Here is a 43,164-nt window from a genome sequence, read left to right as displayed (position 1 = left end):
GCTGAAAGACGCGGCGGAGATCCAGCTGGCGACGCACCTTACGGTGCTGCGCGATAAGCTGGAGCCGCTGTTTGCCGCGGGCCGCTACCAGGAGGCGCTGGCCGAACTGGCCACCCTGCGCGAGCCGGTGGACGCCTTTTTTGATAAAGTGATGGTGATGGACGACAACGCCGAGGTGCGGATTAACCGCCTGACGCTGCTCAGCCAGCTGCAAACGCTGTTTTTGCGGGTGGCGGATATCTCGCTGCTGCAATAGCGACTCTTGCCATAAGCAGACAGTAGTATGCAGAGCCGGTCAGTTAATACTGATCGGTTTTTTTTAGCAAAGTGCTTAATCCAGCAAATGGCTTTTCCCTGACGCCTTGTTATCAATATTGATGAAACTTATTGATATGACATTTTTTAACTTTTACTCGACATAAATTAAAATATTAATGCCCGATGGCAATTTACTGCTGGTACTATCGTTTTATAGCGAGTGAGCGAAAAATTTTTAACAGCAATGTGAACTGTCTTTATCTTAGAATAAAGTATTTTATTGTATGCACCTCTCTCTTATTCATTCTTTAAATGATTGAAAAACAGGATTTTGTAGCGTTTATGAATTCCATTTATTGACATCCTTTTGAATTACTTTTCCTTTAACAATAATTAAGGAATTTTAATGAAAATAAATACATATTGTTTTATATAGGAAAAAATATAAAAATAATGTTAATGAAAAAACTTCTCTTGTTTCAGTTAATGAAATTCAGTAATTGGAATTTGAATTTTTATAAAAATAATTTTAGCTTCTTGAATATCGATTGTGATTTTATAATGATAGGAGGTAAAAAATGGCTTGGTCTGATATCAAATCTATTGAATCCTTGCAGGTTTCATTTACTACAACTAATCGTGTTGCATATATCTATGGAAATGGTTTCAACACCGTAGAAGTTATCATTTATATAAAAGCATTGGATGAATTCGGCCAAGAATTCACGGATTATTCATTAGACGAGTTTCGACGTAATGTAAATCTAATAGAGGTTATTAGGACAGCGCATCTAAGCCATAATCCTAACACCAGTACTTGGTTTGTTGTTTATGGTTCCCTTGGGTTCGATATTCTCCCTCCGGCACCATCATATGCGCCAGTCCAGGATCCACCTCCTACGGATATACTGTCTGACAATACCAGGATAAATACCGAAGCCCATCAAGCTGCAATTGAAAAAGATCATATATCGGAGGACAACTATTCTTCAATAGGATATTACCAAGGCGATATTAATGTGATGAAGATGCCCGAAAGTTTCAGGGAAATCGAATCTCAAATGGTGCCTGTGGATGGACTTATCGAGACAAGTGGCAGAACGTTTAGTTATTTCGTAGGACGTGGGGCAGCTAGTCCTTCCAGAACCATTGACATCGCGGTGCAACTAACCTTGACCCATCCGGCCGCTTCGCCAAAGGTGATAAGTACAGGTTTATACGGTACCCCCGGATTTTTCAGTTCTGTTACAATTAATGCCTTGGACCCAATTAATTATTCTGACGCGAGAAATGTGACTCTCAGTCGGCGATCGGTTGACATTTTACGAACTAATAATTATTGGGAGGCCCATAAAGGAGTTACAAAATACCATAATAACGGAACACTCGATCGTTTCACTATTAATCTTTATCCAAAGATAGGAGGAAGTTTTATAGAAGCATATTCCTCAAATGAAATTTCAGACCAGAATTTGAATGCAGGTAACGACTCTTGGGGGGGAGCAGGATTTAGAGGGATTGGTCAAGGCACTAGAAACACTTATAATAAACCTTTCGCTGTGATAGAACGTGGCTGGGGCTTTACCTTTTACCAAGTAAATTTCTGGTATGTAAAGCCAAATTACCCCGAAGTCCTAGGTCATTTCTTGGGGTATGCTTATGGTACCGCCTATAAACTTTTTACTTTAATAGATACCGATGACGTAGATAAAACTATTACTAATCCGGCAACCCTGGTCATGTATAAGTTTTCTATATGGAGTACGAATGACGTTGTAACGCATTATTGGAATGGCACTCCAGTGGACAGTAGTGTGATTTTTCTCAGGGATAAATACGGTAATAATGGCAACCTTTCACTGCATTTTGATCGCAACGATTACTTCGACGTGCCTGAGTTGCGGTGATGGTTTACACGAAACGGGCGCATCAACTCTGCAAGGATTGATCTATGAGCAATTTATTTTCTTCTCAGGCCTCAAATTTTATCGAGGGCCTGCAGGGCGGAGTCGATCCCCGCACGGGCCTGTTTGTAATTAATTTTCCTATTGCCAATCTGGTGGGTAACGGCGGTATTGGCCCTGCATTTGACGCCAGGTTGACATATTCTCCGCTCAGCACCGCCAATAATGGTTATGGAATGGGTGTCTCTCTGGGGTATTCTTATTATGATTCCGAGAATCGGCTATTAGTGCTCAATACCGGCGAGCGATATAATATCGTTGAAACCGGCAATCAACCGCTTGTTGTACAGCATAAGCTTGACAGCTTTCGCTTTATGCGGACCAGTACCAATTATTTTGTTATCTGGAAAAACGGCACTGTTGAAGTGCTGACCGGCCCCCAGAATGCGCGGTTAATGAAAGTTACGGAATATATCTATTCACCCACCGGACAGTGGCTTAAGTTTGATTGGAACATCCTCGGCTCCCTGACGCGCCTGGAAAGAATTACCGATAGCACCGGCAAACTGTTGCTGTCGGCGGTCTACTCCGGCACTAACGCCTCCACGTTCACCCTCTGGCCGGGGAGCAGCGAAGGTTATGTCCTGACGATGATTTACCGTAATAATAATCTGTACCAGTTGACGAATAACGCGGTGACGCCGCCCTTGACCTGGACGTTTGACTATACAACGGTCGGGTCTTGGTATCCGATTACCGGTATTCACTATCCCACCGGGCTCAGGGAGCAGGTCTGGTATCAAAACGCCCGGATGTTGTTTCCGACCAGTGCGGGCCTGCCGGCCCTGCCGGCGGTATCAAGGCATTTAAAATCTCCCGGTGCCGGTCAGGAGGGGATTGACACTACTTATACCTACTCCAATTCAAATTACCTCGGCTACGGCACCGCCGGCAGTTGGTCGCCAGACCGCGATAACCTGTTCGGGGTTCTCAACGCCTATATCTATTGGTCGCGCAGAACAGTGACCAGCGGCGGCGTCTCGCGGGCGACGATCTGCACGTACAATAACTTCCATCTGCAAATAGAAGAGGAAACGCAAAGCCTGGGCGCCAGCACTCGTACAATTACCGAGTATTATGCCTTGCCGGGCACGGTTTTTGACAATCAACCCCCACAGTTTCAATTGCCGCGCAGCCGGACTGTTATATGGCGCTATCTCTCCGGTACGCCGCGCAGCGAAATTACCCTGACGGAATTTGATGCCTCAGGCAATCCCACCCGCACGCAGACCCCGGACGGGATGGTCACCGAGCTGTTTTATTATTCGCCCGCCGGGGAGCCCGGCTGCCCACCCGACCCGTGGGGATTTACACGCTTTATACGGCGGAAAAATACAATTCCAGCCCCCTCGGCGTTCTCCACCCCCGCGCGCGACGAGAACTACAATTATATTTCCCTGCCCGCCATGGCCGGTACCCCCGCCCCTTATAGCGTGCTGATGGAAGACCGCTTTGATGCCAGTGGCGCAACCCGGATGCTGCATACCCAGCAGTTCTACCTTAACCAGCCCGCCAGCCCGACGATGCATGGGCGACCTGCGCGCACGGTGCGCTGGTTTTATGACCTCAACAACAGTAGCCTGAGTTATCCGAATTTCTTCGAACCACTTTATACGCTAAACGCAGATGTATTGACCACCAGCGAGCGGGTCACCGGTCACGATAAGCTAACACTCACTACCAGCCGGGAAGTGTCGATATTAAGTGGGCGGGTGCTGGCCGAGACCGATGAGCAGGGCAACCGTACGGTAAATGTCTATGATAATCTCGGTCGCCCTACCCGCTCCACCCGCAATGTCGGTAGCGCGTTCCAGCAGGTGACCACGCTTACCTATGCAACCCAGCCGGTAACCGGCGGCACCGCTATTTACACCGCCACCACCGATCCGCTCGGCAATATCACGCGCAGCTGGTTTGACGGCCTGGGGCGAGTGACGCGCCAGGAAGTTAGCGATCCGGATACCAACGGTCAGTGGTTTGAGGCGCAAACCGCCGCCTATAATGCTTTTGGCGAGCGGGTCGCCGAAAGCGTGTTTGATTATCCCCGCAGCGGCCAGGTCGCCCGTATGACGCGTACGGCGGCGATCACGTATGACATTTGGGGGAACCCGTTGCGTACCGCGTTCAACGACGGAACCACGTTGATAACCCAAAGCGACCCGATTGCACTGACCCAGGCTGAGACCCGCGAGGGCTTCGCCAATAATCAGACGCTGTATGCCGGCTGGACCCTGACCACTCTGGACGTCCGCGGGCTGCCGCTGACCATTGTCCGGCGCGATCGGTCGGGCGTGACGCTGGGGCAGGTCACCCGCCGTTATGATGGCCTGGGTCGTTTGCGTCAGGAAACCGATGAAATGGGCCGCACCACCGATTACCAGTATGATGCCTTCGATCGGGTAGTGGGCCAATGTCTGCCCGACGGTAGCGTGGTGAGTAAAATGTACGTGCCGTTTAGCGACCAGCTATGGGCTACCGCCATCCGTGTTACTAATTCCGCTGCGCGTATTTTTCAGTTGGGCTCCCAGGCATATGACAGCAGTGGGCGCATCATGCAAAGTACCAGCGGCGGTCGCCTGACCCGTTTTGGCTGGACTGGCGCCAGCCCGCTGCCGTCCACTGTGACCACGCCGATGGGCGAAGTGCTGCGCTATGAATATATTCCCCAATTGGATAATGCCGTCAGGAGCGTGACCAGCGGCACCCTGCGCCAGGATTTTACCTGGGACCCCCTGAGCGGCAGAATGACGCGGGCCACGGGCGATAATGGCGCGGTAACCACACGCGCGTTTACCCGCTCCGGCCAGTTGCAGGGAGAAACCTTTACCGTGCCGGGCCAGCCGTTGCGTGGGGTAAACCACGCCTGGAGCCTGATGGGCAGCCAGACGCAGTATACCGATATCACCGGCACGCAGACCCAATATCAGTATAATGCGGTGGGGCAACTGGTCCGGGTCAGCGATGCGGATATGGTTATAACACTGGCCTACGATGCGCTAGGCAGACTGGAAACGCGGCACACCGCCGACCCGCGCGGCCTGCATGCCTGCACCATCAGGCTGGGCTACGATCAGTTTGACCGCGAGATTGCCCGCTCCGTCACGGCGGCCAATAACGAAACGCTGACGATAAGCCAGACTTGGTATGCCAACGACCAGCGGCGCAGCAGCGAAACACGGCACAATAATGTAATGCTGCGCCAGGAAGCCTGGTTTTACGACAGCCGCAACCGGCTGGAACGTTATACCTGCGCCGGCGCCGCGCCGCCGATAGATCCCTACGGCAAGTCTATTTCGTTGCAGACCTTTGCCTATGACGCCATCGACAATATTACCCAATGCGGCACCACGTTTCCCGGCGGCGTGGACAATGCTCTGTTTCAATTTAATAATCCCAACGACCCCACCCAGCTCAGCCTGGTGCAGCACAGCCATCCCGATTATCCCGCTGTCATAGCGCTGACGTATGACGCCAACGGCCAGATGACGCTGGACGAGGCCGGACGCCGGCTTGCTTATGACCCGCTGGGCCGTATGATTTCGGTGACGGGCGGCCCCGCTCCAGGCGGCGGTTATGGCTATGACGCCCTCAATCGATTGGTCGGACAATCGGTAACCGGGCGCGGCGCGCATGCGCTTTATTACCGCAATGATGAGAGGGTCAACGAGCAGCAACCCGGTGCGTTGCGGCCGGTGCGGCTAGCCAAACTGGGCGGCGCCACTGCAGCGGTGCATGACGGTACCACCTTGCGACTGACGGCCACCAATGATCAGAACAGCCTGCTGTGGTCACGGGCCGAAAATCAGACCTCGGAGCTGGTCCGTTATACCCCCTGGGGCTTTAGTCCTGCCTTCCGCCCGTCGTTGCCCGGTTTTACCGGCGAGCGTCCCGATCCGGTGAGCGGCGCTTACCACCTGGGCAACGGCTATCGCGCTTATAACCCGGTGCTGATGCGTTTTAATACGCCGGATTCGTTAAGTCCGTTCGGCGCGGGCGGTATCAATGCCTATGTCTATTGCGCCGGCGACCCGGTCAATAACGCCGATCCGAGCGGCCATATCAGCTGGCAGGGCATTCTGGGTATCGTTTTGGCCGTCGTAGGCTTTGCCTTGAGCATCCCCACCGGCGGCGCCTCACTATCATTGGTCGCGGGCGTCTTGATTACCCTTGAAGCGGCGGCGGCGACGACGGGCATTGCCTCCATCGCGCTGGAGGAAAAGAATCCGCAGGCCTCGGCGGCGCTGGGATGGGCATCGCTGGCTCTGGGATTAGGCGCGGGGGCGGGGGCGGGCGTCGGCAAATTGGCGGCCAGACGCGCTAACACCACCAGGGGAGGAGGTCTTGCAGATATCGCGCTTGGCAACAGGATAGAGTTGGGCGACGATCTGTATTTATTTAAAGGGTCTGAAAATTCAGAACGCCTTATTATTTCGTCTCATGGTAAATATCACCAAGAGGCGGGTTTTTTCACGGTGCCGCAAGGGTCCCAAGTGAGGTATGGCGTAACGGAGGGCAGAAGGCTAAGGTTGGGATTGCGGCAAGCAGCCGACAATAGCTTTACGCCCGCAGAGGTCACTCGCCGTGATTTTCAGCACAATTACCGGTTAGAGCGATTCCCTAAGGATGACGATCTTTTTGCGTCCCGCCTTGCAAGTGAGTATAAAGTGGATATTGTCACCGTGCGTGCTCATGCCTCGCAAGAGTTTGAAATGGTTACAATGCGTACCTTGTTAAAAAACCTGGAGGACAAAGGATTGCGTTATAAAACAATCGACGGTATTTTTTGCCGCGTATGGGAGTGGGACGCCCCGAATACCTTCGTAATCAAAGATCCCATGCGCTTTCACTTGACCAAGAAATTCAGTCTTAAATAAAGCGACGGAATACCTTAATCAAGTCATCGTCTATATAAAGGAATAGTTATGAAGGTAATTGCCGCGCGCGGCCATAAATGTAATAAATTTTTTAGCATGAATTCATCTTGATAAAGGAAGCAAAATTCAAGTTAGGTAATTTTAAGTATTATAAAAGTGATGCTGTCGAGTCATTTTGTTACGTTCAAGTAATAACAAGATATAGGTTCATTCCATGCTAAATCAAATAAGGCGTACGTGCCCGATAAACCTTTTCCTTAGTTTTTTATATCGCTAATGATGTTTTGTAATTGATAACATTCATCATATCATTCGATAGCTGTATAGATTTACTGAGTAATAATCAGGAAGTATAGGGTTTACTATTCAAAATTTTCGAGGTATGATCATGGCCAATTTCACCAGTTGGGCACAACTATATTCTATTAAAAGCCTTTTTCTCACCACCGATACCACCGCAACCCAAGGTATAATTTACGGCAACGGTTTAAACCAGGCTGAAGTCATCGTTCACATGGTGGCTGTGGATAGCCAGCAGCAGGAAATAACCGGCATCCCAACTTCGGCCCTGCTGCAAAATAGTAATCTTATCGATTATATAACAGGCGGCAATATTTTCGACGCCTCCGCCGGCCCGACGCCGGCTGGTGATAACGTTTGGAGTTTCAGCCCTACCCCTAACGGCTTTAATTTCGCGCCGCCGGCCAATTATTATACGGTGGATGTTACTTGCGAACCGGATCGATCCACACCCTGGCACGTCGGCGGCAACGATGAGCCGCAGGCAGTCGATGCAAGATATCCCGCGGCCCCCGATGCCAATCAGGAGTCCATGGCCCGCCCCTATTTACCGAATGCGGCGGCGGCTACCTACTTTGTGATGCGCGGACCCAATGCCGCCACAAGGACCAAGCAGTTTGCCGTAAAGGTGACCTTAACCCATCCCGGGGCGCCGATTACTGTCTTCAGCACGGGCTTTAACGGTACGGAAGGGTTCACGAGCTATATCACCCTTACCGCGCTGGATCCTATTGATTATTCTTACCCCGAAAACCGGATCGTTCGTGAAACGGAACCGGCGGTAATGAGCCGCTCGGTATATTATCAGCTTTACGCAGAATATGACGGTACCTATACCGACCACGGCGGTCAGGTGTGCCGGCGCCATACCCTGGTTATCTCTCCCGCAATCGGCGGTAAATTCCACAGGGTTGAAGATATCTCTGGGCTGGTGGTCAATGACGATTATGTCAATCAAGGCGATATGCCCTGGCAAGGTCAGAGTATACCCGGATTTACTGGACTCCAGGCCGAGTACCCAATCTCCATTTTGGGCCGCTCGCCGACCATCTACCAAAACTACCGCATGAATTTCTGGTATCTACATCCGGATAACGCCCGTTTTGTCGGGCACTGTGTTATTCGTAACGACAGCTCATGGGATCACCGGTTTTACCGATTTTTCACCCATTTTGATGAAAGCCAGGTTTACGAAACGCCAGACCCCGGCCGGTTGGTATGCTATCAATTTGAAATTAATATTTATAATCTCTTTAATTGGCAATGGCGCTATGTGGAACGGGAAAATCTCATATTACGCCTGACCGATCGTTATGGTAATCGAGGGTTTGTTTCATTGGTATTTAATCTAGGTGAATGGTTTGACCGGCCCAGAATCGTATAACGTAAAATCAATATTTATTACGATGCCCTTATTTACACCATAAAATAAAAAATGGTGAGTGTTCGTCAGCATAAAAGCATAGAGAAGGTAACCTATGAGCATTTTTACCCATTGGGCGCAAATTCATAGAATTACTCGTTTGGTTATCACTACCCGGACTACCGAGCCGCAAGCGTTCGTTTACCGGAATGGTTTTAATCAGACCGAAGTTATCATACACATGAATGCAGTCAACAACTTGAACCAGGAAATCACCAATATCCCCTCCAGCGCGTTATTGCAACACAGTACCCTGCTTGATTTTGTCAGAGGGGATGAGATGGTGGATGGCACCGATTTACCCCCCGCCGCGCGTGAATCGGTCTGGAGTTTTAGTCAGGTGGATAACGGGTTTAATTTTGAACCCCCCACGCCCGCCGGCGAGAATGGCGATAAGCCGTCTTTGCCGGTAAATGTTAATGCGGCGGTGGCGTCATTTTTTGTGATGTGCGGTCCCCTCACTCCGGCCAGGACCAGGCAGGTGGCGGCGCAGGTTAGCCTGACCAATCCCGATGCGCCGGTCGGCGTTTATCAGACCAATTTAACCGGCACGCCGGATTTCGCCAGCCAGGTGGCTATTACCGCCCTGGATCCCATCGACTATTCTCTGGCGCGAAACCGCCGCGTACTGCAAGGGGTGGGTAGCACCGAGCGCACCAATATTGTTTGGCAATCAAGAACCGGTAATAATCCCATTCAGGAACGGACAGACGGCACCAGAACCCGGCATTACGTTCGAATTACGCCTGCCAACGGCCAATTCCGCAGCGTTGAAAACTTATCCGGCGTTATTACTGATGACAACATATTTCGTGAGTTTGAGAATTGGAATGGTCAGCAGGTGACAGGCTTCACCGGCCTTGATAGTCAATTTCCCTTGGCCGTTTTGGGACGCGGCGCGCAGTTCGTTCCCTATCAAGTTAATTACTGGTATTTGAACCCTGTCTCAACACAAATAAGCGGCCACTATCTGGGCCAACCGTTAACCGGTTTTAATCCACCGGCTTGCCTGGTGTTCCCGCGGCTTACTCCTGACGAGGTCATCGCGGGTAACGATCCGGGTATGCTGGTGTGCTACAAATTTACCGTTTCAGCTAATAATATGTTCCCCTTCGCCTGGTTTTCCGCCGAGCGCTATGGACTGGCGTTACGGCTGACGGACCGTTATGGCAATAGCGGATTTGTCTCCCTCACGCTTGATGCGGTTGATTGGTTCGATGCGCCGCGAGTTTTGTAAAAAAAATGAGATCGTTGGCAATGCCTTGAGCATATTTATTCCTCCCAAAGTGGACTATCCTTACTCTGCAAACAGGACGCGGCAATTTTGGAACCACGGAAACCGGTGAGTTATTTTACAGGAGTAGTTGGACATGATGTTAAGGGACAGACTGGCGCAGTTCCGTTATGCGCTGATGATTCCAGTGCTGTTTATGCTGGCGCTGCAGATTACCGCCTGCGGCGACAAGGAGCCGGAGCAGCGCAAGGCGTTTATGGCGTTTTTACAAACCACCGTACTGCCGGGCGGCGAGCGGCTGCCGACGCTGACCGACGATCAGAAAAAACAGTTCGGCACCTATGTAGCCGACTACCAGATCCTGCTGACGTTTACCCAGCAATATACCCAGGCGGTGAACGCCAGCCTGCTGCCGGTGCTGGATCAGGTCAGCCAGATCCGCGTGCCGCAGGATTATCTCACCCATCGGGTGGATTTGCAGCAGTCCGCGGGGGCGTTGAACCTGTTGGGGCCGCAAATCGAGCGGCTGAAAAAACAGGCTGATGACGCACGTGCCGCCCTGAAGCAGCCCGACGATTTGAAAGCGGTATATGAGCAAGCCTATACCAAGCTGGTGATCCAGCCGGCTCAGCAGGTGACGCCGGTGGTCACCAGCGCGGCTACGCTCTCGGAAACGCTGATCCAGGTGGGCAATTTCCTGAATATGCAGGGCGGCCAGGTGACCTACGGCCCCACCTCGGTGGCGTTTCCCACCCGGCTGCAGGCGACGCAATACAATGAGCTGATGGCCGGGCTGCAAAGCCAGCACCAGCAACTGATGCAGGCGCAGACCGCCGCCGGCGCCGCCCTGCGTTAATCACGCTGGTATCCCGATCGCCGCCGGGCCTGCCAATGAACGTGAGCGGGAATAGGGGCAAAGCGATTGAACGCCGAGCGCGCCGTGGATGGCCGCTCGGGTCACTTTTTTGCAACATATCATGCTGATAATAGCGCAGAGGGAAGTGCGCAGTCGCCTGTACCGTCGCGGTAAGTTTCTTACAGATTATGCCGGCAAATCCCGCGGTTTACCGTGCAAATCAACCGGTAAGCCCGATCTCGCGCCGCCTTCACGGCTGGGTGACAAATAATTTGTGATACAAATCACATTTATCAAACAAATACTCTGCAGACAACAGTGATCTACATCACAATTTATCCGCCATTAACTGCCTGAAGCTATAATTGTGGTTTTTTTTCATAAGAAATATGTGATGAATATCACCTATATAGGGGGTAATCGGGGGGTGACATGGTGATATCTATCACAATTATGCCACTCGGTACGCATTCGTCACGCAGCGTGGTAGAGTCCCGCTGCTTATAGAACTACCGACAGAGAATGCAACACTGTCGCAACAATTTTCACGCGCCCTTATTGTCCGGCGCGTATCAATAGGGGTGTTTTTTATGTCTTCTTCGGATATCAAGGTCAGAGTACAAAATTTTGGCCGTTTCCTGAGCAATATGGTGATGCCGAATATCGGCGCCTTTATTGCCTGGGGGATCATCACCGCGCTTTTCATACCCACCGGCTGGACACCCAATGCGACGCTGGCTAAATTAGTCGGCCCGATGATCACCTACCTGCTGCCGCTGCTTATCGGTTACACCGGCGGCCGGCTGGCCGGCGGCGAACGCGGCGGCGTGGTCGGCGCCATTACCACCATGGGCGTGATTGCCGGGGCGGATATGCCGATGTTCCTCGGCGCCATGCTGGCCGGTCCGTTGGGCGGCTGGGCGATAAAACGCTTCGACCGTATGGTTGACGGCAAAATCAAAAGCGGCTTCGAGATGTTGGTCAACAACTTCTCCGCCGGCATCATCGGTATGATTCTGGCGATTGTCGCCTTCCTGGCCATTGGGCCGCTGGTTGAAATCCTGTCCCATATCCTGGCGGCGGGCGTTAACCTGATGGTTCGCCACGACTTACTGCCGCTGGCCTCGATTTTCGTCGAACCGGCAAAAATCCTGTTCCTGAATAACGCCATCAACCACGGCATCTTCTCGCCGTTGGGCATCCAACAGGCTACCGCCACCGGCAAGTCCATCTTCTTCCTGATTGAAGCCAATCCGGGTCCGGGCATGGGCGTGCTGATTGCCTATATGATTTTCGGTCGCGGCAATGCCAAACAATCCGCCGGCGGCGCGGCCATCATCCATTTCCTGGGTGGTATCCACGAAATCTATTTCCCTTACGTGCTGATGAACCCGCGTCTGCTGATAGCGGTAATCCTCGGCGGCATGACCGGCGTGTTCACCCTGAGCGTGCTGCACGGCGGCCTGGTTTCCCCCGCTTCGCCGGGTTCCATCCTGGCGGTGTTGGCCATGACGCCTAAAGGCGCCTATTTCGCCAATATCACCGCGGTGATTGCGGCCTTTGCGGTGTCCTTTGTTATCGCCTCGATCCTGCTGAAAAGCATGAAGGCCAAGGAAGGGGACGACCTGGAAGACGCCACCCGTCGCATCAAAGACATGAAAGCGCAGTCTAAAGGCATGGCCGCGCCGGTTACCGCCGGCGCCACCGGCGACCTGGCTTCGGTACGTAAAATCATCGTGGCCTGCGACGCCGGCATGGGTTCCAGCGCCATGGGCGCCGGGGTGCTGCGTAAGAAAGTCAAGGAAGCGGGGCTGACCAATATCAGCGTCACCAACACCGCCATCAACAGCCTGCCCGAGGACGTGGATCTGGTGATTACCCATCGCGACCTGACCGAGCGGGCCATGCGTCACGCACCGCAGGCGCAGCATATCTCCCTGACCAACTTCCTGGACAGCGGTCTGTATACCGACCTGGTGGCGCGTCTGGTGGCGGTGCAGAAAACCGAAACCAATCAGAACAAAGTCATCACCACTCTGGACGATAGCTTTGAAGACAGCGAGCAGAACCTGTTCCGCCTGACCGCGGCCAATATCTTCCTCGGACGGCAGGCCGATAATAAGGAACAGGCGATCCGTTTTGCCGGTGAGCAACTGGTGAACGGCGGTTATGTGCTGCCGGAGTATGTGGAAGCGATGCTGGATCGTGAAAAACTGACCTCCACCTACCTGGGCGAGTCCATTGCGGTTCCCCATGGCACCATCGAGGCCAAGGATAAAGTGCTGCGTACCGGCGTGGTGTTCTGCCAGTATCCGGCGGGCGTGCGTTTCGGCGATGAAGAAGACGATATTGCCCGTCTGGTGATTGGCATCGCCGCGCGCAACAACGAGCACATCCAGGTGATTACCAGCCTGACCAATGCGCTGGACGACGATGCGGTTATCCAGCGGCTGATTAATACCACCGACGTAGATGAAGTGCTTGAGCTGCTCAAAGGCAGCAAAACGGCCTAACCACAGCGCGGGCGATGGAAACGGTTGTATTTGAGAGGGGGCCTGCATTGGCCCCTTTTTAACTAAGAGAATCCAAGGTTAAATCTATGAAAGCATTACATTTCGGAGCAGGAAACATCGGGCGGGGCTTTATCGGCAAACTATTGGCCGACGCCGGGGTGGAAGTGGTGTTCGCCGACGTCAACCAAACGGTACTGGACGCCCTTAACGCCAGGCATGGATACGACGTTCATGTGGTGGGCGAACAGTCCCATGTGGAAAAGGTGAGCGGCGTCAGCGCGGTCAACAGCACCGGCGCGGACGTGGTGGCGTTGATAGCCGACGTTGATCTGGTGACCACCGCCGTAGGGCCGCAGATCCTGGAACGCATCGCCGGCACCGTCGCCAAGGGCTTGATCGCGCGCCATGATGCGGGCAATACCCGGGCGCTGAATATCATCGCCTGTGAAAACATGGTGCGCGGCACCAGCCAGCTGAAACAGCATGTCCAAAAGGCGCTGCCCGAGCAGTATCACGCCTGGGTGGCGCAGCACGTCGGTTTTGTCGATTCCGCCGTGGATCGCATCGTGCCCCCGGCCGAAGCCGGTACCCAGGATCCGCTGGCGGTCACGGTGGAAACCTTTAGCGAATGGATTGTGGATAAAACCCAGTTTATCGGCGAGCCGCCGGCCATTGCCGGCATGGAGCTGACCGATAACCTGATGGCCTTTGTCGAACGCAAGCTGTTTACGTTGAACACCGGTCACGCCATCACCGCGTATCTGGGCCAGCATGCCGGGCACAAGACCATTCGCGACGCCATCCTCGACCCGGCCATCCGCCAGGTGGTGAAAGGCGCCATGGAGGAGAGCGGCGCGGTGCTGATTAACCGCTATGGTTTTGAAGCCGCGAAACACGCCGCCTACATCAACAAGATCCTGCAGCGCTTTGAAAATCCCTATCTGCATGACGATGTGGAGCGCGTCGGCCGCCAGCCGCTGCGTAAGCTCAGCGCCGGCGATCGTTTGATCAAACCGCTGCGCGGCACCCTGGAATACGGCCTGCGTCACGACAACCTGCTCAAGGGCATCGCCGCCGCCATGCATTATCATAGCGAGCAGGATCCCCAGGCGCAGGAGTGGGCGGAGCTGTTGGAAAAATCAGGTCCCGGGGCGGCGCTGGCGCAGGTCTCCGGCCTTGAGGAAGACGGCGAGGTGGTAGCGCAGGTGGTGGATCTCTATAACGCCATGCAATAATGATGAAGATCCGGGGACGGGACGTCTTCCCGTCCCCGGAAGTTACATGGTGTTCGGTGATGACGGAAAATGCTCAACTGTACGAAAACCAGGTCCTCGAACAACTGAACGCCGGCACAACGGTCAGGGATTTGATGGGCGCGGCGGTGGAATTATTGGCCGAGGCGGTCAATATTCTGGTGCTGCAAATTTTTCGCAAGGATGATTACGCGGTAAAGTATGCCGTGGAGCCGTTATTGGTCGGCGCCGGCCCGCTGGGCGAACTGCCGGTGCGCCTGAAGCTGGTGTATGCCCTGGGCGTCATCAGCCGCCAGGAATATGAAGACGCCGAGCTGCTGATGGCCTTGCACGAAGCCTTGCAGGACGATCCCAACGAGTACCGTTTTACCGACGATGAAATCCTCGGCCCGTTCAGCGAACTGCACTGCGTCGCGGCGTTCCCGCCGTTGCCGGAGTTTTCCCGCGCGCCGCAGGACGACGCGCTGGTGCGTATGCAGCAGCAGCGCTACCAGCAGATTGTCCGCTCCACCATGGTGTTGTCGGCCACCGAATTTCTGGTGCGCATCAGCGCCAAAAAAGCCTTCTCCGATAAGCTGCTGCTTAAATAATCCCTGCTTATGGCAAGACAGCCGCTGAAACGCAACGTCCCGGCCTGATGTCCGGGACGTTGCGTTTCATGCCAACCACCCCGCGGGGTGGTCTTTGCCTTGAGTGGGTGCCGGTTATTTGGCTTCGCTGAAACGTTTGGCCGCTTCATCCCAGTTCACCACGTTCCAGAAGGCCTTGATATAGTCCGGACGGCGGTTCTGGTATTTCAGGTAATAGGCGTGTTCCCATACGTCCAGGCCCAGGATCGGGTAGCCGGAGGTGCCGGCGATGGCGTCGCCCATCAGCGGATTGTCCTGGTTGGCGGTGGAGACCACGGCCAGCTTGCCGTCTTTCAACACCAGCCAGGCCCAGCCGGAGCCGAAACGGGTGGCGGCGGCTTTCTCAAACGCTTCCTTGAACGCGTCCACGGAACCCAGATCGCGCTCAATGGCGGATTTCAGTTCGCCCGTGAGGGTAGTGCCAAGCTTGAGGCCTTTCCAGAACAAGCTATGGTTGGCGTGACCGCCGGCGTTGTTGCGCAGAACGGTTTTTTTGTCCGCCGGCACCTGGTCAAGTTTTTGGATCAGTTCGTCAACCGGCAGGCTGGCAAGTTCAGGCAGGCTTTCGAGCGCGGCGTTGGCATTATTGACATAGGTCTGATGATGCTTGGTGTGATGGATTTCCATCGTTTGTTTGTCGAAATGCGGTTCCAGGGCGTCGTAAGCATACGGCAAGGATGGCAGAGTATAGCTCATCTTAATCTTCTCCATTTTTAGGTGAGCGGCACCCAGAATAAATGTTAGTGCCGCGTAAGCAATCCGATCATTATAGTTAATTAAACGTTTATTAAAACGTTTATCAGTCCCTTTTAAAGAACATGTTTAGCTTTTGCTGTCAACGATTCGGCATGGATGCGTATAAACCGTGGCCCGTCCCGGCTTGCTGAATCCCACCAGCGTCAGCCCGCAGCGCTCGGCCACCTCTACCGCCAGGGCGGTGGCGGCCGAGACGGCGAACAGGATTTCCACGCCGCACATGGCGGATTTCTGTACCATTTCATAACTGGCCCGGCTGGACACCAGCACCGCGCCGGGCGTGGCGGCCTGGCGCGCGCGGTAGCCAAGCAGTTTATCCAGCGCCACGTGGCGGCCGACGTCCTCGCAGCCCAGCGTCAGTTCGCCCTCGGGCGTGATCCAGGCCGCCGCGTGGGTACAGCCGGTCAGCCTGCCGATGGGCTGCACGCTTTTAAGCTGCGCCAGGGCGCGGTCCAGCCGTGCCAGTGGCCAGGTTTGGGTAAAGGGCAGCGGGGGGAGGGGTTTGCCTATTTCCTCAAGCTGCTCGACGCCGCAAACGCCGCAGCCGGTGCGCCCGGCCATGGCGCGCCGATGCTCTTTCAGCGCCATAAAGCGGCGGCTGGACAGTTCGATATGCACTTCCATGCCATTGCAGGCCGGCACCACGTCCATGCCGTAGATTTCGCCCGGCGCGCTGATGATGCCTTCGGACAGCGAGAAACCCAGGGCGAACTGTTCCAGCTCTTTGGGCGAGGCCATCATGACCACATGGGATATGCCGTTATAGACCAACGCCACCGGCACTTCCTCGGCCAGCCAGTCCGGTAGCTCCGAGTCGAGCTGTCCGCGCTTGCGTACGCCGAGCCGGCTTATCCCGGCAAGGGTGGTGGGATCGGTATCCTTCAGACTTAGGGGGTCGGTCACGATGTGCTACTCGCCGCTGTACTGGTGGGCCTGGAGCCTTTAGTCTACTCCACCGGAGGCGCGGTAACAAAATGGTCATGGCGCGCGCCGCTGCGCTTAAAAAAAGGCTATGCTTCAGCGTAACGATGTTTTTAAACCGGCCGCCGCAACCCGGCGGTTTTGTCGATGGCGAGAAGGATGTTTCACATGGCAATAAGTATCATCAGGATTATGACCGCGATCGCCCTGGCGGGCGCATCGGTACTGGGCGGCACGGCGGCATCCGCGCCGGCGGCGCCTTCCGCGTCTTCCAGCGCGGCGCCGGTGGCCGAAGCAGGCAACGTTGTCCAGGTCGCGCTGCTTGACGGCAAGATGACATTCCAGTTACCGCGGGATTTTGTTAACCAGACGCGGCAGGACGCCAACGCGCAAAATACCGGCGTGGTGGTCCAGCTGTTCGCCAACCAGGCGCATTCCCAGGCGGTGGGGATAAGCGAAGTGCGCACGGTTAACGGCGATGCCAACGATACCAGCGATGCGGCATTCAACAAAATGGCCCAGGGCGCGCTGTCTGGCCTCAAAACCCAGTTCAAGAATGTTAAAAAAACCGGGCAGACCCAGGTCGTGGTGAGCAAACATAAATTCCTGCGCATCGACGCCCAACAGGAAATGCAGGGTAAAGCCATGCTGGGCACCCTGCTGATAACGCCTTACATCGATCGCGTCGTCACCATCCAGGTATTGTCGCCGGTTTCCGGCGTCGGCGCCCATGACGCTCTGGTCGGCGGCATTCTGGGCACATTGTCTTTCCATTAAATACGGACTCTGCGTTCCGCGTCATGGGCCATACTATTTCTTGCGACCACGGCAACCGGAGGCAAGACAATGAAACTCGTCGGCAGCTATACCAGTCCTTATGTGCGGAAAATTTCAGTCATCCTGCTGGAAAAAAACATTGCCTTCGAGCTGGTCAGCGCCACCCCGGACGGCCGCGATGCCAGCGTCACGGCGGTGAACCCGCTGGGCAAGGTGCCGGTTCTGCTTAACGGGCGCGACGAGGGCATTTTTGATTCGCCCATCATCGCGGAATATCTGGAGCTGGCCTATCCTGAGCCGCCTTTGCTGCCGGCCGATCGCCTGGAGGCGCTGCGGGTGCGGCAAATCGAAGCATTGGCCGACGGCGTGACGGATGCGGCGATGGCCATTGTGCGCGAATGTCGGCGCGGCGCCGGCGGTCCCGATGAAAAGGAGTTGTTGAACCAGCGCGAAAAAATCCGCCGCGGACTGGACGCGCTGGAGCGGCATGCCCGCGAGGGAAGGCGGCTTAACGGCCCCACCCTGACGATTGCCGATATCGCCGTGGCCTGTACGCTGGGTTTTATCAATTATCGCCGCGTGATGCCCAACTGGTGCGTGCATCGGCCGGCGTTGGTGACGCTGGCGGAACGCCTGTTCGCGCGCACCAGTTTTGCGAGGACTGCGCCGCCGGTAGCAGCGGATTTGTATGGAGCTGAAATGTTATGACGCAAACTGTGAAGCCTCTCGAATAGTTAAAATTCAATTCCTCCTGACCTGTCTTGGCGCGGGCGCTGCGGCTAACGTTAAAGGATAACGTTTCTCGTCCCGGCCCAACTCTTGGTTCACAGTGTCTAGGAGAAAACATGGCTTACAATCCCCCCTCAAGCCGGTTGATACCCGGCGAATACGGTTATCCGCTCGAACTTAAACCACGTTATGACAACTTTATCGGCGGCGCCTGGGTCGCACCGGTAAAGGGTGATTATTTTGTCAACCTGACGCCGGTGACCGGCCTGCCGCTGTGCGAAATCGCCAGCTCCAGCTCAGCCGACGTCGATCTGGCGCTGGACGCGGCCCATCACGCCAAAGCGGAATGGGCGGCGATGTCGGTACAAACCCGCGCCAATATTATGCTGCGCATCGCCGATCGTCTGGAACAGAACGTCGAGCTGCTGGCGGCGGTGGAAACCTGGGACAACGGTAAACCCATCCGTGAGACCAGCGCCGCCGACGTGCCCCTGGCCATCGACCATTTCCGTTATTTCGCCTCCTGCCTGCGCGCGCAGGAAGGCGGCATCAGCCAAATCGACGCCGACACGGTCGCCTATCATTTCCACGAGCCGCTGGGAGTGGTGGCGCAAATTATTCCATGGAATTTCCCGCTGCTGATGGCCTGCTGGAAAATGGCCCCGGCCCTGGCCGCCGGCAACTGTATCGTCCTTAAGCCGGCCAAGCTGACCCCGCTCTCCATCCTGGTGATGATGGAGCTCATCCAGGATCTGCTGCCGGCGGGCGTGATCAACGTGGTCAACGGCGCCGGCGCCGAAATCGGCGAATATCTCGCCACCTCCAAACGCGTGGCCAAAGTCGCCTTTACCGGTTCCACGGAAGTGGGCCAGCGCATCATGAGCTACGCGTCGCAGAATATTATTCCCGTTACGCTTGAGCTGGGCGGCAAATCGCCGAATATCTTCTTTGCCGACGTCATGAACCAGGAGGATGCGTTTTTTGATAAGGCGCTGGAGGGGTTTGCCCTGTTTGCGTTTAACCAGGGCGAAGTCTGTACCTGCCCAAGCCGCGCGCTGGTGCAGGAGTCTATTTATGAGCGTTTTATGGAACGGGCGGTGAAACGCGTCGAAGCCATCCGCAGCGGTAACCCGCTTGATGCCCGCACCCAACTGGGCGCACAGGTGTCGTCAGGACAAATGGACACCATTCTCAACTATATCGATATCGGCAAAAAAGAGGGTGCCGAAATCCTTACCGGCGGGCGGCGCAAACAGATGGAGGGACAGCTGTCCGAGGGCTACTACCTGGAGCCGACCATCCTGTTCGGCAAAAACAGCATGCGGGTATTCCAGGAGGAAATCTTCGGCCCGGTGCTGGCGGTGACCACCTTCAAGGATATGGATGAGGCGCTGGCGCTGGCCAACGACACGGACTACGGCCTGGGCGCCGGCGTCTGGAGCCGCGATGGCAATGTGGCCTATAAAATGGGCCGCGGCATCCAGGCCGGCCGCGTCTGGACCAACTGTTATCACGCGTATCCCGCCCATGCCGCCTTCGGCGGTTATAAACAGTCCGGTATCGGGCGCGAAACCCATAAGATGATGCTGGAGCATTACCAGCAGACCAAATGCCTGCTGGTCAGCTATTCCGATCAGCCGATGGGGCTGTTTTAGCCGGGCGAGGGCCACATGGCCGGCGATTGCCGGCCATGTTACTCAGGGATCTACAGCGCCGGCGTGGTAATTGAGGCGGGTGTGGAGGCGCGCCGGCGGATAAACAGCCTGACCAGCGTATACCACCCCAGCACGCTTATCAGGTTGAACAGGTTGAAAATGCCGCTGCCGCCCTGGGCGTAGAGAGCCTTGGCCAATTCTATGCCCAAGGTATAGACCAGGATGTTCAGCATGCCCAGCGCGGCGGAGACCGTGCCCTTGCTCATGGCGCAGGAAAACAGCGTCAGGCGGTATAGCCCGGCGTTGGCCACGCCGATGCCGTAGGCGTACAGGCTCAGGCCGGCGGTCATCCACATGTAGGCGTGAGGCGAGAACAGGGTTGCCGCGGTGGACAAGAGCAGCCCGCCGATGATCGGCGCGGCGCCGAGTTTGATCAGCTGTTCCACGCTACGCCGGCCGCTTAAACGCGCCAGGGTGACATTGCCCAGCATCAGCGCGCCGAACACCGGCATCTGCAGCAAACCGTATTCCATCGGCGCCAGTCCCGCGTCGCCCATCAGGATCACCGGCGATTGGGCCAGCCATGACAGCAGCGGCAGGCCGGCCAGGCCGATGGCCATGGCGCCGTAAAGGAACGGGCGATTGGCCAGCACCACCCGATAGTCCCGCCACAGGCCGGCCGGTGATAAGGGTTCCCCCAGACGCGAGGCGGTTTCGGGCATGGCGCGCCACAGGCCCGCCAGCGCGATGGCCGCCATGCCGGCAAACAGCACGAACATGATTTGCCAGGAGGCGAACTGGATAATTATGGCGCCGGCCAGCGGACCCAATAGCGGGGCAATCAGGGCGACGTTGGCCATTAACGCGGTAATTTTGATACAGGTGGTCTCATCGAACGCCTCCTGAATCGCGGCGTAGCCGACCGCGCCGATAAAACACAGGCCGAAGCCCTGTAAAAACCGCAGCGCCATAAACTGCTCAATGGTCCGCGCCAGCAGGATGCCCAGACAGGCGATGATAAAAAATACCACCCCGGCCAGCATCACCGGACGGCGGCCGCGGCGATCCGACAACGGCCCCAGCAGCCATTGCAGCACCATGCCGCCGGCCAGATAGGCGGTCATGGAGGTGGGAACCCATTCCTGCCCGGCGTTAAATGAATCGACCACCGCCATCATGCCCGGCTGGATCATGTCGTTGCCGATATAGACGGCAAATTCAAACAACACCAGGCATAACGGAAACAGCAGCGCCCGCCGGCCTAAACGGACGGGGGTTGATAATGATGTCTGCATATATAACCAAATGAATTATAAGCTGGAAATAGAAAAACCGGCCAATGCCGCGACCATTGGCCGGCTATTTTGCATTCAATTGACAGCCCGCGCAACCCCTGCACAGGATATCGCGGGTGCGGATAATTCATTTTTACTTTGCATCCTTATTTGTCGATATATAGCCTATTTTTAAGGTATTGAAGATCAGGGGCACGAATGCAAAATGCGGATAGGGATGATGTGAGTGGACGAAGATAAAAGAATCGACTGGATAGATAATCTGCGTGCGCTGGCCTGCATGATGGTGATAATGATTCATACCACCTCGTTTTACGTGACCCATGGTCTGGACATTGGCGAACACAACTGGCTGCTGGCCAATGTGCTTAACTCCATGTCGCGGGTTGCCGTTCCGCTGTTTTTTATGATGTCGGGTTTTCTTTTTTTCGGCCCCAGGCGCGCCGGTTCCAGGCATTTTCTGCGCGTGGGGCTTTGCCTGCTGTTTTACAGTCTGCTTGGCCTGCTGTATATGGCGATTTTTACCCCGATCAGCGCGGCGCAGGCATTGACCGGCGCCTTGCAGAAGCCGGTTTTCTACCATCTCTGGTTTTTCTACGCGGTCATTGTTATCTATTTGCTGTCACCGCTGATTGAGATCAAACCGGTGTCCGCAGGCTATCTGTCCATATTGATTTTACTGCTGGCGGTCGCCGCCAATCCCAATACCCTGCCGTTTAATCACGGGCATATCAGGCTATTGCCGATAAACCTGTTTATCAGCGGCGATACGTTTTATTACCTCTTTTACGCGGTTCTGGGCCGGGCGGCGGGCGTGCTGGACCTGAAGGGTAAAAAAATCCCCGTTATCGCCGCGGCGCTATTTATCACCAGCGTGGCGCTGGTGGCGATGGGCACGAAAAAGCAGCTGATTATCAATGGAGATTTTGCCGATACCTATTATCTGTATTGCGGTCCCTTGGTCTTTATCGGCGCCGTCAGCCTGTTTGTGTTTTTTAAACAGGCCTGCCGGCGGCCATGGTGGACACCGCTGCGCCTGGTTTCCCGTTGTTCCCTGGCGATTTATGGCTTCCATGCGTTTATCATTCATTACATCCGCACCCATGGGCTGGATTTTAAAGCGGCGCCGCCGCTGGATATCCTGTATGTGTTTGTCGTCACGCTCTCGCTGAGCCTGCTGTTGGCCATGGGACTACGGCGCATCGATACGCGCCGCTGGGTCAGCTGACGGCTTGGGCGCAGGCGGGCTCTCGGGTTGCAACCGCCAATTGCCGTCAATCATGCCAGCGCAGTTGCGCCCGGCGCAGCTGGCGGCTGGAGGAAAAACCGGCGGCCAGCGCCGATTTTTCGATGCCCTGGCCCTGCTGCAAACGCTGCTGCGCCACCGCCAGCCGCAGCTGTTCGTGATATTCCCTGACGCTCAGCCCTAAATGCTCCCGGAACAGGCGGGTCAGGTGACGGCTGCTCATAAAGACCTGCCGCGCCAGTTCGTCAAGCCGCCATTCCGCCTCCGGCTCATGGGCCAGGATATCCTGGGCGCGGTGGACCGCCGGATGCAGATGGTTGCGATGGCGCAGCCAGGGCGAAAGCTGCGGGTCGTCGCCGCCACGGCGGAAATAGACCACCATTTCCCTGGCGACGGCCATGGCCTGCTGCGGCCCAACGTACTGGCTGACCAGATACAGGGCCAGATCGATGCCGGCGGTAATACCGGCGCTGGTGAATACCCCGCGATCCTCGACAAAAATCCGGTTGTCCCTGACCAGGGCGGCCGGGGCCTGCTGACGCAGGCGCTCCATCACGTCGTGGTGGGTGGTGCAGCGGTACCCGTCCAGCAGACCGGCTCGCCCGGCCAGCAGCGACCCGGAGCACACGCACACCAGAGTCCATGTCCGCTCCTGAAAGGCCAATCGGTGCTCTTGCAGCCACCGCTTGGCCTCCAGGGCCGGCGGGCTGTCCAACTGATGGCGGGAATCGGCGACGCCCGCCAGCACCACGATGCTCTCCGGCGGCAGGGAAACCGGCAGCGGCTCCACGCGGCTAATGGTCATGCCGGTGGAGGTGGCGATCTCCGCCTGCGGGCCGATGTAATGCAGCCTGAAGGCGCCGGATAGCGCCAGCACCTCCGCCGGGCCGGTAAGATCCAGCGCCATGACCTGGGGCAACACCAGGAAGTAGACATCACGCATCAGGCTTGCTCCAGCTCCTTCAGGCATTCGGCCACGGTGCGGATGGCGGCGAAACGATCGGTAAGCACCGTTTCGGTGCGGTGCTTCAGATCCCCGCTGCTAAGCGTGCGGCCGGCATGGGTCATGGGAAACGTCAGCGTTGCCTCGGTCACGAAGGTGACGCGATACCCCAGATCCGAGGCCACCCGGGCGGTGGTTTCACAGCACTGCTCGGTACGGATGCCGGCGATAATCACATGCTTGATGCCGCGTTCATCCAGCCACTCGCGCAGCCCGGATTCGGTCAGGGCGTTATGAACATGTTTGTGGAACACGGCGTCGGCGGTATGGGTTAAAAACGGCAGCGGTTTTACCAGGCCGGACTGCGGGCTGAAGGGGCCGTCGCCGCTGTTATGGAAAATATCCACCAGCGCCGCGCCGCGCTGCCGGCATCCCAGGATAAGAGACTGTATCGCCTGTTTGAAAGCGGGCACGTCGTCTTCCGACCAGAAGGGACGCTGCAGGAAAGATTGCTGAACATCAATAATCAATAACGCGCTCTGTGCCATTTCCGGACTCCGTGATAATGCTGTAGCACTATAGTGCCCATGGGCAGGGCACTTAAACAGGTTAAATCCGGCCATGATCAGGCTAATTCGGGACAATACCGCCAACCGGCGCTGACGTGCGCCAGTAGTCGTAATAGATATGTTCAACCTGGAAGTCGGTCTTTCGTTTATCGCCGGTCAGGCGATAGGCCAGGGAGAAGGCAAAATCAAAGGCGACGCCCAACCCTTTACCGCTGAGCAGGTTGCCGTCCTCGACGACTTTCTCATCAATAAAATGGCCGTCGCCAACCGCCAGGTGCAGATCGCCGGAGCACACGTAGCCTCGCCCCTTGAGCAAATCATTGCCGCCCAGCACCCGGGCCGCGGCCGAACATAGCGGACAGATCCATTTACCCGCCTCATCGTGACGACGGATAAATTCCGTTACCAGCGGATTGGCGGCCAGGTTAACCGTGCCTTCAAGGCCGCCGGGGATCACTACGGCATCATAAAACGTCTCCTGGCGATGCTCCAGCAGGGCGTCGGCGAACATGCGGATCTGATGATAGCTGACCAGCTCAAGCCGGTCCTGGCACGCAAGGGTTTCGACCTTGATATCCAAACGGCGCAGCACATCTATCACGATGATGGCTTCCGCTTCCTCAAAACCCTTCGCCAGCAATACGGCGACTGTCTTGGACATATTTCCTCCGATATTACTGTTAAATAATGACTCGACGCCATAGATTAACATGGAGGAAGCCTTAAATTAGAACGCTGTTTCAATTTTGAAAGGAGGATCGCAAATTTACCGCTCCGGCTAATCTTCGGTCCAAACGCCCAATACATAGCCGTCAGGATCGCGGAAATGGAAGCGTTGTCCGCCGGGGAAGGCAAAGATCGGTTTGACGATTTCCGCGCCGGCGGCCTCAAGCTTTTTCAGCGTGCCGGGCAGATCGCTGGCGTAAAAGATGACCAACGGGCCGCCGCCGGCGGTGATCGCCTCGGTAGAGGTGAACCCGCCGGTGATCCTGCCGTCGTAAAATTCCGTATAGGTCGGGCCGTAATCGGTAAATGCCCAGCCGAACACCGAACCGTAGAATTGTTTGGCGCGCTGGATGTCGCTGACGTTGAATTCAACATAATCCACCTGACCATTTGCGCCTATCTCTTTCATCGGGAATTCCTCCTTTTGAGTTGGGGTCTGCTAAGTATGGCCCAGGTTTGGCGATATGGCAGGTTTAGGCAGCGACTGGCCGGGTATTATTCCTGTTTCCCGTAATGCATGCCTTCGAGCTTCATGCCGTCGGGATCGAGGAAAAACACCGCATAATAGTCGGCATAATATTCGCCGGCGGGGTCGACGATGTCGGCTTGGTTTTGTTCGAGCCACGCCTGTAGCTCATCCACGTCCCGGCGGCTGTTCAGCGACCAGGCATAGTGGTGGAATCCCACATCGCCTTTACGATACGGATGCGTTTTACCCTGTTCGTCCGCCTGGTAAATCCAAAAGCGAGTAGAGCCGTTGCTCCAGCCCATCGCCCCGGACATCTCGTCCATGACCGAAAAACCAAGGAACGAAAACAATCCGCTGTAGAATTTTTTTGAAACGGCAAAATCGCTCACGCTGACCACCAAATGATCAACCGCCTGTACTCGAGACATGATTTCCTCCTGTTGCGCGCCGGGTTATGCTTGTTCCGGATTATGCCATAGGGTGGTAATGCCGCCCCGTTCGCCGCTGACCGGATCGGTGGCGGGAAGCGGCACCCGTTCGATATGCGGGCGCACCGACGCCAGCCTGGCGGGATCGTCGCGGCATAAATCGGCGTTCATGCCGTTGGGATAAGCGCCGACCACCATAAAATCCTCGCTTGATTGCAGCGCCTTATGGCCGACGCCGGCCGGGATCAGCACCACGTCGCCCAGGGACAGCGTGACCTCCGGCCCGGTTTCACCGCCAAACTGTACCCGGGATTCGCCGGCGTATACGCCCAGCAGCTCGTGGCAGTTTGAATGGAAGTGGGTAAAGTTGTAAATAATATAACGCCACTGGGCCGGCCAGTCGTTGGCGGCGAAATGACGCTCCAGCCAGGCCGCCGGATCGGGGGTTTGCGCCGGAATCACCCCGCGGTAGATAACCAGGGGCAATGGGCTATTGGGGACACCGCCCACCGCGCCGTTCAACTCCAGAGTTTCTATGGTCATAAGGTTCCCGCTCCTGCTCGTCTGGTGGGTCATGGGCTAATGCCATGAAGATCCGCAATAAGTCTTATCAGCATAGTTAATCGAGAGAATGATGCGAATGATTTACAGATTACACCGACAAGGCATAAGCTAGCCGGTGCGATGAACCGCACGCAACCGCCGTTCATTAATTTTTCTTTAACAGGAGTAGCCACATGAGCAATGCATTTCTGGACGTGATAAAAGCCCGCCGGTCCATTTACGCCATCGGCCGCAATGTCGCGCTATCGGATGACCAGATCGCCTCGCTGGTAAAAGAAGCGGTCAAACATAGCCCTTCGTCCTTTAATTCCCAAAGCTCCCGCGTTGTTGTCCTTTTTGGCGCACAGCACGAAAAATTATGGAATATCATCAAGGAAACGCTGAGAAAAATCGTACCCGCGGAATCCTTCGGCACGACTGAAACCAAACTGGCCTCATTCGCCGCAGGCAAAGGGACGGTGCTGTTTTTTGAAGACACCAAGGTGATAGATGTTTTGCAAAAGCAATTTGCCGCTTACGCCGATAATTTTCCCATCTGGTCGGAACATTCCACCGGCATCGCTCAATTCTCGGTATGGTCCGCCCTGGCGCAGGAACGCATCGGCGCCACCCTGCAGCATTATAACCCGTTGATTGATGACGAAGTTAAACGCACCTGGCAACTGCCGGACAGCTGGAAACTGCGCGCGCAAATGCCGTTTGGCTCCATTGAACAGGCGGCGGGCGAAAAAACCTTTATCGACGATGAAGAGCGTTTCCGCATTTTTAAATAAAACCACAGCAGCAGGTGAGGCGGACAAGACGGGCTGGTCGACAAAAGCCCGCCCGCCGGCGTGACGGGCACCGGCCCGCCGCGCCCGCCGCCGGTCCGTGGGCTGGGCGCGGTAGGGGTAAGGATTTTTTTACGCGGAGGCTTGGTCAGCGTCGTCCAGCGTGGCTATATTATACCAAGGCTGGTCAAAAAACAGGCAAGTCATTACGGAGGAGCAAGGCGATGACTCGAATTCTTCTGGTATTTTTATTTTTTGTGGCAATTTGCGCGGGTATCATGGTCGTGCAAATGGGCGGACGGTACCCCTGGATATAACTATTTGTTCCTGGATGGAATCTTGCGAAAGCCGGACCAGAGCTGCACGGTATTGATAAGCACCATTAAGGCCGTGAACAAAAACACCCAGCGAAATCCCAGTACCGCCGAGACGCTGGAGCCGATAAGCGGCCCGACCACATTCCCCATATACATAAACGACTGGTTATAGCCGAAGATGCGGCCGGTTACCCTGTCGCTGGAAAATTTTACCAGCAGCGTCTGAACCGCGGGCATCAGCGCGCCGTCGGTGAACCCGAGCAGGAAACGCAGCACCCCGAGCTGCAGGGGCGTCTTCACCAGGGCCATGCAGCAAAACAGCGCTATGCTTGCCACCATTGCCGCCAACAGAATGCGCGAGGTGCCGATGCGATCGCCCAACTGGCCCAGGCGCGGCGCGGCCAGCAGCGCCGATACCCCCGGCACGGCGGCAATCACGCCGCTGATGAAAGCCAGGTTGCCGGTATCATTGGAAATATCTTTGATAAACAAGGTCAGGATGGGACTGATTGAGCTGTTGGTCAGCTGGATCATCATGGTGGTAATAAACAGGCTGAAGATAAGGCCGGGATAGGGTAATGAATGAAAGATCGCCCGGCCCTTTAGCTGATCGGCTTTGTTAATGTTGATCTTGTTCTCTTTAATCAAGAACAGCGTCACCAAAAAACTGGTGAACATCAGCGCCGACGTAACCAGAAAGACCACCCGCAGCCCGAGGTGATCGGCCATGAAGCCGCCGAGCAGCGGGCCGACAATCACCCCCGACACCTGGCCGGTGGAAAGGGTGCCGAGCGCCCAGCCGCTTTTTTCGCGCGGCACCTGCGATGCCACCAGCGCCATGGCATTGGGAATATACCCCGATGTCAGGCCCATCAGCGCCCGCAGCAGGAACAACTGATAGACGTTACTGGCAAAACCCTGCAGCGCAATCACCACCGCCATGCCAAGCGACGCGCGCAGCAACATCAGCTTGCGTCCCCGCCGATCCGCCAGGCTGCCCCACAGCGGCGCCACCACCGCGGAAACCAGGAAGGTCGCGCTGAACACCAATCCCGACCAGATACTAAGCGCCTCATGGGAGCGCACGCCCAGTTGCTCAACGTACAATGGCAAAAATGGCAGGATTTGGCTCATGGCCAGGCCGGTAAAAAAACAGCCTAACCAGACGGAAAAGATATTGATCTTCCAGGCTTCCATGGGTCACACGCAGTAGGTAAAAATTGATAGCAAGTTTGCTAATGGTATCATTTAAGTGAAAATTCACGCTAACAACTTACCGAAAAAGTGTAGCAAAAATGCACGCCATCTGTTTTTTACCCTCGCCGCCCGGCACAAAGCGCGCGTGAAAAATAATTTGCTATTCTATCGCGCGCTATTTATAATTGCGCCATGAAAACGAAACATGACGATCAAAAAGCGGCGGCCACGCCCTTGGCCCTTGATCAGCAATTCTGCTTTGCCCTGTATTCGGCGAACCTGGCCTTGAACAAAGTCTATCGCAAATTGCTGGCCAAGCTCGATCTCACCTATCCCCAATATCTGGTGATGCTGGTGCTGTGGGAGCGCGACGAGGTGATGGTGTCGGATATCGGCGAACGGCTCTATCTTGATTCCGCCACGCTGACACCTTTGCTCAAACGCCTTGAAATCGCCGGCCTGCTGGGGCGTTTTCGCTCCGCGGCCGATGAACGCCAGGTGATTATCCGTCTGACCGACAAGGGACGGGCATTACGCGAAATAGCGCGAACCTTGCCGGGCGACGTGCTGTGCGCCACGGCCTGCAGTGAAGAAAAACTTAATGAGTTAAAACGACAGCTGCAAACGCTGCGTGCCCAACTGGCGCAGTGGTAACTCCCCGCAGGGCTTGAATAACGACGCGGCGAAGGCCATCGGCTATACTTGATTAAGCGGTTGTATTTATGTTGCAGGCGATTTAATCGCAGGCAAACGGTCTCCGTCCGGCGGTACGTCCGGCGAAGAAATCATCCAATAACGTAAGAGGAACATAACCATGTCTATTGAAAAAGTAGTGTACCGCGCAAAGGCCAAGGCGACCGGCGGACGAGATGGCCGGGCCACTTCATCCGATGGCGTGCTGGATGTCAAACTGGGCGTGCCGAAAGAAATGGGCGGCCCGGGCGGAGAATTCACCAACCCTGAGCAACTGTTTGCCGCCGGCTATTCCGCCTGCTTCCTCGGCGCGTTAAAACACGTCGCTTCGCAGGAAAAAGTAAAACTGCCGGCGGACGCATTTATTGAAGGCACCGTCGGCATCGGCGCGGTGCCGACCGGTTTCGCCATCGAGGCCCAGCTGGACATTCATTTGGCCGGTATGGATCGCAGCGTGGCCGAGGCGTTAGTGCAGAAAGCGCATGTGGTATGCCCTTACTCCAACGCGACCCGCAATAACATTGACGTAACGCTTAATATCATCAATTAATCGTCAATGCCGACACCGTGTCGTCGCGGGCGGCGGCCGGTGAAACAGGTTAAATGCCGCCGTGAGCGTTTGCTTGCGGCGGTTTTTTGTTCGATGCGGCGGTCGCAGGTAAAACAATTGCTCAATGAAAACTTTTTGATCTGAAATTTGTCAAAATGGTCTCGCACATACAGGTATGCTTATCCATTCGTTGTTAGCCATGGTGACACCAGCCGCAAGCAATTCCGGCCGCCAAATCGTTAGCACCGCAACCCTAACCTATTGACGCGCCAGGACTATTGCTTTGATAAAATTAGTTAAACAGCTATCGCAACAAAAACTGTCGATGATAATCGCTGTTTATGTCGGTTTTTTCCTTAACCTGTCGGTGTTTATCCGCCGTTTCGATATCCTTCCCCCGGTCACCACCGTCGGCAACATGGTCATCGCCATGACCGAGATAATGGTGACGGTGCTTTCCACCTTCTTTTTGCTGCGCCTCCTGTCACTGGGCGGCCGTCATTTCTACCGGACGGTAGCAACATTATTGTTGTTAATCTCGGTTGCCGCCAGTTATTACATGACCTATTTCAATGTGGTTATTGGTTACGGCGTCATTGCTTCGGTAATGACCACCGATATTGATTTATCAAAAGAGGTGGTCGGGTTTTATTTTGTGCTCTGGATGGTGGTGGTCAGCGCGTTACCGCTGTTTTTAATCTGGCAACACTCGGTGAGCGGCACCCTGATACAGCAGATGAAAACCCCCGGACAACGGCTTAAGCCCCTGTTGACCCTGCTGGTCATTCTGGCGCTGATCTGGCTGCCGGTCCGCTATCAGGATAAAGCGCAGAACGTGCGCGAAAAAATCACCAATATAGACTTGCCCAGCTACGGCGGCGTTATTGCTCATTCCTACCTGCCGGTGAACTGGATGGCGGCCCTCGGCCTGTTCGCCTATACCCATTTCGACGAAAGCCAGGAGAACGACACCTTATTCGATCCCGCCCGGCATTTTACCTACGTGCCGCCGGCGGGTATCGACGATACCTACGTGATCTTCATTATTGGCGAGACGACCCGCTGGGATCATATGGGGCTGCTGGGGTATCAACGCGACACCACGCCCAAGCTGTCGCATGAGAAAAACCTGGCGGTGTTTCGCGGTCAATCCTGCGATACCTCGACCAAACTCTCCCTGCGCTGTATGTTTGTGCGCGAGGGCGGGACGTCTGATAACCAGCAGAGGACCTTGAAAGAGCAGAATATATTCGCGGTGATGCGCTCGCTTGGCTTTACCTCGGAGCTGTTCGCCATGCAAAGCGAAGTCTGGTTTTATAAAAATACCTATGCCAACAATTTTTCTTTTCGCGAGATGATCGCCGCGGAAAAGCGAAACGGCGGCAAGTCCGTGGATGATATGCTGCTGGTGGATGAGTTGGGTGAATCGCTCAAGCGTTATCCCAAAGGCAAGCACCTGGTGGTGTTGCATACCAAAGGCTCGCATTATCTGTATTCGCAGCGCTATCCGCGCAGTTATGCCCGTTACCAGCCAGAATGCATGGGCGTCGATCACTCCTGTTCCAAAGCGCAGCTGATCAACGCCTTCGATAACAGCGTGCTGTATACCGATAGTTTTATTTCAAGCGTCATCGATCGGCTGCGCTCTAAAAAAGCCCTGGTGTTCTATGCATCCGACCATGGCGAGTCCATTGACGAAAACTACCATCTACACGGCACACCGCGCGAGATGGCGCCGCCGGAGCAGTTCCGCGTACCCATGATGGTCTGGGCCTCGGATGCGTTCCTGGCCGACCGCAGCCATCGGGACGCGTTCGATCGCCTGCAGGCGCAGCAGCGCATCGGCGCCACCCATCGCCATGAGGAACTGTTTGATTCCATTCTCGGCTGCCTGGGCTATACGTCGCCGAACGGCGGGATTAATCCGCAGAATAACTGGTGCGCCAAACCGGCGGCCAAGGCGTTGACCCTGTAAGCGATTTGGGCCGTGGGCGGGCGCTTATGAAGGTAAGCGCCCGCCGCGCAACGGCTTTCCTATCGGCGCCTGAAGCGTTTTTTGTGAAAAGTCGGCAGTTTTTCTTGAAAAAGGGATTGACGCAAAAAGACGGCCGCAGTAAGATGCGCCCGCATTCGGTGAGTGGCGCAGCCTGGTAGCGCAATACGTTCGGGACGTATGGGTCGGAGGTTCAAATCCTCTCTCACCGACCAACTTCTTTAAGGGTTTTGCCTCCAGCATTGGGGCAAGGCTTAAAAAAAAAGCACGTCGCCAGACGTGCTTTTTTTTGTCCGGCATTCCTTGCGCCCCACCTGATAACCATATTCATCATGCTAAGGGAATATACTTTTTACTTAATTAATCATCAAAAATTGAGTCTTGGTTATGTATTTGTATTGCGCGGTCATATTCATTGTGCCTGCCCGCGGAATATACCCTGCAAAAACGCCGGCTTGCCAGCAATATAAATTACACCATCAATCGTCCGCGCTGATTCACGCCCGGCTTTCCCCTTCTTCGCATAAAAATGTCGATTTACATAAGTCTCACTGATAAGTCTGCGGTCAACAATTCAGATAATTCCTCTCCACTAGGTGAGTAAATTCCGCCGCAGCCCTGTTGACCTATGGAAATAATAATAGGAATGCCTTGTGTATGGCGGCGTGACGGTGCATGGTATAAAATAGTCTGAGTATTATTTTAATGAAGATAATGAATGCTTTTTTATAGAGGCGACTGACTAGAATAAAAATATTTTGTCCCTTGGGCATCATTTTAAATGAACTGACAAGCACTATGGTGAAAATATGAAAGTTGATTTCCTTTTGATAGAACCAGATAAGAAAACATCTATATATCATGATGAATTCAAGCTTGGCCGTATTCTGGTGATGCCGAAAACAACGTTGCAAATCGTTGCCCAGAGGACAAAACGCAGGACCGCGGCCCCAGCTAGAAGTTATGACTGCGCCATTCATGTGAGCGCGGATGGGCATCAATACGCCGTGGCATTTTCCGGGGACAGTATCTCGGCGTTGGAAATGGATGAATTAATCAGGATGTCGGTACCGAAACCCTTGCCGCTGGCGTAATCGCCATGAGGTGAATGAAGTCGGTACGGTATTGTCGAGATAAATATGACCGGCGGCGCATTGGATGGGCAAATACGTGAAAAATCCCACCCGCGGGAGTCTATCCCTAAACTCGATAATGCGGTAAACGCTGGATACATTAGCACTGATGAACAGTAGCGCGAAATAAATGCTATCGAAACTTATTAGGTCGACCAACGGCTCATCGCGGGGAAATTATATGCTTTCGCACCCGAACGCCGCCCGCATGTTAATAAGCGAACGTGATGTTGATATGGCGGATGGAACCCATCCGCCGGTGAAATAAGATGACGCTTTGCCGGCCGTGCCGTCTAAAATGACAGGTCGATTACCACGTTATCGGTATAATTGCCCGCCGGCGGGGTTGGCTGGCCAGGCAGAATCCGCGCGACATATTGATAGGTACGTAGTGTGCCGTCGCTGCTGACGCCGCTGGACAAAGCGCTGGACCAGCGTTCGTCGCCACCGCCGCCCCAGCGCGCGCCGCCGGTGGCTTTAAAGATATCGTAGCTGAGCAGATTGCCGGCGCTTGCCATATTTCTGACGTTATCAACCGCGTTATTGCCGTTATTCATTCCCACCGTGTAGAGACTGCCTTTGGTACAGACAACGGTAACGGATTGCGCCACCGGGTTAAAGTGACTGACCAGCGGCGCGGCGCCGAAGCTGATGTTGGGCGCGGTGATGGTCAGGCAGTCATTGGTAACGAACAGCATAACCCTTACCGGCACCATGGCTGAACCAACCTGGCTGCTGCCGGGCAGGCACTGCCCCAGCGCGCCGATGCCGGTGCAGATGGCGTAGCTGACCAGGATATTCAGGGTGACCATATAGGTTCCCGCCGCCACATTTCCGCCCGTCACGGTGCGCGCATACAGCGGTATGTTAAAGTTAGCGCCCCCCATTAATCCGACCAGGTTGACCAACTGCCCGGCGCTGAATATCGCCGGGGCGCCATTCATTGCCAGTTCCGTCGAGCAGTCGGCGGTGGTGCATACCTGGATGGGGATAACATCGGCGCCGCTAATGGCTTTCAGCGCCGCCCGGCCTTCACTGACGACGCTTGCGGAATTGAGCTGTAAATCAATGTGATCGGTGCTCATCAGGGCAAGCGCGGCGCCGCCGCCGCAGTTAACCTCGACAGCGTTGCTGGACGTGCTGGCGGTGCCGTTGACGCTAAAGGAGCCTGCCTTGCCAAAGTTGATAATAATGCCAGGCAAGGTACAGGCGGCGCGAACGGCAGGACATGATAAAAAAAGGAACATGGCTACCAGCGGAATTTTTTTCATCAGGCGCTCCTTAAGGCGTCGCGGACAACGGGCAGGCCAACGGCCCGTAGGTTTGTAAAGCGCGGGGGCCGCCGTCCGGCAGCCTTAGGCGGGTGGCGCAGCGGCGCCCCTCGGGGGTAATGGCGGTCATCCGGCTATCCGCCGACACATTTTCCAGCCAGGCCATGCCCTCCCAGCCGACATAATCATCGGGCCGCCCGTCGCGCAATAACCGGGTGCCGACGGGCAACGGCCGGCCCTGGCCATCGTGCAGAATGACGCTTGCCGCGCGCAGCGGCTCGATAGGGAAATGGAGCAGGTAGCCGCTTTGACGGGGCACCGAAAATCGTTGCTCGACGGTGGGTGCCGTCAGGTCGGCCGGGATATTGAGGATATCGATGTCATATTTGGCCGGGTAATAGGCGGTAACATTGGGGATCAGCAGATAACCCGATGGACCGGTCGCGCCCGCCGGCTGGTTTTCATAGCGCACCAGCACCTCCGGGTAGCCGGTTTTTACCAGGACAAACGCGTTGTTCAGCTGGTTTGCCGCCAGCAGTTGTCCGTCCATCATCACCAGCGCGCCGCTGATATCCGCCCATTGAGTATCGCCGCCGCCGACGCCGTAAAAACCGCCTGAGGCGTCGAGGTAACGGTTGCGCCAGTCGAGGGTGGCCTGGCGGTATTCTTTTTCTTTTTGCTGCCGGGCGTAAGAGGCATCCCAACTGAAACCGCCGTCGGAGGGCATGGCGCGGGAAACCGTCAGGCGCTGGGCGACGCCGCCGGGCCTGTCGCGCTCCAGGCCGACGCTTACGCTTGATCGGCTGCCGAAGGGCAAGATCAATGACAGTGCGCCGGTATAGTCCCGTTGTTGCCGATCGATACCGGCGGTCACAAACAGGCTGGCGTCGCCCCACAGGTTTCTGCTCCAAGACAGATTCCATAAACGCGTACGATTGCCGCCCCGGTCGCGGATATCGATCATCGCCGCGCCGAGACTGCCATAACGGTTAAGCGCGACGCCGGCGTTATATTGGGCGCTGGCGCGGCTTGACGTCCAGGCGGAGTGCGGAAGATAACGGGCGCCGCCGTCATAGAGCGCCAGATTGGCAAACTGGCTGCTGCGCCAGGTATGCTGCATGCCGACGCTGGCGACCCGGTTGTTGTATTGATAACCCAAGCCAAATTGTTCTCCCCCCGCCCCGGTAAACCGGCTGCGGGTCCAGGAGCCGTTGACGACCCCCGCGCGGCCCATCCTCAACAGGCCGCCCACGCCGCCCAGGGCCAGGTTTTGCGCGCCTTCGCCATGGCTTTCCAGGGTCAGCCGGTCGGTGATTCCCCGGCGGTAGGAGCCGCTGGCGATCGGGGGGCCATAATCGGCATTCTTCACGCCGTAGGCGCGGCGCAGCGCTCCGGCGCCCACGGAGTAGTCGTATAAGCCTGGTTTTAGCAGGCTGCTGGAAACATAGAACGGCAGGGCGGTGATAACCTGGCGGCCCACCGCGTCCGTGGTAACGATAACCGCCTCGCCCGCGCCGTTGATAAAGGGCATATTGCTGAGCGAATAAGGACCGGGCTGGAGGTCATTGCTGCTGGTCTTATAACCGTTGATAAACATATCGACGGTAGTCGGCACCGCCGCCTGGCCGGCGAACGAAGGCAGGGGATAGGTGACGATATCCGGGCGTAGCGAAAAATCGCGGGCGAGCTGGACGCCGCCGATGCGCACGCTGCTGCTCCACGCCAGCGCGTCGGTAACCACATCGCCCACCGTCCAGCGCAGGGCATTATCCTCGCTCTGGTTGGCCCAGTAGGTATCGTAGCGCAGATAACCGCTGCGACCCCCGGCCGCGCCGGTAAACTGGCGCTGCGCCACGCCGTCGATGGAGACGTGCCCGGCGTCGCCAAACGCCCGCAGTTCATTCCAGACCGCCAACTGCATGCCGCCGTCACCGATACGGCTGCCATAAATATCATAGTTGAACAATGCGCCGGGGCTGACGCGTCCGGGATGGCGCCCGCCGCCCCGCTCCAGGTCCACCCTTTGTTCCGGCAGCCAGTGGGCCGGCACCGACAGCAGCAACCGCTGTCGCGGCCGGTCATAGGTCGCCGTGACGCCGGGCAGGGCGGAGACATCCGTTTGCCGCGCGCTTAACCGATCGGCCGGCAGCCCGGCTTGCAGCAGATCGGCGGTGGGCACGATATAATGTCCGTCGCGCAAGGCCACCGGCACAATCCTGCCGTCGGCCGACTCATTTACCACCAGCTCCAGCATAAACTGGCGATGCGTCTGCCCGGGCGTTATGCCCGGCGGGGGCGGCAACGAGGAGAAGGTCTGCGCGTCGCCGCCAAGAGGAAACAGGTAAGCCCAGCAGCCCAGCAGCTTAAAGGCGCAACGGCGCAAAAATCTTGGCGCGGGAGGTGCCATTGCCTACTGTCCGGAAGCGGTGCCGCGCCATACCCTGTTGCGGTTATCAATCCGGGTTTCCAGTACCGCGCCGGGCTCAACACCGGCGGTAAGCTGCCAGCGATGGCGGGAATGGGCCAGAACGTAACCGAACAGTCCGTCGGTGAGCAGATGTTTTCCCAGCCGCGTTTTGCTGAGCCTGGCGTGTACCGGGCCGCGATTGCTTATCTCCAGGTAAGGCTTGCCCTGCGCCCGGATAACACGCCAGCTTAACAACGGCGCGCCGCTGTCCGGCGATGATTGCCCGCCATAGACAAACAGCGGAATGGAATAACGCATCTGGAAGGTCAGCGAATTGGCGGGATCGTCCATCCGGTCGTTAGGGGTGGGAATTTCGTCGAGCAGGATGCGATAGGCCAGTTCCGGGCCCGCCGCGGCCGGTGTTTGCCTGATAAGGCGGATCAGCTGTTTTTGTCCGGCATCCAGCCTGAGCATGGGCGGGCTGGCGATAATATCCTGTTGCGTATGATAACGCTCCCCGCCATCCTCCTGCTGCCAGGAGAAGATCCGCACCTGCAGCAAGGTGGCGGTGGCGCCCTTGTTTTCCACCCACAGCTCGGTGGCTTTTTGCGCGCCGGTCAAAAAGGGATCCACCGGCCAGATAAGGACGGTGTGCCCCGCCCGGGCGATCGGTAGCCACAGTCCCAGCAGCAGCGCCGAGAGGAGGCGCCCGAAAGTGATGGTGCTCATATTCAGATCCTTCTAAATGTTACCAGGACAGGGTTACCGTAATGTTATCGGTATAGGTTCCCGCCGGGTTAAAGCCATCCAGTTGCAACTGTCCGTACACCGGCAGCTGGATGTGTTCGCCATCGCCGTGGCTGACCGGGATCGCCTGATTAACCGGGATTTCACTGGCGGGGGTTAAACTGGCGCTGGTAAAAAGACGATAGGCGATCAGGTCGGTATTGTTTACCCGCTGAAGGTTACGCGTGGCGGTGAAGTGATTACCGCCGCCCAGATTCATGGTTAAGGTCGTACCCGGGGTGCAGGCGATGGAAAATGAGGCGTTTTGCACCAAAACGGCATTGGCCGCCCGGGTATCGATACCGGACAAGATCCCGAAATCCAGGGTGCCGAGCACGCCGCCACCCTGGATGAGGCAGCCCGGCACCAGCGATGCCGACACCTGGAAATTTTGCGACGGCAGCGCATACAGCAGGCCTGAAAACAACGCCAGCAGCGGCCCGAGTACAATGCCGGGGCAATGCCGCCGTTGCCGTTGGTTAAACACTGACATCGCTTAAGCGTTCCGCTATCAGTAAATGATCTGTACATTAATCACGTCGCTATAGGTGCCCGCCGGCACGCTGGTATTATTCCCGCCCTGGGTGACCCGGCCATATACCGGATAGATATTGCCGTTAACCGGATCCGGGATGCCGGAGGCCCTCAGACCGGCATTGTTGGCGATAGGCGAGGTAAACGCGGCGTCGTTATAAAGCGTATACGCAATGCCCTGTGACGCGTCACTGCCGAGCACCAGATAACGAGGGCTGGCGGTTTCGGCGCCATACACATTCACCGGCGCGGGATTGCTGCCGGTTATCTGCACGCTAAAGGTGGCTCCCGTGGTGCAACGAACACGGATGCCGTCGCCGGTGGCGCCGGACAGGGTGGCGCTCAGTTCTTCGAAAGTGGCGGGATGGGTACCGAAATCCAGCGTGCCGAAGTTAACATTGCTGGTGGCCGGGTCGCCGTTGATCAGGCAGCCGTTGGTTAACGTCAGCGTGGCGTTAATGGTGCCGGTGGTGGTCACCGCCCGGGCAAACCCCGCCAGACCGCAACCCAGCAAGCAGGCCAGGAAAAAAAATGTCTTATTCATATCCTTTCCTTAAGGGAAACATTGATAAAGCCCAGCGGGATATTTATCAAAATGTTGGAATATTTTTTTGAAAATATTTAGAGTAACAATTAATTATAAAATGAATTATTTTTAATTAACCATGGCAAAAATGGCTAATACTTTATATTAGTCAAAAAAATATCTGATAATGAATAATAACTTTTTACGTAAACAGCGGTAAAAGCCGGCGGCAATAGCCGGGGGTGAATATAGGCGCGGATGGGCCCGTCAGGGTCTACGGCGGGAGTTTATCAGGCACCATAATGGAAACGGCAACGTCACCGCCAGCAGCAGCCATAATAGCGAGTACACGGAATCCACGCCGTCGTTTTGCAGGTTGATATAGAGTTTGACCGGGATCCCCTGGGGAAAATAGGAAAACACCAATACGATGCCAAATTCGCCAATCACCCGAACCCAGGCTATCGCAAGCCCGGTGGCCAGGCCCTGGCGAGCCAGCGGCAGCGTGAGCCGAGTCAGGATACGCCAGGATGACGCGCCCAATATCTTAGCCGCATCCTCCACATCCGGCGGCACGCCGGCAAAGGCCGAACGCGCCGACATGACAAAATAGGGCAGCGCGCCATAAACCTGTGCCATGACAAACGCGCCGGCATTATTGGTCAGTGAGACGCCGATGCGGGTTAACCAGCCGCCCAGCGTGCCATAGGGACCGTATACCGATACCAGCAGGATGCCCAGGGCCAGCGGCGGGGTAAGCAGGGGAATCAACACCATGATTTCCACCCAGTGACGCATGGGCGACGTCGTGCGCGCCAGCCATAACGCCAGGGGGATACCCAACAGGACAATCAGCGGTATGGAAATACCGCTCAATCCCAGGGATACCCCCACCGATCCCCAGTCGCCATAGGCCAGATGAAAATCACGCCAGGGGGTGACCCCCACCAGGGTGATAAAGGGCAGCGCCAATAACAGCAGGGCCGGCAGCGCCAGCCAGCGGGACGACATGCTAGCCTGATATCCGGCAACGGTTAATGATACAGCGCTCCGCCCTTGGGTAGGCCATAGCCGTTTTGCTGCAGCAGATCCTGCCCGGCCCGGCTTTGCAGATAGGCAACAAATTTGCGTGCCTGCTCCGCGTCGGGCGCGTTGTTTAGAACCGCGGCATAAAATACCAGCGGCTGGGTATGCAGGGTTTTCTCTTGCCCGGAGGCGTCTTTGACCTGGAAACTGGCCTTATCGTACCAGTCTTTCGACATCGCGGGATTGCTCAGGTTGATTTCATCCGGCAGGGTAATATAGGGCAGTCCCGCGGAAATCGTCGCGCTTTCATAACCCGAAGCCGCGTCTACCTGTCCTGATTCCATGCGGGTGAGTAGACCGCCTTCGGCGAAGACCTGTTTGGGATTTTGCACCTCGCCCAATACGTTATGGGCCAGCCCCGGCTGTTGATAATATTTCTCCGCCAGCAGCATGGTGAAAATAATATTCTGTCCCTGCGGGTCATTGACCGGATCGGTGCGCCCGAAGGCCAGTCCCGGCGATTGCAACACTTTCCACCAGGCATGGGCGTTATCCCCCTTGCCGGCATGTTTGGCGGCGTCGAAGGCGGGAGCGAATTTACTTTTGGGATTGTAAACGATCACCATGCGGGTACTGGCCACCGGCACGGCGTCGTTTATCAGGCCGGCCTGTTTAAGGATGTCCATCGGCCCCGGCGTAATGGAGACAAACACGTCGGCCACGATTTTTTTCGAGGCCAGCAGGCGCGCCATACCGTAAGCTCCCTGGCCTTGACCCTGGTAATTAAGATGCTGATCCTTGGCAAAGGCGGGGCCGAGGTATTTGTCCATCACCACCCCCATCGAACCGGCGTAGGTGACGCGGATATCATCCGCCGCCCGCGCGCCCAGGCTGGTAAAAACCCCCAGTGCGCTTAACATTACAACCCTGCATAACGCTTTTCTGTTCATGGATATCGGCTACCGTTATATAAAAAATTACATAACAATATCGACCTGTTTTTTTAAAGATCAAGCTATTAAATTTATTAAAATATTAATGAAGTTCATATTTCATGTGCGATGATGTATTTAATCGTCCGTGGATGGCGAATTGCAGCGCCGCCCGGTGATGTTCCCGGGGCATAATAAACGCCGCCCGGTAGATATGGCATAAAAGTTGCCGCGCGTTGACGGGTAATGACTCTTTGCCCGGGTTACCTTCCCTCTTCTGGCCACCTTCTGGAGAAGCATATGCTGACATCCGCAAGAAACCATCTGACCGGCACCGTTACCGCCGTCGTTACCGGCGCGGTTAATGATGAAATAGAACTTACCCTGGCGGGCGGCAAGACGCTGGTCGCCACCATTACCCATAGCAGCGTGCAATACCTCAACCTGCACGTGGGCGGCGAAGCCAGCGCGTTCATCAAGGCGCCCTGGGTTATCCTGACCTCCGCCGGCACCGGCCTGCGTTTCTCGGCGCGCAATCAGTTTACCGGCAGCATAACCAACATCGTTAAGGGCGCCATCAACAGCGAAGTGACGGTGGCCGTCGATCCCGGTATGTCGCTGGTTTCGGTTATCACCAACGAGAGCGTGACCGGCCTGCGGCTCAAGGAAGGCGATGAGGTGATAGCCCTGGTCAAGGCGTCAAGCATAGTGCTGGCGACCCACGAATAAACCGCCGTCATCCGCGTCGGCATACCTGGGTCGCGCTATGCGGTCGGGCCATCGGCGCGGATAAAAACACGCGTATGAACTTTTATTTCTAATAATGTTCCCGAATGTACGAAATTTTCGGCTATCTATTCCCCAATTATAAAACGTCATCGGTAAAAAATTAAATTCTCCGAAATATATTCTTTTTAAATACATAGGCTAATGCGCCGGCGCACGGCAAAACTTCGCCCCGATCCTGAACTGGCGCCGGCTTTAACCGGCGTTGGCATGGGGATTGCTCTATTCATACTGTCATTAAGCGTTTTATTCATTTTACAGTATTTATCAGAGGAGTTCTTTATTGTGACTCGCAAACTGGCAATTTATGGCAAGGGTGGTATCGGTAAATCGACCACCACGCAAAATACCGCCGCCGCATTAGCCTATTTTCACGGCCAGAAGGTCTTTATCCATGGCTGCGATCCCAAGGCGGATTCCACGCGGCTGATATTGGGCGGCATGCATCAGGAGACGCTGATGGATGTGCTGCGCGATCAGGGCGCGGAAAAAATCACCAATGAAATGGTGGTGAAGACCGGCGTGTTCGGCATCAGCTGCGTGGAGTCCGGCGGCCCGGAGCCGGGCGTGGGCTGCGCCGGCCGCGGGGTTATCACCGCCATCGACCTGATGGAAAATAACCGCGCCTATTCCGAAGATCTGGATTTTATCTTCTTCGACGTCTTGGGCGACGTGGTCTGCGGCGGTTTCGCCATGCCGATCCGTGAAGGTAAAGCCCAGGAGGTCTACATTGTCGCCTCCGGCGAAATGATGGCAATCTATGCGGCCAATAATATCTGCAAAGGCTTGGTAAAATATGCCAAGCAAAGCGGCGTTCGCCTCGGCGGAATTATTTGCAATAGCCGAAAGGTAGACGGAGAACGGGAATTTGTTGAGGAATTCACCGCCGCCATCGGCACGCAATTACTGCATTTTGTGCCGCGGGATAATATTGTCCAGAAAGCGGAATTCAATAAAAAGACCGTCACGGAATATGATCCAGAATCCAACCAGGCGCATGAATACAGCGAGCTGGGACGCAAGATTATTGAAAATAAAAATCTGGTTATCCCCAAACCCATGACCATGGATGCGCTGGAAGCCATGGTGGTCAAATACGGTCTGGCCGATTGACCGGTTGACGCGCGAATAAATAAAGGGCCGGTTAGCCGGCCGGTAAGACGACCATCAACCGAATTGGGGAGTGAACCATGCCACATCATGAGTTTGAGGTAAGCAAGTGTATTCCTGAGCGGAAACTCCATGCCGTAGTCAAGGGAGCCGAGGAGGACCTGACGTCGGTGCTCCCCCTGGGCTACCTGAATACCATTCCGGGCACGCTGTCCGAACGCGGCTGCGCCTACTGCGGCGCCAAGCATGTGATCGGCACGCCGATGAAGGATGTGATCCATATCAGCCACGGGCCGGTAGGCTGTACCTACGATACCTGGCAAACCAAACGCTATATCAGCGATAACGACAACTTTCAGCTGAAATATACCTTTGCCACCGATATGAAAGAAAAACATATCGTGTTCGGCGCCGAAGGGGTGCTGAAACAGAACATCCTCGAGGCGTTCAAAGCCCAGCCCACCATCAAGCGCATGACCATATACCAAACCTGCGCCTCGGCGCTGATCGGCGACGATATTGCCGCCGTGGCGCAGGATGTGATGGATGAATTGCCGGATGTGGATATTTTTGTCTGCAATTCGCCGGGTTTTGCCGGCCCCAGCCAGTCGGGCGGCCATCACAAAATCAATATCGCCTGGATAAACCAGAAAGTCGGCACCGTCGAGCCGAAAATCACCAGCGATCATGTCATCAACTATGTCGGCGAATACAACATCCAGGGCGATCAGGAAGTGATGGTGGATTATTT

The 43,164-nt window shown here is 55.7% G+C and carries 38 protein-coding genes and 1 tRNA gene; 22 read left to right on the top strand and 17 right to left on the bottom strand.

Annotated elements, in window-relative coordinates:
- The 9 genes from VGC33_RS05200 to VGC33_RS05160 form a co-directional block, all read left to right on the top strand.
- Positions 1-256 (top strand): DALR anticodon-binding domain-containing protein (locus VGC33_RS05200; RefSeq protein WP_331119687.1); only part of this gene is annotated, 256 nt, incomplete at its 5' end.
- Between the two features lie 580 nt (positions 257-836).
- Entirely contained in the window at positions 837-2,165 is a 1,329-nt protein-coding gene (locus VGC33_RS05195) for a hypothetical protein (RefSeq protein WP_331119686.1), read from the top strand.
- 44 nt (positions 2,166-2,209) lie between these two features.
- Positions 2,210-7,096 carry an RHS repeat-associated core domain-containing protein gene (locus VGC33_RS05190; RefSeq protein ID WP_331119685.1) on the top strand — a complete coding sequence of 1,629 codons (4,887 nt, stop codon included), beginning with the start codon at positions 2,210-2,212 and terminating at the stop codon, positions 7,094-7,096.
- Positions 7,097-7,484: 388 nt separating this feature from the next.
- Positions 7,485-8,780, top strand: coding sequence for a hypothetical protein (locus VGC33_RS05185; RefSeq protein ID WP_331119684.1), 1,296 nt, complete (start codon positions 7,485-7,487; stop codon positions 8,778-8,780).
- Positions 8,781-8,874: 94 nt separating this feature from the next.
- Positions 8,875-10,056 carry a hypothetical protein gene (locus VGC33_RS05180; RefSeq protein ID WP_331119683.1) on the top strand — a complete coding sequence of 394 codons (1,182 nt, stop codon included), beginning with the start codon at positions 8,875-8,877 and terminating at the stop codon, positions 10,054-10,056.
- A gap of 136 nt (positions 10,057-10,192) precedes the next feature.
- Positions 10,193-10,909 (top strand): DUF3053 domain-containing protein, encoded by a 717-nt coding sequence (locus VGC33_RS05175; RefSeq protein ID WP_331119691.1) that lies wholly within the window; start codon positions 10,193-10,195, stop codon positions 10,907-10,909.
- Between the two features lie 590 nt (positions 10,910-11,499).
- Positions 11,500-13,422: a PTS mannitol transporter subunit IICBA gene (locus VGC33_RS05170; protein ID WP_331119682.1), complete on the top strand. Its 1,923-nt coding sequence runs from the start codon at positions 11,500-11,502 to the stop codon at positions 13,420-13,422.
- Between the two features lie 86 nt (positions 13,423-13,508).
- On the top strand, positions 13,509-14,657 hold the full coding sequence (locus tag VGC33_RS05165; RefSeq protein WP_331119681.1) for a mannitol-1-phosphate 5-dehydrogenase: 1,149 nt from the start codon (positions 13,509-13,511) through the stop codon (positions 14,655-14,657).
- A gap of 59 nt (positions 14,658-14,716) precedes the next feature.
- Entirely contained in the window at positions 14,717-15,265 is a 549-nt protein-coding gene (locus VGC33_RS05160) for an MltR family transcriptional regulator (RefSeq protein ID WP_331119680.1), read from the top strand.
- A gap of 114 nt (positions 15,266-15,379) precedes the next feature.
- Here VGC33_RS05160 and sodA read toward each other — a convergent pair whose 3' ends face one another.
- Together sodA and fdhD are read right to left on the bottom strand one after the other, a co-directional pair.
- Positions 15,380-16,000 carry a superoxide dismutase [Mn] gene (gene sodA, locus VGC33_RS05155; protein ID WP_331119679.1) on the bottom strand — a complete coding sequence of 207 codons (621 nt, stop codon included), beginning with the start codon at positions 15,998-16,000 and terminating at the stop codon, positions 15,380-15,382.
- Between the two features lie 126 nt (positions 16,001-16,126).
- The gene (gene fdhD / locus VGC33_RS05150) at positions 16,127-16,912 is read right to left on the bottom strand and encodes a formate dehydrogenase accessory sulfurtransferase FdhD (protein ID WP_331119690.1); all 786 of its coding nucleotides are present in this window, start codon (positions 16,910-16,912) and stop codon (positions 16,127-16,129) included.
- Between the two features lie 237 nt (positions 16,913-17,149).
- Here fdhD and VGC33_RS05145 point away from each other — a divergent pair, with 237 nt between their 5' ends.
- The 3 genes from VGC33_RS05145 (at position 17,150) to exaC (ending at position 20,142) form a co-directional block, all read left to right on the top strand.
- A complete protein-coding gene (locus VGC33_RS05145; RefSeq protein ID WP_331119678.1) occupies positions 17,150-17,758 on the top strand; it encodes a DcrB/PsbP domain-containing protein in 609 nt (202 codons plus the stop codon).
- A gap of 69 nt (positions 17,759-17,827) precedes the next feature.
- The gene (locus VGC33_RS05140; RefSeq protein ID WP_331119677.1) at positions 17,828-18,466 is read left to right on the top strand and encodes a glutathione S-transferase; all 639 of its coding nucleotides are present in this window, start codon (positions 17,828-17,830) and stop codon (positions 18,464-18,466) included.
- A gap of 137 nt (positions 18,467-18,603) precedes the next feature.
- On the top strand, positions 18,604-20,142 hold the full coding sequence (exaC, locus tag VGC33_RS05135; protein WP_331119676.1) for an acetaldehyde dehydrogenase ExaC: 1,539 nt from the start codon (positions 18,604-18,606) through the stop codon (positions 20,140-20,142).
- Between the two features lie 50 nt (positions 20,143-20,192).
- On the opposite strand, the gene VGC33_RS05130 is transcribed toward exaC, so the two are convergent.
- Positions 20,193-21,437 carry an MFS transporter gene (locus tag VGC33_RS05130; protein WP_331119675.1) on the bottom strand — a complete coding sequence of 415 codons (1,245 nt, stop codon included), beginning with the start codon at positions 21,435-21,437 and terminating at the stop codon, positions 20,193-20,195.
- Between the two features lie 226 nt (positions 21,438-21,663).
- On the opposite strand from VGC33_RS05130, the gene VGC33_RS05125 reads away from it, so the two are divergent.
- Positions 21,664-22,665 (top strand): acyltransferase, encoded by a 1,002-nt coding sequence (locus VGC33_RS05125; protein WP_331119674.1) that lies wholly within the window; start codon positions 21,664-21,666, stop codon positions 22,663-22,665.
- Positions 22,666-22,711: 46 nt separating this feature from the next.
- Here the strand turns inward: VGC33_RS05125 and VGC33_RS05120 are convergent, their stop codons facing one another.
- The 6 genes from VGC33_RS05120 to VGC33_RS05095 form a co-directional block, all read right to left on the bottom strand.
- Positions 22,712-23,629, bottom strand: a complete 918-nt coding sequence (locus tag VGC33_RS05120; RefSeq protein ID WP_331119689.1) for a GlxA family transcriptional regulator — start codon at positions 23,627-23,629, stop codon at positions 22,712-22,714.
- The gene (locus VGC33_RS05115; RefSeq protein ID WP_331119673.1) at positions 23,626-24,174 is read right to left on the bottom strand and encodes an isochorismatase family protein; all 549 of its coding nucleotides are present in this window, start codon (positions 24,172-24,174) and stop codon (positions 23,626-23,628) included. Before VGC33_RS05115 ends, VGC33_RS05120 begins: the two co-directional genes overlap by 4 nt.
- An 82-nt stretch (positions 24,175-24,256) precedes the next feature.
- Positions 24,257-24,856: a DJ-1/PfpI family protein gene (locus VGC33_RS05110; protein ID WP_331119672.1), complete on the bottom strand. Its 600-nt coding sequence runs from the start codon at positions 24,854-24,856 to the stop codon at positions 24,257-24,259.
- 117 nt (positions 24,857-24,973) lie between these two features.
- Positions 24,974-25,330 carry a VOC family protein gene (locus VGC33_RS05105; protein ID WP_331119671.1) on the bottom strand — a complete coding sequence of 119 codons (357 nt, stop codon included), beginning with the start codon at positions 25,328-25,330 and terminating at the stop codon, positions 24,974-24,976.
- 86 nt (positions 25,331-25,416) lie between these two features.
- Complete coding sequence (locus VGC33_RS05100) at positions 25,417-25,818, bottom strand: VOC family protein (RefSeq protein ID WP_331119670.1); 402 nt, start codon at positions 25,816-25,818, stop codon at positions 25,417-25,419.
- Between the two features lie 24 nt (positions 25,819-25,842).
- Positions 25,843-26,361 (bottom strand): cupin, encoded by a 519-nt coding sequence (locus tag VGC33_RS05095; protein WP_331119669.1) that lies wholly within the window; start codon positions 26,359-26,361, stop codon positions 25,843-25,845.
- A 194-nt stretch (positions 26,362-26,555) separates the two neighbouring features.
- Between VGC33_RS05095 and VGC33_RS05090 the strand changes: the two genes are divergently transcribed.
- Positions 26,556-27,155, top strand: coding sequence for a nitroreductase family protein (locus VGC33_RS05090; RefSeq protein WP_331119668.1), 600 nt, complete (start codon positions 26,556-26,558; stop codon positions 27,153-27,155).
- A gap of 314 nt (positions 27,156-27,469) precedes the next feature.
- Here VGC33_RS05090 and VGC33_RS05085 read toward each other — a convergent pair whose 3' ends face one another.
- Positions 27,470-28,666 (bottom strand): multidrug efflux MFS transporter, encoded by a 1,197-nt coding sequence (locus VGC33_RS05085; protein ID WP_331119667.1) that lies wholly within the window; start codon positions 28,664-28,666, stop codon positions 27,470-27,472.
- A gap of 192 nt (positions 28,667-28,858) precedes the next feature.
- Between VGC33_RS05085 and VGC33_RS05080 the strand changes: the two genes are divergently transcribed.
- From VGC33_RS05080 to VGC33_RS05060, 5 genes are all read left to right on the top strand, one after another.
- Positions 28,859-29,320, top strand: a complete 462-nt coding sequence (locus VGC33_RS05080) for a MarR family winged helix-turn-helix transcriptional regulator (RefSeq protein ID WP_331119666.1) — start codon at positions 28,859-28,861, stop codon at positions 29,318-29,320.
- 160 nt (positions 29,321-29,480) lie between these two features.
- Positions 29,481-29,909: an organic hydroperoxide resistance protein gene (locus VGC33_RS05075; RefSeq protein ID WP_331119665.1), complete on the top strand. Its 429-nt coding sequence runs from the start codon at positions 29,481-29,483 to the stop codon at positions 29,907-29,909.
- Between the two features lie 286 nt (positions 29,910-30,195).
- Positions 30,196-31,884 (top strand): kdo(2)-lipid A phosphoethanolamine 7''-transferase, encoded by a 1,689-nt coding sequence (gene eptB, locus VGC33_RS05070; RefSeq protein WP_331119688.1) that lies wholly within the window; start codon positions 30,196-30,198, stop codon positions 31,882-31,884.
- Positions 31,885-32,040: 156 nt separating this feature from the next.
- A tRNA-Pro gene (locus tag VGC33_RS05065) sits at positions 32,041-32,117 on the top strand.
- Between the two features lie 594 nt (positions 32,118-32,711).
- A complete protein-coding gene (locus VGC33_RS05060) occupies positions 32,712-32,996 on the top strand; it encodes a hypothetical protein (protein WP_331119664.1) in 285 nt (94 codons plus the stop codon).
- 332 nt (positions 32,997-33,328) lie between these two features.
- Here VGC33_RS05060 and VGC33_RS05055 read toward each other — a convergent pair whose 3' ends face one another.
- From VGC33_RS05055 to VGC33_RS05025, 7 genes are all read right to left on the bottom strand, one after another.
- Entirely contained in the window at positions 33,329-34,306 is a 978-nt protein-coding gene (locus tag VGC33_RS05055; protein ID WP_331119663.1) for a Csu type fimbrial protein, read from the bottom strand.
- Positions 34,307-34,316: 10 nt separating this feature from the next.
- Complete coding sequence (locus VGC33_RS05050; protein WP_331119662.1) at positions 34,317-36,713, bottom strand: fimbria/pilus outer membrane usher protein; 2,397 nt, start codon at positions 36,711-36,713, stop codon at positions 34,317-34,319.
- Between the two features lie 3 nt (positions 36,714-36,716).
- Entirely contained in the window at positions 36,717-37,442 is a 726-nt protein-coding gene (locus VGC33_RS05045) for a fimbrial biogenesis chaperone (RefSeq protein WP_331119661.1), read from the bottom strand.
- Between the two features lie 19 nt (positions 37,443-37,461).
- Positions 37,462-37,992 (bottom strand): Csu type fimbrial protein, encoded by a 531-nt coding sequence (locus VGC33_RS05040; RefSeq protein WP_331119660.1) that lies wholly within the window; start codon positions 37,990-37,992, stop codon positions 37,462-37,464.
- A gap of 18 nt (positions 37,993-38,010) precedes the next feature.
- The gene (locus tag VGC33_RS05035) at positions 38,011-38,577 is read right to left on the bottom strand and encodes a Csu type fimbrial protein (RefSeq protein ID WP_331119659.1); all 567 of its coding nucleotides are present in this window, start codon (positions 38,575-38,577) and stop codon (positions 38,011-38,013) included.
- A 249-nt stretch (positions 38,578-38,826) separates the two neighbouring features.
- Complete coding sequence (locus tag VGC33_RS05030; RefSeq protein ID WP_331119658.1) at positions 38,827-39,570, bottom strand: molybdate ABC transporter permease subunit; 744 nt, start codon at positions 39,568-39,570, stop codon at positions 38,827-38,829.
- 23 nt (positions 39,571-39,593) lie between these two features.
- Positions 39,594-40,505 (bottom strand): extracellular solute-binding protein, encoded by a 912-nt coding sequence (locus tag VGC33_RS05025; protein WP_331119657.1) that lies wholly within the window; start codon positions 40,503-40,505, stop codon positions 39,594-39,596.
- Positions 40,506-40,817: 312 nt separating this feature from the next.
- Between VGC33_RS05025 and VGC33_RS05020 the strand changes: the two genes are divergently transcribed.
- The 3 genes from VGC33_RS05020 to VGC33_RS05010 all read left to right on the top strand — a co-directional run.
- Positions 40,818-41,246: a TOBE domain-containing protein gene (locus VGC33_RS05020; protein WP_331119656.1), complete on the top strand. Its 429-nt coding sequence runs from the start codon at positions 40,818-40,820 to the stop codon at positions 41,244-41,246.
- A 342-nt stretch (positions 41,247-41,588) separates the two neighbouring features.
- Positions 41,589-42,416 (top strand): nitrogenase iron protein, encoded by an 828-nt coding sequence (nifH, locus tag VGC33_RS05015; protein ID WP_331119655.1) that lies wholly within the window; start codon positions 41,589-41,591, stop codon positions 42,414-42,416.
- A gap of 77 nt (positions 42,417-42,493) precedes the next feature.
- Positions 42,494-43,164: nitrogenase component 1 (locus VGC33_RS05010; RefSeq protein WP_331119654.1), on the top strand; the 671-nt coding region annotated here is incomplete at its 3' end.

The sequence above is a fragment of the Acerihabitans sp. genome (genome assembly GCF_036398755.1).
Lineage (GTDB): Bacteria > Pseudomonadota > Gammaproteobacteria > Enterobacterales > Enterobacteriaceae > Acerihabitans.
This window is presented reverse-complemented; position numbering and strand designations above follow the sequence as displayed.

What these genes read in the sequence shown, in the direction of transcription:
- VGC33_RS05175 (WP_331119691.1), top strand. Translation starts at nt 10,193, where the DNA reads ATGTTAAGGGACAGACTGGCGCAGTTCCGTTATGCGCTGATGATTCCA.
- VGC33_RS05130 (WP_331119675.1), bottom strand. Translation starts at nt 21,437, where the DNA reads ATGCAGACATCATTATCAACCCCCGTCCGTTTAGGCCGGCGGGCGCTG.
- sodA (WP_331119679.1), bottom strand. Translation starts at nt 16,000, where the DNA reads ATGAGCTATACTCTGCCATCCTTGCCGTATGCTTACGACGCCCTGGAA.
- VGC33_RS05180 (WP_331119683.1), top strand. Translation starts at nt 8,875, where the DNA reads ATGAGCATTTTTACCCATTGGGCGCAAATTCATAGAATTACTCGTTTG.
- VGC33_RS05025 (WP_331119657.1), bottom strand. Translation starts at nt 40,505, where the DNA reads ATGTTAAGCGCACTGGGGGTTTTTACCAGCCTGGGCGCGCGGGCGGCG.
- VGC33_RS05100 (WP_331119670.1), bottom strand. Translation starts at nt 25,818, where the DNA reads ATGTCTCGAGTACAGGCGGTTGATCATTTGGTGGTCAGCGTGAGCGAT.
- VGC33_RS05160 (WP_331119680.1), top strand. Translation starts at nt 14,717, where the DNA reads ATGACGGAAAATGCTCAACTGTACGAAAACCAGGTCCTCGAACAACTG.
- VGC33_RS05095 (WP_331119669.1), bottom strand. Translation starts at nt 26,361, where the DNA reads ATGACCATAGAAACTCTGGAGTTGAACGGCGCGGTGGGCGGTGTCCCC.
- VGC33_RS05090 (WP_331119668.1), top strand. Translation starts at nt 26,556, where the DNA reads ATGAGCAATGCATTTCTGGACGTGATAAAAGCCCGCCGGTCCATTTAC.
- VGC33_RS05040 (WP_331119660.1), bottom strand. Translation starts at nt 37,992, where the DNA reads ATGTCAGTGTTTAACCAACGGCAACGGCGGCATTGCCCCGGCATTGTA.
- VGC33_RS05185 (WP_331119684.1), top strand. Translation starts at nt 7,485, where the DNA reads ATGGCCAATTTCACCAGTTGGGCACAACTATATTCTATTAAAAGCCTT.
- VGC33_RS05145 (WP_331119678.1), top strand. Translation starts at nt 17,150, where the DNA reads ATGGCAATAAGTATCATCAGGATTATGACCGCGATCGCCCTGGCGGGC.
- VGC33_RS05055 (WP_331119663.1), bottom strand. Translation starts at nt 34,306, where the DNA reads ATGAAAAAAATTCCGCTGGTAGCCATGTTCCTTTTTTTATCATGTCCT.
- VGC33_RS05045 (WP_331119661.1), bottom strand. Translation starts at nt 37,442, where the DNA reads ATGAGCACCATCACTTTCGGGCGCCTCCTCTCGGCGCTGCTGCTGGGA.
- VGC33_RS05170 (WP_331119682.1), top strand. Translation starts at nt 11,500, where the DNA reads ATGTCTTCTTCGGATATCAAGGTCAGAGTACAAAATTTTGGCCGTTTC.
- VGC33_RS05060 (WP_331119664.1), top strand. Translation starts at nt 32,712, where the DNA reads ATGAAAGTTGATTTCCTTTTGATAGAACCAGATAAGAAAACATCTATA.
- VGC33_RS05140 (WP_331119677.1), top strand. Translation starts at nt 17,828, where the DNA reads ATGAAACTCGTCGGCAGCTATACCAGTCCTTATGTGCGGAAAATTTCA.
- VGC33_RS05110 (WP_331119672.1), bottom strand. Translation starts at nt 24,856, where the DNA reads ATGTCCAAGACAGTCGCCGTATTGCTGGCGAAGGGTTTTGAGGAAGCG.
- VGC33_RS05050 (WP_331119662.1), bottom strand. Translation starts at nt 36,713, where the DNA reads ATGGCACCTCCCGCGCCAAGATTTTTGCGCCGTTGCGCCTTTAAGCTG.
- VGC33_RS05115 (WP_331119673.1), bottom strand. Translation starts at nt 24,174, where the DNA reads ATGGCACAGAGCGCGTTATTGATTATTGATGTTCAGCAATCTTTCCTG.
- VGC33_RS05165 (WP_331119681.1), top strand. Translation starts at nt 13,509, where the DNA reads ATGAAAGCATTACATTTCGGAGCAGGAAACATCGGGCGGGGCTTTATC.
- VGC33_RS05035 (WP_331119659.1), bottom strand. Translation starts at nt 38,577, where the DNA reads ATGAATAAGACATTTTTTTTCCTGGCCTGCTTGCTGGGTTGCGGTCTG.
- VGC33_RS05085 (WP_331119667.1), bottom strand. Translation starts at nt 28,666, where the DNA reads ATGGAAGCCTGGAAGATCAATATCTTTTCCGTCTGGTTAGGCTGTTTT.
- exaC (WP_331119676.1), top strand. Translation starts at nt 18,604, where the DNA reads ATGGCTTACAATCCCCCCTCAAGCCGGTTGATACCCGGCGAATACGGT.
- VGC33_RS05195 (WP_331119686.1), top strand. Translation starts at nt 837, where the DNA reads ATGGCTTGGTCTGATATCAAATCTATTGAATCCTTGCAGGTTTCATTT.
- VGC33_RS05190 (WP_331119685.1), top strand. Translation starts at nt 2,210, where the DNA reads ATGAGCAATTTATTTTCTTCTCAGGCCTCAAATTTTATCGAGGGCCTG.
- VGC33_RS05075 (WP_331119665.1), top strand. Translation starts at nt 29,481, where the DNA reads ATGTCTATTGAAAAAGTAGTGTACCGCGCAAAGGCCAAGGCGACCGGC.
- VGC33_RS05030 (WP_331119658.1), bottom strand. Translation starts at nt 39,570, where the DNA reads ATGTCGTCCCGCTGGCTGGCGCTGCCGGCCCTGCTGTTATTGGCGCTG.
- VGC33_RS05020 (WP_331119656.1), top strand. Translation starts at nt 40,818, where the DNA reads ATGCTGACATCCGCAAGAAACCATCTGACCGGCACCGTTACCGCCGTC.
- VGC33_RS05080 (WP_331119666.1), top strand. Translation starts at nt 28,859, where the DNA reads ATGAAAACGAAACATGACGATCAAAAAGCGGCGGCCACGCCCTTGGCC.
- VGC33_RS05105 (WP_331119671.1), bottom strand. Translation starts at nt 25,330, where the DNA reads ATGAAAGAGATAGGCGCAAATGGTCAGGTGGATTATGTTGAATTCAAC.